Origin of the sequence: Nocardia wallacei, assembly GCF_029869545.1 — a bacterium.
In the GTDB taxonomy this organism is placed as follows: domain Bacteria; phylum Actinomycetota; class Actinomycetes; order Mycobacteriales; family Mycobacteriaceae; genus Nocardia; species Nocardia wallacei_A.
In genome coordinates, this window is sequence record NZ_JARWQD010000096.1 from 1 (window position 1) to 44,618 (window position 44,618).

Sequence of the window (44,618 nt, forward strand, 5' to 3'; positions counted from 1 at the left end):
CCTCTTGGTCCTAACTTTCCTGGCCGGAAATTAATTTGCCCCGAAACGCGGGATCCAGCGCGCGTACCGGTTCGGGATGTAGATGTTCTAAACCGGGCTGGGCCGCGGTGGGCCGGGCCGGGGGGGCCTCGGCCACCGCGAGTTCGGCCTCGGTGCGCACCAGCGTGATCGAACCGGCCGGGCGGAAGCCGACGCCGGGCACCTTGCCGCCGATCTCCTCCCAGAGCCGGCGCGACCGCAGCGTGATCTCCAGTTCGTTCGCGCTGCGCCCGGAGACCCAGACCAGGCCGAAGTTGCGGACGGTGGCGCCGCGGGCCTGCGCCTCGCGTTCCAGCTGCACGACCTCGTGCCCGCGGCCGATCGCGGCCAGGGCGTGCGCGGTGCCCAGGATGCCGCCGCCGATGATGACCAATCGCATGCCGACCATGATGGGCAATGGTCTAGACCGTTGGGTGTTCCCCGTGCGAACGCTGGGTTAACAATTGGTATAGACCAATTGAGGTACGCTGTGGGCATGGACGCAACCGAGGTGACAGCGGTGACGCCCGTCACCGGCACCGACGAAATGCCCGGCGGCCGTGCGGATTCGGAACACCGGCTGCCCAAGACCTACCGCGTGCGCACGCAGATCGAGCACATCATCGGCGGGCTCGAGGAGGGCGATCCGGTGCCGTCCGAACGCGAGCTCGCGGGCCGGTTCGAGGTGGCGCGCGAGACGGTGCGCCAGGCCCTGCGGGATCTGTTGGTGGAGGGCCGGATTCGGCGGCAGGGCCGCGGCACCGTGGTGTCGCGCCCGAAGCTGGTGCAGCCGCTGTCGCTGCGCTCCTACACCGAGGCGGCGATCGGGCTGGGCCGCACGCCCGGCCGCGTGCTCGTGGGCTGGGACGACGTGCCCGCCGATGCCGATACCGCCGCGGCGCTCGGCGTCGCGACCGGCACGCCGATCATGCACCTCGAGCGCATCCTGCTGGCCGACGGCGAAAAGATCGGCCTGGAAAGCACTTTCCTCACCCGGGAGCGTTTCGGCGGGCTCCGCGCGCACTACGACCCGACCACCTCGCTGTACGCCGCGATCCGCGCCGCGGGCGTCGTCTTCGACTCGGCGCGCGAGCGCATCGAGACGGTGCTGGCCTCCCCGCGCGAGGCGGCCCTGCTGGAATGCACCACCGCCCTCCCGATGATCCTGCTGCACCGCCGCACCGTAGACACCGACGGCCGCCCCGTCGAACGTGTCCGCGCCCTCTATCGCGGCGACCGCATAGCCTTCGAAGCCACCCTCCGCGAATAGCCGAAGCCCCTGTCGCGCAGACCTTGTCGTCCCGGCTAGCCCGGCAGTGGGCTGTGGTGCCGCGGCGCCGCGGCGGGTGTTCCGTCGCGGCCGATCTCGGTGCGTTGCGGAGGGTCGGATTCGGTCACGATGGTGAGCAGGAGCGATCGGCCGGGAGGCAAGGCGCGCACGGTGATTCGTCCGTCCGCGGCGCGGACCGCCGCTGTCGCCGCGTCGATCGTGCGGGTGCGGATGTCGGCGGACACCCCGTCGAGGCCGCCGTCGTCGAGGAGCGTGACCGTGATGCCCCGGCGCCGCGCGCCGCGGGCGGCGTCGACCATGTCGGGGGTGTCGAAGCACGGTGCGCGCAGCCGGTCGCGCAACTGGGCCTCCAGCAGGGCGCAGTCCTGCCTGCGCGCCGCGTCGGGCGGTTCGCCCGAGGCGATCAGTTCCAGCATCGGGCGCGCCGTCCGATCCAGGTAGGACAGCTGGCGACGGCGTTCGCGGTCCCGGGCGGCGATGCGCGCCTCGGCGCCCGCATGCCTGGCGACCTCGGCGCGGGCGTGATGGAACGACCGCAGCATCGGCCGCATGTACAGGGCGAAGCCGGTGGCGGCGAGCACGGTTCCGGTGGTGACCGCGGCTCCGTCGATCGCCGCGGCGGTCCCGGCGCCGGTGGCGGCGAAGACCGCCGCGGCCGCCACGAGGCCGAGCCAGGCCGCGGCGATGCGTCCCCGAATGGCAAGCAGCGCAAGCACATACGAATAGGCGACGAGGATCCACGATTCGTGGTGGACGAAGTGTTCGGGCGGGTGGATCCGGATCGCGAGCGCGGCGGCGGGGCCCGCGAGGACCGCGACGGCGGTGGCGGCCCGCGGCAGCGGGTCGTGCCGGGCGATCAGCACGACCGCCCCGGCCACGCCGACGAGTCCGTATCCGGCGATCGCCGCGTGGGGATCGGCGCGCCCGGACAGGTAGCCGACCATCACCATCGCGACGGCCGCCTCGAGCAGGATCAGCATCGCGAGCCCGGAACCGCCGCGCAGGCTGATCAGCGCGGGCAGGGGGGTCTCGGCCGGTGCGGCGCGCAGCCAGCGCAGGGTGACGACGGTGCCGCGGCCCGGCCGCGACTCGACGACCGCGTCCCCGCCGGGCAGGCGGCGCATCCGCGCGACGATGCTGGACCGGATTCCCAGGCGATCGCTCGCCACCCGCCGCGGGTCGAATCCCGCTCCGTCGTCGCCGATCCGGACGGTCGCCCCCGCGTCGTCGATGACCACCAGCACCGTCCGCACCACCTCGCGGCGATCCGTTCCGCTGTGCCGCACACTGTTTCGGACCGCCTCGGCCAGGGCGGCGGCGAGCGCGGACACCACATCGCCGGGCAGTTCGGCCGCGTGCGGAGAAACTCGTGTATCGACTGTGATGTCGCCGCCCACCTCGAGCGCCGCGACCCGCAGCGTCTCGACAGCGGTTGGTACCGCGACCTTTTCGGCGTCATCGTGTGCGCTGTCGTCGAGCTGGCGCAGGGTGCGCGTGGCCGCCGGGACCAGGGTGGCGCGGCCGTCGCGCGCGGCGTCACGCAGGGTGGCGAGCACATTGTCGTGGATGAGACCGGCGAAGCGGGACCGCTCCCGATCGGTGGCCTCCGCCGACGCGGCGACCGCCGCCTGCCGCACCGTCGCCGCCGTCGCCGCGTCGAGTTGCACTGCCGCGCGCAGGATCGCGGCCGTGAGACAGGCGAAGAACCCCTGCATCACCCAGGTCCGCGCGAGACTCTCCCCGACGCCGTGGATGCTCGCGCCGCCCGTGACGTAGAAGTCCACCGCCACCGCGACGACCCCGGACAACACCAGATTGACCGGCCACGCCCGCCGCCACACCAGCACGCCCGCCACCGCGGACGCGGCGACCAGGGGCGGCATCCACGTGCCCGCGGGCCCGAAGACGCCGAACTCACCGGCCAGCGGCAGTGCCGCGACGCCCGCGGGCACCGCCGCGGCCTGCAGCGCGGCGGCGACGCCCACCGCCCGGCCGCCCAGCGCGACGCCCGCCACGATCAGGGCCGACCCGGCCACCGAAACCAGCGTGACCACCAGCGGAGTCCACCAGGCGGCGAGGAGGTCGGCCTGGGCGGTGATGGTCCGCCGGTGGGTGAACACCCACAGCACGCTGCCGACCCCGGCCGCCACACCCATCGCCCGTCGCGCCCGTTCCTCGGCCCGCCCGGCCACCGGACCGGACGGGCGGATCCGTATCACGCGCATCAACCCCGCTGCCCTCTCGTCGCCGCGGAGTGTCGTCCGTCGGCGTTTCGCTATCGGGAAGGCTAACCGCCCGGCTGGGCACCTGTCCCGACACGCCGACCACGCCGATAACCACAAGATTGCCAAATGGAATTATGTCCCGCCCCTATCGTGGGACTGCACGAGATCGACCCGATGCGAAACACACCGAGACCAGTAAGGACTCCCACATGATTCGCAGTGTCGTCACGCTCGCAGCCGCCGCGGGCATCATTGTCGCGCCGGTTGCCGCCAATGCCGAGCAGCCATCCCCGCCGCCCTCCGGCAGCGCCGGGAATTTCCAGCAGGAAGACGAGGGCGAGGTCGAGAACGGGACCCCGGGGGCGAACGGCGCGAACCCGCGCGAAAAGAAGAACGGGGAAGCGGGTGATTCCGGCCGCAGCCGTGATCAGCGTCCCTCCACCGAGGGCAACGGGACCACGGGCGGCGGCACTGAGAGCGGCAGGGGTGCCCGGTACACCCAGGACGAGGAGGAGGCACCCCCATCCGAGGGAGGGAGTGAGGGCGGCGAGGGCGGCGACACCGAGTCGCCGAGCGTCTCCGGCCAGGACTCGCAAATCAATAATGAGAGCCAGGGCAGTAAGCCGACCTTGGCCCCAGACGTTCACAACGACGGGGCCGGAACCAACAACGAGAGCCGCTCCGGAAATCAGCTCCCGTATCCCAACCCGTACCCCAGGAGCAACTGAGTCACGGTCCCGCGCGGTCGCGGACCGTCCCCGGATTCCCGGCGTCCCCGGAGCTCTCGCGGCACCGGGGACGCCGCCTTTCTCAGCGCACCTGTGGCGCCACCTTCGCCCCGAGCAGTTCGATGGCGTGCAGCACCTTGTCGTGCGGCAGCGTGCCCACGCTCGGGTGCAGCATGAACCGGTCCAGGCCGAGGGTGTCGCGGATATCCGCGACCTTCTCGGCGACGTGGTCGGGGTTGCCGACGAACAGCGAGCCGCCCGGCCCGCGCAGGGCGTCGAACTGGGTCCGCGTCATGGGCCCCCATCCGCGTTCGCGGCCCAGTCCGCTCATGGCGGCGGCGTAGGGCTCGTAGAAATCGGCGACCGCCTGCTCGTCGGTGTCGGCGAGGTAGCCGTGGGCGTGCACCGCGACCGGCTGCCGCTCGTGTCCGCCCTGTTCGAGCGCGCGGTGATACAGGTCGACCAGCGGCCGGAACCGGGCGGGCGCACCGCCGATGATCGCGATCGCCAGCGGCAGGCCGAGCAGTCCGGCCCGGGCGACCGATTCGGGGCTACCGCCGACCGCGATCCAGACCGGTAGCGGCCGATCGGTGCGCGGATACACGATGGTGTCGCGCAGCGGCGCGCGGAACTTGCCCGACCAGGTCACCGGCCCCTCCTCGCGCAGGTGCAGCAGCAGTGCCAGCTTCTCGGCGAACAGTTCGTCGTAATCGCCGAGGTCGTAGCCGAACAGCGGGAACGACTCGGTGAACGAGCCGCGCCCGGCCATCAATTCGGCCCGGCCGTTCGACAGCGCGTCCAGGGTGGCGAAGCGCTCGTACAGGCGAACGGGATCGTCGGAGCTGAGCACGCTGACCGCGGTGGTCAGTTGAATGCGCTCGGTGCGGCCCGCGATGGTCGCCAGCACCATCTCCGGCGCCGACGCCGCGAAGTCCTCGCGATGATGTTCGCCGACGCCGTACACGTCCAGCCCCGCCCGCTCGGTGGCCACGGCCTCCTCGACCACCTGGCGCAGCCGCTCACCCGCGTTCGGCGCGGGGCGATCGCCGACGGCATGCCGTTCGGCGAAGGTCGTCAGTCCCAGTTCCATGTGCCCGTCCTCGCTCGGCTCTCGGAGTTGTCGACAGGCTAAACGGACCGTGGTCCGGATCTATTCCGCGGCGCGGTCCAGCCGATCGTGGTCGCGCATATCGCGCCGGACGGCGGTGAGGAATTCGATGCTGGCCTTCGGTGGCAATGCCTGCACGCTGAGCTGGTCCATCGCCGACATGTAGGCCTGCACGTCGCGCGGCTTGTCGAGATACACCGAGCTGGTGAGCTGTTCGGTGTAGACGACGTCGGCCAGTTCGGGCTCGCGGAAGCGCAGGATGCTGAACGGGCATCCGGGCGAGGCGGACCCGCCCGCGCTGAAGGGCAGCACCTGGATGCGGACATTGGGCAGCGTGGCGGCCGCGTGCAGCAGGTGGTCGATCTGCTCGCGCATGATCCGTGCCCCGCCGACGGGGCGCCGCAGCGCGCTCTCGTCGATCACCGCCCACAGCGTCGGCGCCTCGCGCCGGGTGAGGATCTGCTGGCGGCGCATGCGCATGGCGACGCGGCGCTCGGTCTCTCGGGGCGGGCCCGGGGCGACGATGGAGCGGGTGTACTCGGCCGTCTGCAGCAGGCCCGGGATGAACTGGGGTTCGTAGGTCCGGATCGTCGTCGCGGCGTGCTCGAGTCCCAGGTAGGTCTCGAACCACGACGGCAGCAGGTCGTTGTAGGTGTGCCACCAGCCCGGCTGGTTGGCGCGGCGGACCATGTCGAGGTAGGTCTCCCGGCGTTCGGGATCGTCTACGCCGTAGAGGGTGAGCAGGTCCCGGACGTCGCGTTCCTTGTAGCCGGTCTGACCGCGTTCGAGCCGGGTGATCTTGGCGTGCGAGCCGCGGATCGCCTCGCCCGCGTCCTCACGGCTGATCCCGCAGTCCTCGCGCAGGCGGCGCAGCCAGCTGCCGAGCGCGATCCGCAGCACCGTGGGACCGCGTTCGGCCACGGCCGGTTCCACGTCGTCGTTGTCGTGCCCGTTGGTCATGGACCGCCTCCGGTCGCAGTAGTGATGTCGATCGTCGTCAAGGGGAACCCGCGTCGCCACCCCCGCGGTTCGCGAATTTTACCTGTCGGCACTTCAATTCAGGAAACTCGTCCTCGGCCGCACGTCCGGGAATGTCATGTCATCGGGCCGGACGGGATGTGAATATCTTTCGGCGGCAACAAGATTGATTACCGAATATCCCGGGCGTGTCGACAATCGGCCGCCGTACACTGGCCCGCGTCGCAAACGGCCTGCTGAGGGACGGGGTAGTCATGGCGTCGACACACGAGATCCCTACCGGTGGTATCGATCCCACGGTGCCGAGTATCGCTCGCGTGTACGACTACGCGCTGGGCGGTGAAAATTGGTTCGACATCGATCGTCAGGTATTCGAGCATCTGCGAACGGTGGTACCCCACCAGAGCGATGTCGGTCGCACGAATCGGCGGTGGCTCGAGCGCGTGGTGCGTTATGTGACCCGGGAAGCGGGAATCGACCAGATTCTCGATCTGGGTAGCGGACTGCCCACGCAGAAGAATACGCACGAGGTCGCGCAGGAACTCGGGCGCAAGGTGGAGGTGGTGTATGCCGACAACGATCCGGTCTGTGTCGCGCGCGCCCGGGAACTGCTCGAGGCCGATGACGACACCCATTTTCTCGACCTCGATCTGACCGCCCCCGCGGCGGTGCTGGCCGATCCCGATGTCCGGCGCCATCTGGATCTGGACCGGCCGCTGCTGCTGATGCAGTGCGGCACACTGCATCACGTCGAGGACGACGGCGACCCGGCGGGCATCATGCGCGAGTACATACGCCTGCTGCCGTCCGGTTCGTACGTGATGATCAGCCACTTCTTCGACCCCGGCGACGAGGACGAGCAACTGCACGAGCTGGCGCGCCGCGCCGAGCGGGCCCTGCACGACGAGGGCCTCGGGACGGGGCGCTGGCGCACCCGCGCCGAGCTGGAGCCGTTGTTCGACGGGCTCGAGCTGCTGCCGCCGGGCCTGGTGCCGCTGCACCGGTGGTGGCCCGGTGGGCCGGCGCTGCGTGAACCCTGGCCGGAGGAGCGGCTCATCGCCGGGGCCGTAGGTCGCAAACCCTAAGTACCGCAACATCATTGGAGTCACTCATGACATCGTCCGACACGGCGGTCACCGATCAGGAGATCCGCGCCAAGCTCACCGATATTCTCCGCAGCACCAGCATCGACCTGGCCACCTCGAAGGACGGCGTCAACTGGTGTTCGAACGCGTTCTTCGCGGTGCTGCACGACGACCCGTTCGTGCTGACCCTCGTCCTCGAGTCCGGCGGCCGCACGCTCGACTGCGTGCGCGCGAATCCGAACATCGGCGTCAAGATCGTGCCCGAGGGATTCCTGCAACCGTTCGCCCAGGGGCTCGGGACGGCCGTGGTGCGCGGCGCCGCCGACCGCGAGGAGACGTACGAGGCGCTGCGGCGCAAGGAGCCTCGGATCGAGCCGTTCCTGGCGACACCGGTCGAACCGATCGCCGTCACCGTCGACTGGTGGCGGGTCACGCATGTGGAAGGCGGCTGGCTGCCCGGCCGGGTGCTGGCGCGCGACGACGCATCCCGTCCGCGGTAATTGTCGATTTCGTTGCCGCGCATCGCGTGTGGTCCTAGGCTGATGAGTCACATCACTCCTGCTCAGAGAGGCTGACATGTCCGACGTGTCCCAATCCACCCCGGTCACCGGAGTGCGTGTGCCGGTCGGTGTGGACACCGAGCGGGCGAGTATCGCCCGCGTCTACGACGCCACTCTCGGTGGCAAGGACAACTACGACGTCGACCGCGTGGTCCGGGACAAGGTCGCCGAAATCGCCCCGCGCCAAAGCGAAGTCGCGTGGATGAACCGCCAGTGGCTGCACCGGGTGGTCCGGTACCTGTCCGGCCCGGCCGGTATCGACCAGTTCCTCGACATCGGCGCGGGCCTGCCCACCGTCGGCAACACCCACGAGATCGCGCAGCAGCAGAACCCTTGCGCGGCAGTGGTTTACGTCGACAACGACCCGGTCTGCAACGTGCACGGGCGGGTGCTGCTGGAGAGCAACGAGTACACCCATTTCGTCCCCGCGGACCTGACCGAACCCGATACGCTGCTGGCTCACCCCGAGGTCGGCGCGCACCTCGACCTGACCCGGCCGCTGGCGCTGATCCTGTGCGGCATCCTGCACCACGTCGACGATGCCCTCGATCCCGTCGGCATCATGCGCCACTACATCGACGCCGTCCCGCCCGGCTCCTACGTCGCGATCACGCACTTCTGGGATCCCGCCGACGGCTCCGACGCCCACGATATGGCGATCGAGCTCCAAAAGCGGTTCATCACAGCGGGTCTCGGCTCGGGCTGGTATCGCACCCGGGAGGAGATCGCGGCCTTCTTCGGTGATCTGGAGCTGCTCGAGCCGGGCCTGGTCGAACTCGACGACTGGTGGCCCATGGGCCCCGCGCTCGAACCCCGGTGCACCGAGAAGCGGCTGCTGCTCGGTGGGGTGGGCTACAAGACCGCCGGGCTCGATGCGGTCGTGACCCCGCTGCGCCGCGCCGCCGACTGACCACCCGAACCCGCCGCACCGCCCGAAGGACGATTCGCGATGCCCCTGTACGACGATCTGTCCGGCCCCGCCCTGCGTGACGACCGCTGGCAGTACCTCCAGGTCCCCCTCGACGAGACGCAGAGCTGGACCTACCGCGAACCCGATGCCAAGACCGATGTCGGCGCGGGCGCCGTCTCGATCCGCATCGACGAGTTCACCCGGTCGCACTCGCAGGTGCAGATACTCGACAACCCGAAGCACCTACTGGTGTCGACCGAGGAGTTCGACCTCACGGCCGGGCCGCGCACCTTCTCGGTGGAGATGACCGCCGAGAACATCGGCGCGACCGGCGAGGACTATCGCGACGGGTTCGCGGCCTTCAACGTTCTGGACATGGCCACCGCCGACGTCTTCGACCTCATCGTCACCAGCCGTCACGCCCACGCCATCCACGAACGCCTGTTCGTGCCCGGGGTCGTCGATCCGGCCGACGCGTTCACCCACGTGGTCCACGCCCCGCTCGCCGGGCTCGATATCGCGCCGGGCGGATTCCACCGCTACGCGGTGACCCTCGACCGCGACGGCCGCACGGTCACCTGGCGGATCGACGGCAGGCCGGTCTTCGTCACGCACCCCGACAGCCTGCCCACGGCGGTCCGCATCGGATTCGGGCTCATCACCCTGCACCCGATCCACGACGGGCGCAGCACATCGCTGCGCGGCCAGGGACTGCACGGGCACTGGCGCAACTTCGACATCGCCTAGGGAAGAGCCACGTCGGCGCGTCCGGATACGCTTAGGACATGTCAGTCCGCACCCGCAAACCGCTCGTTCCCGGAACCCAGTCGCCGATCCGCGAGGTCCCGCGCTCGATCGAGCGCCCGGAATATGCGTGGAAGAAGACAGTCAACGAGGGCCGCGAGCCGTGGGTGCAGTCCCCGGAGACGATCGAGAAGATGCGCCTCGCCGGCAAGCTGGCCGCGCAGGCACTCGAGGAGGCGGGCCGGGCGGTCGCGCCGGGCGTCACCACCGACGAGCTGGATCGCATCGTGCACGAGTACCTGTGCGACCACGGGGCCTACCCGTCGACGCTGGGCTACAAGGGTTTTCCGAAGTCGTGCTGCACCTCGCTGAACGAGGTGATCTGCCACGGCATCCCGGATTCGACGGTGATCGAGGACGGCGACATCGTCAACATCGATGTCACGGCCTACATCAACGGCGTGCACGGCGATACGAACAAGACCTTCCTCGCGGGCGAGGTGGACGAACAGGCGCGGCTGCTGGTGGAGCGCACCCACGAGGCCACCATGCGCGCCATCAAGGCCGTGCGCCCGGGGCGGGCGCTCAATGTGATCGGCCGCGTCATCGAGTCCTACGCCAACCGCTTCGGCTACGGCGTCGTGCGCGACTTCACCGGCCACGGCGTCGGCCCCACCTTCCACAGCGGCCTGGTGATCCTGCACTACGACCAGCCCGCCGTCGAATCGGTGATCGAGCCCGGCATGACCTTCACCATCGAGCCGATGATCAACCTCGGCGGCATCGACTACGAAATCTGGAACGACGGCTGGACCGTAGTCACCAAGGACCGCAAGTGGACCGCCCAATTCGAGCACACCCTGGTGGTCACCGACGACGGCGCCGAGATTCTCACCCTCCCGTGAGTACCCCGCCCAATTCGAGGCTTGCGCCTGTGGGCGGTCACCGACGACGGCGCCGAGATCCTCACCCTCCCGTGAGCACCCCGCCGCGCGGTGCGCTGTTGGTGGCGGGGACTACCTCCGATGCCGGGAAAAGCGTTGTGGTGGCGGGGATCTGCCGGATGTTGGCGCGGCGGGGGGTGCGGGTGGCGCCGTTCAAGGCGCAGAACATGTCGAACAACTCGGTGGTGACGCTGGACGGCGGGGAGATCGGGCGGGCGCAGGCGCTACAGGCACGGGCGTGCGGGCTGGAGCCGAGCGTGCGGTTCAACCCGGTGCTGCTGAAACCCGGCAGCGATCGGCGGTCGCAGCTGGTGGTGCGGGGGAGGGCCGTCGACACCGTGGGTGCGGGGGACTACTTCCGGCATCGGCAGCGGCTGCGGCAGATCGTCGTCGACGAATTGTCCTCGCTGCGAGACGAATTCGATGTGGTGATCTGCGAGGGCGCCGGATCCCCCGCCGAGATCAACCTGCGGGCAACGGATCTGGCGAATATGGGCCTCGCACGGGCAGCGGATCTACCGGTCCTGCTGGTCGGCGACATCGACCGCGGCGGTGTGCTGGCCCACCTGTTCGGCACCGTCGCGATCCTGGAACCCGAAGACCAGCAACTGATCTCGGGTTTCGTGATCAACAAGTTCCGGGGTGATGTGGACCTGCTGCGGCCGGGCCTGGACCAGCTGGCCGCGCTCACCGGCCGCCCCACTCTCGGCGTGCTGCCCTACGCCGACGAGCTCTGGATCGACGCCGAGGACTCGCTCGGCACCGTCTCCGACGCCCCGGTCGGGCGCCCGCGACCGCCGGTCGGCACCGAGTGGTTGACGGTCGCGGCGATCCGGCTGCCCCGCATCTCCAATTCCACCGATGTCGAGGCGCTCGCCTGCGAACCGGGCGTCTCGGTGCGGTGGGTGGACGACCCCTCGCGACTGACCGGCGCCGACCTCGTGGTCCTACCGGGCAGCAAGTCCACCGTGAGCGATCTGGAGTGGTTGCGCCGCACCGGGATTGCCGACGCGCTGATCGCCCGCGCCCGGACGGGCGGCCCGATCCTGGGCATCTGCGGCGGCTACCAGATGCTGGGCAAACGCATTCTGGACGAGGTCGAATCCGCGGCCGGGGAAGTCCCCGGGCTCGGCCTGCTGGACCTGGAGATCGAATTCGCCGACCCGAAGGTGCTGCGCCGCACGGGCGGGTACGTGATCGACCGGGAGGCCCCGTCGAGCGGCACCGCCGGTACGCGCACCTACCCGGGCTCGTCGCCCGGCGTCGCCCGGTCGCGGGACAGCGGTACTGCGGCACCCGATGCGCGGATCACGGTGCACGGCTACGAGATTCACCATGGACGCGTACGCCGACACGGCGAGCGGGCCTGGCTGGAACTGTCCGACGGCAGCGCCGAAGGCAGTGTGCGCGGCGCGATCTGGGGCACGCACCTGCACGGCCTGCTGGAGTCCGACGATTTCCGGCGAGCCTGGCTCCGAGACGTCGCAACTCAGGCAGCTCGCACGGGTTTCGTTGCCGCGGAAGATATCTCGGTCACCGCCATCCGCACCGCCCAACTCGACCTGCTCGCCGACCTGATCGAGAAGCACCTCGACCTGAACCAGATCGACCACCTGCTCTCCACCGGCCCCCCACCCGACCTGCCCGTCCTCACAATCGGGCACTGAAACCCGCCTGCACGCCGCATCGGGCGCTGTGCGCCGTTCCTGTCTGCCTGTGGCCTGGTGGCGGCCGCCGGGCGTTGGGTGGCCGAGTCGGCGGGGATGCGTCTACTGGCCTGAATGGTGGGCAGCAACACGCGGTCGGGGCTCGCGGTGGCGTGTAGCGTGGGGCTCCATGGAAACTCGGCGGATCGCGGTCGGGGACCGCGCGTGGACCGTGCGAGTCGGCGGACCGCACTCGCGGCACACCGTGCTGCTGCTCCCTGATGCGGGCGACCCGGTAGACGTCTACGACCGGGTGGCCACTCGCCTGCACACCTCCGACCTGCGCACGATCGCGGTCGAGACGCTCGACGACCTCGACTCGGCCGCGGTATACGCCATCCTCGACGAGCTCGGCGTCCCCTGGGCCAACCTCGCCGGGGTCGGCGCCGGAGCCGACCTGGCCTGGCAGCTGTCCGCGCGGGGATTCGGCCGGTTCATCGGATTGGTCGTCGCCGGTCGCGCGCATCCGGCCGTCCCGGGCCCCGGCGGCACGGTCGCCGACTCCACCTGCCCGGCCGTGGAGCTGCCCACCACCGTGATCGCCACCAAAGAACTGCCGCGCACCGCCGCCGAGGCCAGCGGGCGCCACGTCTACGGCGAATTCCGGGTCACGCAGGTCGACGTCGCCCACGTCGCCACCGAGGCCGACCACGAACTCGCCACCGAGATCGTGCTGCGCAGCGGCCTGTGGTGAGATCTACTCCGCGCGTGCGGGTTTCGCGCTGAACTCCGCGAGCCACGTGAGCCAGGAGTCGAGTTCGGCGAAGGCCGTGGCACGCACCGGCTCCGAGGACAGGAACACGTCGTGGCGCGCGCCCTCGATCGGCACGATATTGGTGCGGTCGCCCAGGCAGCCCGACCAGCGCTGAATCTGGCGCACATCGAGCACCGTGTCCGCGACATCGGCCGCGGGACCGTACCGGCGCATGAACTTCGTCACCTTCGACCGCAGGATCAGCGTCGGCACCCCGATATCGAGCCCGCGCTGCAGCCGCGCATGCCCCTGCCGGATCGCCCGCAGCCAGCCGAAATGCACCGGGAACCCGGCCAGCGGCTTCCAGTCCAGGTTGTAGTCCCACTCGCCGGATGCGCTGTGGTGCAGGCTGGCGCCGTAGGTGTCCACCTCGGCGCCCGGCAGCCTGGTCATCGCCCGCAGCCGCCCCAGCCCGTGAATCACGGCCGTGCCGACGGTCCGGTAGTAGGACGGGCCCTGCAGATCGAACCACGGGCTGTTGAGAACCAGGCCCGTGATGTCTTGTGCCGCACCATTTTCGGTCCGGTTGAGCCGATCCAGCCAGAGCGGCACCACCAGTCCGCCGGTGGAGTGCGCCATCAGCAGCACGGGCAGCCCGGTCTCCTCCCGCACGATGCGCAGCGCCTCGTTCAACTCGGCGTCGTAGAGCGCCAGATCGCTGACGTAGTGCGCGGTCTGCCCCGGCCGCAGCGAGCGGCCGCACTTGCGCAGATCCAGTGCGTAGAAGCGATATCCGCGCGTGACCATGTGCTCGGCCACGTGCCGCTGGAAGAAGTAGTCGGTGAAGCCGTGGATGTAGAGCACCACCCCGGTGGGAGCGACGGGACCGGAGGCGGCAGCCCGCGTAACCACGGAGGGACCCGCGGACGCCGCATCGAACACTGCCGCCCGCTCGGGACCCTCGGCCGCGTAGCGCACCAGCGTGGCCTCGGCGGTGCCCTCGCCGTCCGGGTCGGCGCCCAGCGGAATGGTCAGCTGCTCGTAGCCTTTGCCCAGCACATCGGCCTGCCAGCCCTCGGTGCGCACGGGTGCCACCGGCGTCTCGTTCGTCACAGCTCCACGATATTCGACCCGCTCAGCCGCGGCAGCCGGAGGGAAGTCCGTCACACCGGGCGTGGTCCGATTCCGAATCGGGCATGGTGAGGGGCAGAATCAGGTTGAAGTGAACGGCGGGTAACCTTCCCGCTGAAGTTGCTGACCCGCGCAGGACAAGGAAGTCGATCTACCCGTGCCGAACGCTGCGATGACTGAAAAGACCGATGTAGTACTCATCGGTGCCGGCATCATGAGTGCCACCCTCGGCGCACTGCTACGTCAGGTGCAGCCGGACTGGTCGATCACCATGTTCGAGCGGCTCGACGCCGCCGCGCCGGAGAGCAGCGACCCGTGGAACAACGCGGGCACGGGCCATTCCGCGCTCTGCGAGCTGAACTACAGCCCGCAGCAGGCCGACGGCTCGGTCGACGTGTCCAAGGCCGTCGACATCAACGAACGCTTCCAGGTGTCGCGGCAGTTCTGGGCGTACGCCGTGGAGAACGGGGTGCTCGGCGAGCCCTCGGAGTTCATCAACCCCATCCCGCACGTCAGCTTCGTCCACGGCGCCGACAACGTCGACTACCTGCGTAAGCGGTATGAGGCGCTGTCGCGCCACCCGCTGTTCGAGGGCATGGAGTACATCGACGCGCCCGACGAGTTCGCGCGGCGGCTGCCGCTGATGGCCAAGGGGCGCGACTACTCCGAACCGGTCGCGCTGAACTGGACCGACTCCGGCACCGATATCGACTTCGGCTCGCTGACCAAGCAGCTGCTGGCCTACCTGGGTGCCAGCGGCGTCGAAATCGCCTTCGGCAACGCGGTTCTCGACCTCGACAAGCAGTCCGACGGCAGCTGGAACGTCCGGTCCCGCAACACCCGCACCGGCGCCACCCGCACGGTGAACGCGAAGTTCGTCTTCGTCGGCGCGGGCGGCTACGCGCTGCCGCTGCTGCAGAAGTCGGGGATCAAGGAGATCAAGGGCTTCGCCGGATTCCCGGTCAGCGGCCAGTTTCTGCGCTGCACCAATCCGGATCTGATCCAGCGGCACAACGCGAAGGTGTACGGCAAGGCCGCCGTCGGCGCGCCGCCGATGTCGGTGCCGCACTTGGATACTCGCGTCATCAACGGCCGGGCGGGTCTGCTGTTCGGACCCTATGCGGGCTGGACGCCGAAGTTCCTCAAGGACGGTAAGCTCACCGATCTGCTGAAGTCGGTGCGCGCGGGCAACCTCACGCCGATGCTGGGCGTCGGCGTCACCGAGCTGGGCCTGGTCAAGTACCTGGTCAGCGAGCTGCTCAAGTCGCAGTCCGGCAAGGTGAACACGATGGCGGAGTTCATCCCGCGCGCCGAGGGCCCGGACTGGGAGCTGATCACGGCCGGTCAGCGCGTGCAGATCATCCGCCGCAAGGGCGTCGGCGGGGTGCTGGAGCTGGGCACCGCCGTGATCGCCGCGGCCGACGGTTCGGTGGCCGGACTGCTCGGGGCCTCGCCGGGCGCGTCGACCTGTGTCAGCGCGATGCTCGACGTGCTGCAGCGGTGCTTCCCGCAGGAGTACGCCGGCTGGACGCCGAAGCTGAAGGAAATGGTGCCGTCGCTGGGCGTGAAGCTCTCGGAGAATCAGGCGCTCTACAGCGAGGTGTGGGACTGGTCGAACAAGGCCCTGCACTTGACACGCGACGACGTGAGCGACAACACGCCGACACCGGCCGGGGTCGCGTAGCGCCGATCTATGTGATAGCAAGACGCGATGATGTCAACGGTTGCTCTCAAGAGGTCGTGGGCCGCAGATCTGGACACCGCGACCCTGTACAAGCTGTTGAAGCTTCGTGTCGAGGTGTTCGTCGTCGAGCAGAAGTGCGCGTACCCGGAACTGGACGGACTCGACCTGCTGCCGGAGACACGGCACCTCTGGCTCGACGACGAGGGTGAGATCATCAGCACCCTGCGGCTGCTGGAGGAGCATCACGACGGGGTGGATTCGTTCCGCATCGGGCGCCTGTGCACCTCGCCGCCCGCCCGGGGTCACGGCTACACCACCCGGCTGCTGCAGGCGGCGCTCGCCGAAACCGGTTCGGCCCCGGTGCGTTTGAACGCCCAGACCTACCTCGTCGACATGTACACCAAGCACGGCTTCGAGGCCGACGGCGAGGAGTACATCGAGGACGGCATCCCGCACATTCCGATGCGCCGCGGCTGATCTCGGCGTCCGCCCGCAAGCGCTCTGCCGTCAGTCGGCGGTGACCGCGTAGAAGGTGTGGGCGGGCGTCACGCAGTAGAACGCCGTCCGTGCCGGGCAGGCTGGAGGACAGGCCGATCGCGACCAAGCGGGGGACGCCCGCCGCGGGGAGGCCGGTGAGCAGGGCCCGCGCCCGGACCGTCGAGGGCCGCCAGGTCACCTACGAGCTGACGGCCCTCGGTCACAGCATCCTGGTGCCCCTCGAGGCGATCTGCGCATGGGCGCGGGACCATTGGGAGGAACTTCTCGACGTCGCCGATCCGATGCCGGGCGAACGCGCGGCCGTGGGCGCCTGAGCGGACAGCCCGCTCCGTCATTTCCGGCATGTTCTCGGCCGGAAATGCTGCGGCGCATCCCGTCTCAGGACGGGAAGGTCGCTACCAATCCGCCGTCGATGACCAGGTCCTGGCCATTGATGTACGACGCTTCATCGGACGCCAGGAATGCGACGGCGTCGGCGATCTCCTGCGGCCGCCCGAAACGCCCGGTGGCGACGCGGCCCCGCAGGGCGGCCGCCTGCTCGGCGGGCAGCGCGGACTCGGAGAACAGCGGTGTGTCGATATAGCCCGGGCTGATCGAGTTGACCCGGATGCCCCGCGGCGCGAGATCGGCGGCGAGGGTGCGCGCGAGGTTGTGCACGGCGGCCTTCGTCGCGGAATACACTGTGGCGCCGGGATTTCCGCGGTGCAGCGTCCAGGATGCGTTGATCACGACCGAGGAACCGCCGGGCATCAGCGGCAGGGCACGCTGGATGGTGAAGAACACGCCCTTGAAGTTGATGTCGACCACGGAGTCGAAATCCGCCTCGGTGATCTCGGCGATCGGCTTGAAGATCCCGCCACCCGCGTTGGCGAACAGCACGTCGAGGCGTCCGAAGCGGTCGCGGATCGCGGCCATGAGCGCGTCGAGCGCGGTGAGGTCGGCGACGTCGTTGCGCACCGCCAGCAGCCGGTCGCCGCCGTCGAGATCCTTGGCGGCGGTATCGAGTTTCGCCTGGTCACGGCCGGTGATGATGACGCTGCCGCCCTCGGCGAGGATCCGGCGCGCGGTCTCCAGGCCCATCCCGCTGGTCCCGCCGGTGATCAGAACAACTTTCTCGGAAAATCTCACGCGACCGATGATGCCGTGCTGTCGCGCGGATTGTCATACCGGCTGGTCTCGCCGCGCCGGGACACCGTCGGTCGCGAGGTCCCGCACCAGCAGGGTGGCGCCCGCGACCGCGCCCGGCATCAGGAATACCGCCACGAACGGGATCAGGAAGGCCGCGGCGAGGGGAGTTCCGAAGCCCCACACCAGCATTCGGCGAGTCCGCAGCATCGCGAGCTGTTCGCGCAGTTCGACACCGCGGCGCTGCAGCGCCACGGAGGTGAGCTCCTGGGTGAGGAAATATCCGGTCACGCACACGACCAGCACGGGAACCACGGTCTGCCCCACCACGGGGACGAATCCGGCGGCGAACAGCAGCACGCCCCACAGCGCGGCCCGGACCACGATCCGCAGGCTGTCGCGAATCGAGATCCACAGTTCGCGCCACAACGGCAGCCCGGATTCGGGCGCGGTGCCGTCCGGGGACTGCGACCGGTCGACCTGTTCGGACAGCGCCTCGTAGAACGGTTGCCCGATCGCCAGCGTCACCGCGGTGAAGGTGAGCACCGACAGCAGCAGTCCCAGCACGACCAGCAGCACGGCGAGGAATCCCCGCAGCAGCCCCGGCCACGGCGAGGCCCAGGTGTCGGCGAACGGCGTCGCCCACTCCACGATGTCGCCCGCGAAGATCACGAGCGCGATCACCGCGGCGAGATACAGCAGCAGCGCGATCAGGCCGGGCACCAGGCCCAGCCCGAGCGAACGCCGATGCGTCGCCACCCACCGCTGCCCTCGCACGAGGTAGCCGAACCCGTTCGCCAGATCACGCACGGGCACAGCGTAATCGGAGATCGGCCCCGGGTGCGGAAGTGGGCGACGGGTGCGGGCCGGTTGCGAAGAGTTGTGTGAGTGCGGTTGTTCACAGGAGGGCGGCGCCGGTCGGCGGGGGCGGCGCGCCTAGAGTTGGGGCGTGTCCGAATCCCGAACCACTGTGGCGCCGCGAACCGATACGACCACGTCAGCGCGTGATGAGGCCGGATTTCCGTTCTCGGCGGTGGTGGGGCAGGAGCGGCTGCAGCTGGCGTTGATTCTGTGCGCGGTGCATCCCGGGATCGGCGGCGTGCTGGTGCGCGGGGAGAAGGGGACCGCGAAATCGACGGTGGTGCGGGCGCTGGCGCAGCTGCTGCCGCCGATCGTGGACGAACGCGGGGAGCGGCCCGCGCGGCTGGTGGAGCTGCCGGTCGGGGCGACCGAGGACCGGGTGGTCGGATCGCTGGATCTGGAGCGGGTGCTGCGCGACGGCGAGCAGGCGTTCCGGCCCGGCCTTTTGGCAGCGGCGCATCACGGGGTGCTCTACGTCGACGAGGTGAATCTGCTGCACGATCACCTGGTGGACGTGCTGCTCGATGCCGCCGCCATGGGGCGCGTGCATATCGAGCGCGATGGGGTGTCGCATTCGCATCCGGCGCGATTCGTGCTGGTCGGCACCATGAATCCCGAGGAGGGGGAGCTGCGTCCGCAGCTGTTGGACCGGTTCGGGCTGACCGTCGATGTGGCGGCCTCCCGGGATGTCGACGTGCGGATGGCGGTGGTGCGCCGCCGCCTGGACTACGAGGCCGACCCGGCGGGATTCGCGGCGCGCTACGCGGGTGCCGACCGGGAGGTGGCCGAGCGGATTCTCGGCGCGCGCGAGCGCCTCGCCGAGGTCGCGCTCGACGATGTGGAGCTGCGGCGCATCGCGGCGCTGTGCGCCGCCTTCGATGTCGACGGCATGCGGGCGGATCTGGTCGTGGCTCGCACCGCGACCGCCCACGCGGCCTGGCGCGGAAGTGACTGTGTGACAGCCGAAGACGTGCGCGTCGCCGCGGAATTGGCGCTGCCGCACCGGCGCCGGCGCGATCCGTTCGACGAACCGGGCATCAGCGAGGATCAGCTGGACGAGGCCATGCGCCAGGCGGGGGAGCAGGCCGAGCAGAGCCGGGGCGAATCGGATTCGGGCACAAGCGGATCGGAGCCCGAGGTCGGTTCCGATAGCGACGAATCCGAGGGCGGTCGCGCCGACAATCCGGACGGGCCCGACGGCGGGCCGGAAGGCCCTGACGATTCCCAGGGCGGGCCTGACAACTCCCGCGGTGGGCCTGACGATTCCCACGGTGGGCCCGATGATCTCCACGGTGGGCCTGACGATCCTCACGGTGGGCCTGACGATCCTCATGGCGGGCCTGACGATCCTCACGGTGGGCCGGATGATCCCGACGGCGGGCCCGGCTCGCCCGGCGGTGGGCCGGGTGGTGGTGCCCGCGACGGTAAGGCCGGGGCGCCCGTGAATTCCGTTGCGCGCCCGCCCCGCTGGGAGATTCCCGGTGTCGGGGAGGGCGCGCCGGGCCGCCGCTCCCGGGCGCACAGCAGGCACGGCCGGGTCGTCCGCGCCACCTCGGATACGTCCGCGGGCCTGCATCTGCTCGGCACCGTGTTCGCCGCCGCACCGCATCAGCACGCCCGCGGCCGGTCCGCCGGTCCGCTCGCGCTGCAGGCCGGTGACCTGCGCGGCGCGTATCGCGAAGGGCGCGAAGGCAATTTGGTGATTTTCGTCGTGGACGCGTCCGGGTCGATGGCGGGCCGCGACCGGCTGTCCGCGGTGACCGGCGCGGTGGTGGCGCTGCTGCGCGACGCCTACCAGCGGCGCGACAAGGTCGCCGTGATCACCATGCGCGGCGCCGAGGCCGAGCTGGTACTTCCCCCGACCTCCTCGGTCGACATCGCCGTCCGGCGGCTGGCCGCCCTGCGCACCGGCGGCAAAACCCCACTGGCGCAGGGACTTGTGAAGGCCCGCGAGATCGTGCAGCGCGAGCGGGTGCGCGATCCGCAGCGCCGCGCCATGCTGGTCCTGCTCACCGACGGCCGCGCCACCGGCGGCGTCGATCCGGTACCGCGCGCCCGCGCCGCCGCCCGCCGTCTCGCCGCAGACGGCGTCGCCGCAGTGGTGGTGGATTGCGAGCGCGGCATGATCCGCCTCGGCCTGGCCGCCGACCTGGCCCGCGACCTCCGCGCGACCTACCTCCAATTGACCGAACTCACCGGCGATTCCGTCGCCGGAGCAGTCCGAGCAGCGGGCACCACCCGAGCCGCATAGCCGGGCCGCCGCGACGGCCAACCAACGAACAGTCCAGCTGGCCTCGGTTTTGCTCGCCTTCGCCTCGCCGCTGTGGAGTTCGCATCGGCTCGCCGGGCGGGTGCTGCGCCTGCGGTTCGGGACGCCGCGCGTCATCACGCGACTGCCCGCGATCCCGCCGGGATCGGCCTCGAATTCGACGCGGAACCGGCGCGGCTGTCCCTGATCCGTGCGTCGTCGTCGCTGGTTCGTCTCGAGCTGGCCGAACCCGTGCCCGCCCGTATCCAGGGCGTGCGCCGGGTCGCGGTGCGTTCGGTCGTCACCAGCACCGACGACCCCGATCGGCTACTCGCCGCCGTCGCGGAGGGTCGGTGCTGAAGCCGCGCCGACAGGTCCGCCGCGAGCCGTGCCGACAGATGTCAGGAGGCAAGTGGGGCGCGGGCGGCGGTGGGGGCGGGGCAGCGATCTGCCAGAGCCGACAGCACGGGGGAACACCCCGCGTCGATCACGAGGGTGGCGAGGTCGTCGCCGCGGGTGGCGCCGCGGTTGACGATGATCACCGGGCGACCCGTCTTGGCCGCGTGGCGGACGAATCGCAGGCCGGACATGACCGTCAGCGACGATCCGGCCACCAGCAGCACCTCCGCCGCGTCGACCACCTCGAATGCCGCGGCGACCCGGTCCCTGGGCACGTTCTCGCCGAAATAGACGATATCGGGCTTCAACAGGCCGCCGCAGTGCGCGCAGTCGACCATCCGGAAGTGATCGGTGTCGGTGACCACCGCGTCGGCGTCGGGGGCCACCTCGAGTCCGCTGGTGATCGCGGCCTCGGCGAAGCCCGGATTCGCGGCCTCGAGGCGGTCGGCCAGGGCCATTCGCGAGATCAGGGCCTCGCATCCCAGGCAGCGCACGCGTGCGTAGGTGCCGTGCAGGTCGAGCACGCGGCGGCTGCCCGCCTTGGTGTGCAGCAGGTCCACGTTCTGGGTGATCAGGCCGGTGACGATGCCGGCGCGCTCCAGGCGGGCCAGCGCCCGATGCCCGGGGTTGGGTCGCGCGGCATCCATGCGCCGCCAGCCGACATGGTTGCGTGCCCAATACCGTTGCCGGAACGCAGGATCGCCCACGAACTGCTGGTAGGTCATCGGGTTGCGGGGCGGCGAACCGGGGCCGCGATAGTCCGGGATCCCGCTGTCGGTGGAGATTCCGGCGCCGGTCAGCACCGCCACGCGGCGGTCGGCGACCAGCTCGAGCAGCCGTCCCATCTCGGGACCGGGCGGGGTGTCCGGCATGAGGTCCAGGGTACGGGCGGGCCCGAGAATCGGCGCTGGTCCGGGTATGGCACCGTGGAGCGGCAGCGCAGCAGACAAGGAGCAGAGCACATGCCCAAGGGTGTTCCGGAGACGATTCCCGACGACGGGCTGACCACGCGGCAGCGGCGCAATCAGCCCGTGCTCGCCGTGCATACCGGTGTGGGCAAGGGGAAGTCGACGGCGGCGTTCGGGATGGCGCTGCGGGCCTGGAACCAGGGTTTCGACATCGCGGTGTTCCAGTTCGTCAAGAGCGCCAAGTGGAAGGTGGGGGAGGAGGCAGCCTTCCGCACGCTCGGGCGCCTGCACGAGGAGACGGGGACGGGCGGGGCGGTCGAATGGCACAAGATGGGCGAGGGCTGGTCGTGGGTGCGCAAGCCCGGCACCGAGGAAGACCATGCCGCCGCGGCGCTGGCCGGGTGGCAGGAGATCGCCCGCCGCCTCGCCGCCGAACAGCACCGCTTCTACGTCCTCGACGAGTTCACCTACCCGCTGAAATGGGGCTGGGTCGACGTGGACGAGGTGGTCGAGACCCTGCGCGCCCGCCCGGGCAACCAGCATGTGGTGATCACCGGCCGCGATGCCCCGCAGGCACTCGTCGACGCCGCGGACCTCGTCACCGATATGAGCAAGGTCAAACACCCGATGGACGCCGGTCGCAAGGGCCAGCGAGGCATCGAGTGGTGAATTCCGCACCCGTCGGACCGCGCGGTGCTGTCCGGGTGCCCGGAGGCGGGCGGTGAGTACGCCCGCGGTGGTGATCGCGGCGCCCGCCTCGGGGAGCGGGAAGACCACGGTCGCAACGGGTTTGATCGGGGCGCTGCGGCGGGCCGGGCATGCGGTGGCGCCGTTCAAGGTGGGACCCGACTACATCGATCCGGGGTATCACGGCCTGGCGGCGGCGCGGCCGGGACGGAATCTGGATCCGGTGCTGGTGGGCACCGACCGGGTGGTGCCGCTGTATCGGCACGGCACCCGCGGCTGCGATATCGCGGTGGTCGAGGGCGTGATGGGGTTGTTCGACGGCCGCATCGACGACGACCGGGCCGATGCGGTGGCCGAGGGTTCGACGGCGCAGGTCGCGGCGCTGCTCGGGGCGCCGGTGGTGCTCGTGGTCGATGCGCGCGGGCACAGCCAGAGCCTCGCCGCGCTGCTGCACGGTTTCGCCACCTTCGACAGCGGGATCCGGCTCGGGGGAGTGATTCTCAACCGGGTGGGCAGTGAACGCCACGAACAGGTGCTGCGGGCCGCCTGCGCCCGGGTGGGCATGCCGGTGCTCGGCGCTCTGCCGCGTATGGCCGAATTATCCGTTCCCTCACGGCATTTGGGTCTGATTCCGGCCGTGGAGCACGGCGGCGCGGCGCGGGCGGCGGTGGATACGATGACCGAACTCGTCGCGGCGCACGTGGATCTGGCGGCGATCGCCCGGCTGGCCGCCGCGCGTGTGCACGGTCCGGCCTGGGATGCGGTGGCCGCCGTGACCGGAACGGTGCACGACGCACTCTCGACTGCCGCCACCGAGGGTGTCGACTCCGCGGTCGAAGGTGGCGTCGAGTCCGGAAGGCTCACCGGCGCAGCGGTATCGAGTGACGTCGGGGCGGATGCCGAATCGCGGCTCGTGGGATCGGTGGCCCATGGCCCGACCGGGGGTGCGGAGACCGTGATCGCGGTCGCCGGTGGGGCCGCGTTCACCTTCGGGTACGCCGAACATCGCGAGCTGCTCGAGGCCGCGGGTGCGACCGTCGTCGCCTTCGATCCGATGCGTGATGAATTGCCCCGTGACACAGCGGGTCTGGTACTTCCCGGGGGGTTCCCGGAGGAGCATGCCGCCGAGCTCGCCCGCAACGGCCCGCTGCTGTCCGCGGTGGCGGAGTCGGCGCGGCGGGGGATGCCCGTGCACGCCGAATGCGCCGGGCTGCTGTATCTGGCCCGCTCACTCGACGGCCACCGCATGGCCGGGGTCGTCGACGTGGCGGCCGAATTCGGGCCGCGCCTGACCCTCGGATACCGGGATGCGGTGGCGCTGACGGATTCTCCGCTCTGGCGGGCGGGCGATCGGGTGCGCGGTCACGAATTCCACCGCACCCACCTGACCGCCGCCGAGTCACAGCCCCCCGCCTGGGGATGGCGATCACCGGAGGGCCGGACCGTCCGCGAGGGCGCCGTGGTCCACCGGGTCCACGCCTCCTACCTGCACACCCACCCCGCGGGAAATCCCACGGCCACAGCGAGATTCGTCGCAGCGGCAGCCGCCTACGCAGCCGAGCGTTCCGATGCCTGACGCTCCTCGAATCGGCGACAGCGCAACCCACCACCGCCTGTCCGCCATGTTGGCTGCTCGGGGGAGAGGCGCATGACCGGCGCGGAATTTGTTGTGGGGGTGGGGCTTCGGCCGTCTGTGCGGGCGGTGGACATTGTCGACGCAATCCGGGAAGCGGTGGGCGACAAGGTGGTCCGGTGTTTGGCGACGGTGGATCGGCGTGCCGGAGAGCCGGGGTTGGTCGAGGCGGCCGCGGAACTCGGGGTGCCGATCGTGGCGTTCGAGGTCGCGGAGCTGGCGGAGGTCGAGGTGCCGAATCCGCGGGCGCGCACCGCGGCCGCGATCGGCGTACCGAGCGTCGCCGAGGCCGCGGCGCTGCGGGCCGCCGCGGGCGGGGACCTCGTCGTCCCCAAGCGGGTGCGACCCGGCATCACCGTCGCGGTCGCCCGCTGCCCGCGGTAATACCCCGGATCAGTCGGCCTGCAGCTGCCGGAGCAGACCGAGACGGTCGACGACGGCGTGCCGCGCGCTGATCCGGTCACCGACGAAACGGAACAGGGCGAATGCCTCCATGCTGATCTTGCGGCCGGTGGCGGGGATGCCCATGAGCTCCCCGGTGTGGGTGGCCTGCATCCGCCAGCGCACCATCACCCCGTCGTCCTCGCCCATGATGTCGAGGATGTCGAAGGAGGGATCGGTGTAGGCGGCGTGGATCGCGCGCACCGTATCCTTGAATCCCTGTGCGCCGACGACATTCCGGTGGTCGCCCTCGGTGGTGATGAAGTCGTCGGTGAACAGCTCGTCGGCGATGTCGGGGTTGCCCGCCTCCAGGTTCTTGTAGAGGCGGCGGATGGTGTCCTTGTGAGACTGCGTGGTCATGATCAGCCCTTCGGCGCTACGCTAATTACTGAGTGGTGACTCAGTAATTTAACCTCTTTCCTGAGTGATCGCGCAAGAAGGAGGAAGCATCCGTGGCGGAATCGCGACGAGGCCGCCCGTCCACCGGAGTCCGCGAGGCGGTGCTGCGGGCGACCGAGCAGGCGCTGGCGGAGACGGGAACGGCGTTGTCCACCAAGGAGATCGCGCGCCGCGCCGGTGTCGCCGAATCGAGCATCTTCTACCACTTCGGCGACCGGCTCGGACTCCTGCGGGCGGTGGTCGGCGAGCACCTGCCGGGCTTCGCGGACGCCGCGGTCATGCTGGGGCGGCGCACCCCGAACCGGGATCTGCGCGACGCCCTGGCCGCCCTGCTGTCCGGCCTCGAGCGCTTCTATCTCGGCATCATGCCGATTCTCGGTGCCCTGCAGTCGGATCGGCAGCTGCGCGAACTGCTGGCGCGCCGGGAGGGCGAGGTCGGCCCGCATCTGGCGCTGCGCTCGGTCGCCGAGGTGCTGCGCGCCGAACAGCAAGCGGGGCTGGTGAATTCCGAGCTGGACCCGGTGGCGGGCGCGGTGCTGCTCGTCGGCGCCGCCCATCAGCGGGCCCTGCACCGGTATCTGCTCGGCGCGGTCGCGGAGACGTTCCTGCCGTCGGTCGAGGCCGTGGCCGACGGGCTGCTCGCCGCCTTCCGGGCCTGATCGACCCGCTCAGCGCCAGGAGTTCAGGACGCGGTCGACGGTGGGGCGGATCTCGGCCCGGGCGTCGGCGCGGGGGACGCCCTCCATCAGGAGGCGGTCGTACCCGGTGTCGAGGTGACGCACCGAGGCGATGACGGCGAGCGTGATGGCCTCGGCGTCGAGCACCTTGGCGGCGGCGGTGCGCCCGACCCGGCCGCTGCCCCGCACCGACGCGTGCACCGCGATCTCGGTGGCCCGCTCGGCCGGGCAGCGGGGGAACAGCCGCCGGATCTCCGCGGCCATCAGCGCCTGGAATTCGACGTCCTGTTCGGCCCGCCGCACGCGGTCGCGCTCGCGGCGGCGCAGCCGTGCCTCCTCATCGGCCAGGCACTGCTCCTCGGCCCGGGCCAGGGCCCGCTCCTCGACGAGGATGCCTTGGCGCTCATAGCGTTTGCGGCGCGGATTGAAGCGGACGACCACGGCGGCCAGCACGCTCTCCTTCTTGGCGCGTCGGCTCAGAGCGGCGTCTCCGGCGGGCAGGAATTCCAGATGGTCCAGATCGGCACAGGTCAGACAGAGTGCCCCGGTACCGGACATGATCAGATACGGCCCGGTCTCCGCGCATTCGGCGCAGGTCCACGGTTCCTGCGCCGCGACGACCGTCAGATCGGGCGCCTTGTTCTGCCGCCGCTCCAGCTGCGCCCGGCGCGCGGGTGTGAGATCGGGTGCGAGCCAATGCATCCGGAACGCCGAATCGTCGCCCGACTCGAGGAATCGAAGCGCCTGCCGGTCGCGGCTCCCGGACAGATAGGCCGCCTCGCTGGGGGCCAGTCCCTGCTCGTGCGCCCAGTCCCGCAGGATGCCGACCGCATCGCCGAGCCGCTGCCCGTCCACCGCGGCCGCCTGCTCGAGCGCGTCGATCCGCCCCTGCCGCCACCGATCCACATGGCTCGAACGCAGCCATCCCACACCCGTGAACACATCGATCGCACTGACGTACTTCTGCCTGGCCAGCGCCGCTTCCGCGGCCTCGACCACCCGGCGCCGGAGTTTGGACACGTCGCCCGACCTTACCGGCAGGAGCATGAGCGTCGTTCGCAAGTAGCATCGGGACCGGGCGGGACTCCCGGGTTTTCCCGGATGTTCGGGGTGGAGGCGATCGATAAGGTGAGGTCTCGCATGTGATTTCAGTCGTTGCCCGGGAGTGCCCATGTCGGTCGATGTGATCGCCGAACCCGCACAGCAGGATTCGGCCACACCCCGGATGGTGTACTGGCCCGTCGCCGTCCGGGTTCTGTTCCGGTTCTTCTTCAGCTACATCGTGCTGTTCTATGTCGCCACCGCGCTCGTGATCACCTCGCTGGCCGGATGGGCGGGGCGGTTCATTCCCGAGGCGGTTCTCACCGCACCGGGCCGCGCGCTGGACCCGCTCGTGCGCTGGGTGGGCACGCACGTGTTCGGCACCACCATCGCGCCCGAAACCGTCACGGGCAGCGGCGATACCGCGGCGACCTGGGTGCTGGCGGCGTGCCTGCTGGCGATCGCGGCCGTGATCACCCTGATCTGGTCGATTCTCGACCGGCGGCGTCCGGCCTATCCGTCCCTGCACACCGGCCTGCGGCTGATGATCCGATTCGGGCTGGCGGCCACGATGTTCGTCTACGGCTTCGCCAAGGTGTTCCCGACACAGATGACGCTCGGACTGTTCCGGTACGTGGAGCGGTTCGGCGATATGAGCCCCATGGGTGTGCTGTGGTCGCAGGTGGGTGCCTCGCCACAGTATGAGATCGCCCTCGGTTCGGCCGAGGTGCTGGCCGGGGTGCTGCTGATCCTGCCCTGGACGGCGACCGCGGGCGCGCTGCTCGCCCTGGTGGACATGGCGCAGGTGCTGCTGCTGAACCTGACCTTCGACGTGCCGGTGAAACTGTTCGCATTCCACCTGCTGCTGCAGAGCGCCGTCCTGCTGGCACCGGAGGCGCGGCGCCTGACACGGGCGCTGCTGGGCCGCGCCGCGCCCGCCGCGACACCCCCGGCGCGGTGGAGCACCACGCGCACGGCGGTCATCGTCCAAGTGGCCCTCGGCGCCTGGGTCCTGGGCGGAGCGGTGCAGCAGGGATGGGCGAATTGGCATGACTCCCAACGCCTGTCGCCGCTCCACGGGATCTGGGAGGTCACCGAGTTCACCGCGGCCGGGCAGCTGCGCCCGCCCCTGACCACCGATGCCGAGCGGCCGCGCCACATCGTGTTCGACCGGGTCTTCGACCGGCCCACCGGTCCCTCCACCGATACGGTGATACAGGGCATGGACGATCGGATCAGCCGGATGTCGGCGATCATCGACACCGGACGGAACCGGATGGAGCTGGCACAGGGAGCCGGAAAACCGTACGGGGCCTTGACCTTCGAACGCCCGGGGCCCGATCGGATGGTCCTCGAGGGCACCCTGCGGGACCAGCCGGTGCGCATCGTCGCACACCGGATCGACGAGACGGCCTTCACGCTGCCCAGCCGCGGCTTCCACTGGGTGCAGGAGTTCCCCTACAACCGGTGAATCCGCTAGGGCGCCACCGCGGTCCAGTCGGCGAAGCCGGTGGGGTCGTGGCGGCCCAGGCTGGCATGTTCGAACAGGCCCCAGCCCTCGGCGCCATTGCAGCGGGCCTGCGCGACGTGGTCGATGACGCCCCACGGGATGCGTGCGGCGACGGCCGGATCGGTGAGATCGTAGGCGACACTGGACGACCAGCCCGCGCCCTTCCACTGGCCGTGCCCCCAGTCCGGATCCCCGCCGTAACCGCAGCCGATATGCAGCGCCATGAACGTGTGCGGCGTGATCTCCACCTCGAGCGGCTTACCGTCGGGCGTCGTCAGATCCAGCCGTGCGGCAACGGGAAGCCTTGTGCCGGAACAGTATTCGATGTGCACCCGGGGCCAGCCGAGCTGCTCCACCCGCCCGTCCGGCCACACCCGCACCGCATCGTTGAGGGTGCGGAAGCCGTCCGGATTCTCCTGCATGATCACCACGATCGCGAAGTCGTCGAACCGCAGCGGCACATACATCCACCAGAACCCGCCCGGCCCTTCGGCATTGGCGCGACCGGCGGGTTCGGTCTCGCCGACGGGACGGATGCCCCAGGAGCGGTCGCGGGTGCCGGTCCACACCCGCGGGTCGACGGCGATATCGGTCCCGTCCAGGCTCAGCATGCCCGACCACGACCCGACCTGGGCGAACCGCGAGGCGTCGATGATCGGCCGGTTCCCGGCGAGAATCAGATGCGGCTGCTCCTGCACCGCCGGGAACGCGCCGGTCCAGGTGAGGTCGAAGCCGAGATCGTCGTGCTCGCAGACGATCCGGATGCGCTGCAGCGGCTCCAGCACCTCGATCCGATAGCCGCCGACCCGCTGGTCCAGACCGCGCTCGCCCAGCGCGTCGGAGAAGCGCACCGCGCGCTGGGTGTCGCCGCGGCGGACCGCGGCGTAGGCGTCGACGACCCCCAGATTCGGGTACACGCCCATGCCGGTGATCAGCAGCGTGCCACCGGCACGATCGTGCGCGTTGAAATAGCTGCGGTCGTAGAAGTTCCGGTCGCTACCGGCCACCCGGGCCATCGACAGCGGCGTCTGGTGGATGGGGTACTCGTCCAAGGGGACAGGCATGTTCGAATCCTGTTCGTAGCGGGTCAATCCCAGGTGTATGTTCCGGCGAGCAGGGCCTCCAGGCTCGTCCGGTGCATGACGTAGTCGTCGCGGTCGGCGGTGTCGGTGTCCTCGCCGAAGTGGATCATCCGGCGCTTCACCCGCGCCATCACGATGCCGTGCCGCAGCGCCGCGTACACCAGATACCAATCCAGTTCGCGCACCGTGTATCCGGTGATCCGCCGGTAATGGTCCACCACATCGTCGCGGCGCAGGTAGTCCGGCAGGCCGGGCTGGTCGAATCGGGTGGCGATGTCCTGGAAGAAGCGGTGGATGAAGATGATCCACGCGATATCGAGTTCGCGCGGGCCCAAAGCCGCCATCTCCCAGTCGAGAACGGCGGCGGGCTCGAATCCCCGATAGATCACATTGCCGGGCCGCGCGTCGCCCCAGCTGAGCACGTCCGGGCCCGGATCGGCGGGCCAGTGCTCCTCGAGCCACTCGAAGGCCCGCTCCAGCAGCGGAATCCGGTATCCGTCGTCGGCCAGCGCCCACCGGTACCAGGCCCGCTGCGCGTCGACGTGGCGGCGCAGCGCCGAACCCTCGCCGTCGAGCATCGGGAATTTCGCGGCCGGATCGGGCAGGGCGTGGATCTTCGCGATGATGTCGACGGTGTTGCGGGTCAGCCGCAGCCGTTGCTCGGCCGTGGCGTCGAACAGCCAGCCGACGAACACGTAGGGCGGATTGTCCTCGGGGATACGGCCGTCCACCCGCCGCATCACGAAAAACGGTGTGCCCAGCACCGATTCGTCGGTCTCCAGCCAGCACAGCGGCGGCACCGGCACGTCGGTGTGCTCGGCCACCCCGGCCATCACCGCGTACTGCGTCTCGAGGTCGTAGGTCTCGAATACCGGGAACGACCCGGCCTCGGGTGCCATGCGCGCCACATAGGAGCCGCCTCCCGCCCGCCCGTCGACCTGCCATGCGGCATCGAACAGCACCGAGGAACTCGACATGCCACCGGCCTGCGGGCGAGTCAGGTTGGTGATCTTGGGCGGACCGTCGCAGTCCAGGCGGGCCGCCAGCCAGCGGGTGAGCCGCTCGGCGAGGTCGTCCAGATCGCGGGCGCTGGTGGTCAGCTGCCGGCGCTGTCCGGGATCGGGTTCGGGATCGGCCGCCATCACCAGTCCTCCTGAGCAGTATGGAACAGCGTGCGCGCCAGTGTGTTCCGTGGCGCGGGTTCGCGGCGCGCGGTGAGTGAAATGTAACGCGTTCTAATCAGTGTGGGAGCCGAATCCGGCGGCGAATGCCCCCAGTTCCGGTCACCGGGACCCCCGATTGCCCTACCAGCGGGTGACGCGAGCCCCGTACCGAGGTAGGGGGCGGCGGCCCGTGTCCCACCGTGCCCGGGTACGGCAAATCGGCCCGTAGCGGGAGGTGCGTTCCGGTCCCTCGTTCCTAGCGTCGGCTGTCGTGAGCGACGTGGGCGCCGCAGCGTGGATCAGTCCCGCGGCGTACGCGGGATCCGGGTGTAACTCAGGGCCTTCCCGGAAGCGGTCGGCGTCGTTCGCTCCGTAGCTTCGGAATGCAAACTTCATCGAAAGGGGACGAGCGTGGGCGCAGTCGCAACGGCAACCACACCGCCGGCGGCGCAATCGGAGACCGGAGAGTCGTCACCGGCGGCCTGGAATCCGTCGACCCGGATCGTGTTCCGGTTCTGCTTCCTGTACTTCGGGCTGTTCAGCCTGCTGTATCCGCAGCTGATCACGGCGTTCCTCGGCTGGTTCACCTCCTGGCTGCCGCGCGACGCGGTGCTGTGGCAGGTACGCCTCCTCGAGCCCGTCTACGCCTGGGTGGGTCGCACGGTCTTCGGGGCCGACGTCGAACTGCGCTTCAACGGCAGCGGTGACCAGGGCGTGCTGTGGGTGCTGGTGTTCTGCGTGCTGGTGCTCGCGGTCGCCGGGACGCTGGTGTGGACGCTGCTGGATCGGCGCCGCACGCAGTACCGGGCGCTGGCCGGGTGGTTTCTGCTGTTCATCCGGCTGTGCGTGGCCGGGCAGATGCTGAACTACGGTTTCGGCAAGCTGATTCCGTCCCAGATGCCGGAGCCGGCGCTGACCACCCTGCTGGAGCCGTTCGGCAACCTCAGCCCGTTCGAGGTGCTGTGGAATCAGGTCGGAGTGTCGCCGCCGTACGAGATGCTGCTCGGCGCCGCGGAGGTGGTGGCGGCGATTCTGCTGTTCATCCCGCGCACCGCCCTCGCGGGTGCGATGCTGACCCTGATCAGCACGGCGCAGATCTTCGTGCTGAACATGACCTTCGGGGTGCCGGTGAAGATCCTGGCCGGGCATCTGCTGCTGATGTCGCTGGTGCTGCTGGCGCCCGAGGCGCGGCGGCTGGCCGATGTGCTGGTGTTCGACCGGACGGCCGGGCCCTCGACGACGCCGTATCCGTTCCATACGCGGCGCTCGCGCCTGATCGCGGCCGCCGCGCAGATCGCGCTCGGCATCTGGGTGGCCGTGGAGATGATCCACGTCGGCTGGGGCTTCTGGAAGGAAGGCGGCCCCGATCGTCCGAAGCCGCCGCTGTACGGCATCTGGTCGGTGTCGGAATTCGTCCGCGACGGGCAGGCGGTGCCGCCGCTGCTCACCGACGAAACACGCTGGCGCACGGTCGTCTTCGACTTCCCCGGGCAGGTGTCCTACCAGCGGATGGGCGGCGAGTTGGTGACCGTCCCCGGCACCGTCGACGCCGCCACGCGTCGGATCGAACTCACCGACGGCACCGTGCCCACGGCCGCGCTGACCTTCGAGCAGCCCGCGCCGGATGCGGTGACGCTGACCGGCGAGCTGGAGGGCCACCCGGTGACGATGACGCTGCGGCGGGTGGATCCGGACAGTCTTCCGTTGCGCAGCACCGGATTCCACTGGGTGCAGGACGAGCCCATCGGATAGTGCCACCCGGCCCCACGCACCGGGTGGGGCGTCGGCCTGCCGACCCGGGGCACTGCGCCGCGGGATCCATGGGGTCGGCCGTTGGCCCGTCTACCGGGATGCGGAACCGATCTGGTTGGCCCAGTTCGGATTCGGTGCGTAGAACTCGCCCGATCCGGGGGTGAAGGCCGCCTGTGCGGCCTCGCTGTTCTGGAGGTGTGCCATGAGCCAGGCCGTGGGGTAACCGAGGTAGCCGTACACGCCCGTGGTGCAGGGGACCGAGGCGCGGGCGCAGTCCGGCTGGCCCTGCGGGTCATTGTGATTCGCGCGGACCAGCGTGCCCCACGCCTTGGTCACCGCGGCGGGCACGGCGTCGTAGTAGGCCCGATTCGATTGCAGCCCTTGCGGTTGCCACGGCGGTTGATTCGACGGGGAGATCAACGCATCGTCGGCGCCGTTGACGAACAGCACCGAGCCGGACGTCAGCTTCCGGACGTCGGCGCAGCTGATGAGATTTCCGCTGCAGAACGATTCCGCCGGAATCTCCATCGGCACAGCGGTTTTGATCATTCCGCCCGAGCCTGCCATCGCGTTGATCGCCCCGGAGGCGCCCTGGGAATGCCCCACCGCACCGACCGCGTCGGGATCGAGCCGGTCGTGGAAGACGCTGGACGGTTCGCGCGACGCATCGATCAAATACCGTGCCGCCCCGGCGATGTCGGCACCCGATCCGGTGGTGCGATTCTCGGCCGCGATCACCACGAAGCCCCACGACGCCAGGTGTTCCAGCAGGTAGGCGTATTGGCGGGGGACCGCGTTGGTGCCGTCGCCCCAGGTGATGATCGGATGGCGGACGCCGCGGGCGCCCAGGTCCGTCGGATACCAGATGTCGTAGGCGGCGCCCGTGGAGTCGCAGCAGCCGAATCCGGCCTGCGCGGTCACCTCCCACGGGCCGCGCTGCGAGAACGCCGCCTCGATCGCGCCGGTGGGGCGAAAGGGTGTGTCGGCCTGCGCGGTCGCCGCCCCGGCCAGCAGGAATACGGTCAGCACCGTCAGGATCCGGAAGACGACTCGTCGCATATCCGGAGCATAGGAGCACACCGGCGGGTTTCGGGTGGCGCCGGGCGGAATACCCGCGGCGCGTACCGGGTTCGCACGTGATGTGACAGCCGAACTTTCCGATGACCTGAAGAAGTACCTGGACAACGCCAAGGTCTTCGCCACGATGGCCACCATCGGCCGCGACGGCCAGCCGCATCTGACCGTCAACTGGATCGAGCGCGACGGCGACGATCTGCTGTACTCCACCACCGTGGCGCGCCAGCAATACAAGAATCTCGTGCGCGACCCGCGGATCTCCGTGATGATCAATCCGCCGGACACGCCCTACGCCTACGCCCAGATCCGCGGTACCGTCACCCTCACCCCCGACCCGGACCGGGAACTGCCCGACCGCCTGGCCCAGAAATACACCGGCAAGCGCTACGCCGACTTCAACCCGGCCTCGATCAACGACGCCGACCGAGTCATCGTCCGCATCACCCCCACCAAGGTCCTCGGGCACCTGTAAGTCCGGTGAGGTCCATATCGGTTGTGCGGGTGCGTGCCGGGGCCGTCGGCGCAGGCCGTAGGCTCGAACCTTGTGCCGAACACGCCAACCGACCCGCATGTGGGGGACCCGAACTATCTCGTCGGGCTCGATCTCGCCGGCCGCCGCGTCGTCGTGGTGGGCGGCGGGACCGTCGCCCAGCGCCGGCTCGGCCTGTTGATCGCCTCGGGTGCCGACGTGCACGTGATCAGCCGCGCGGTCACCCCGGCGGTGGAGGGCATGGCGAGTTCCGGCCAGCTCACGCTGGAGCTGCGCGACTACGCCGACGGTGACCTCGACGGCGCCTGGTACGCCATCGCCTGCACCGACGAGCCGGACACCAACGCCGCCGTGGTCGACGAGGCCACCCGGCGCCGCATCTTCTGCGTGCGCGCGGACACCGCCCGGCTCGGCACCGCCGTCACCCCGGCCACGGCCCGCTACGACGGCATGACGCTCGGGGTGCTCGCGGGCGGCGAGCATCGGCGGTCGGCGGCGGTGCGCACCGCGCTGCTGGAGGCGCTGCAGTCCGGGGTGGTGACCGACGACTCCGCGCCGGTGGCGCCCGGGGTGGCGCTGGTCGGCGGCGGGCCCGGCGATCCGGACCTGATCACCGTGCGCGGGCGCCGACTGCTCGCCCGTGCCGATCTCGTCGTCGCCGACCGGCTGGCACCGCCGGAACTGCTCGCCGAACTGGGGCCCGATGTCGAGGTCGTCGACGCCGCGAAGATCCCGTACGGTCGCGCGATGGCCCAGGACGCCATCAACGCCACGCTCATCGAGGGCGTCAAGGCGGGCAAGTTCGTGGTGCGGCTCAAGGGCGGGGACCCATATGTATTCGGGCGCGGCTACGAGGAATTGGAGGCCTGCGCGGCGGCCGGTGTGCCGGTGACCGTGGTCCCCGGTGTCACCAGCGCGATCTCGGTGCCCGCGCTGGCCGGTATTCCGGTCACGCACCGAGGCGTCACGCACGAATTCGTGGTGGTGAGCGGGCATGTCGCCCCCGATCATCCGGATTCGCTGGTCGATTGGCCCGCCCTGGCCCGCCTGCGCGGCACGCTGGTCCTGCTCATGGCGGTGGAGCGGATCGAACAGTTCGCCGCCGCGCTCATCGACGGCGGCCGCCCCGCCGACACCCCCGTCACCGTCGTGCAGGAGGGCAGCCTGCGCACCCAGCGGGTGCTGCGCGCCGACCTCGCCACCGCCGCCGAACGCGTCCGCGCCGAGGCCATCCGCCCCCCGGCCATCATCGTCATCGGCCCGACGGCCGCCTTCACCCCCGGCGCCCCCGACCGAGCCGAACCCGCGGCCTCCCACTGACCCGGCACCGAGCATGCGCACCAGGCTCCCCAGCCGCACCCCCTCCATGCTCACGCACCCCCTGCAGGGCCTCGAAACCGGTGCGGGAACGGGCAAGAGGTGCGGGAAGTGCCGGGTGGCGCGGCTGGAACGCGTTCGGGGCGGGGTGCGGGGCATCCGTTACAGTGGCTCACTGTGCTCGATAACCCCGCTGCGACGATGCGTTATCCCGTGACGAAGCGGGCCTTCGGGTTGCCGATCCTGGTGCTCAGCGGGTTGAACCTGATGGTCATCCTGGACGGCACCATCGTGATCCTGGCACTGCCGCGGCTGCAGGAGCAGATGGGACTGTCGAGTTCGGGCAGCGCGTGGACGGTGACCGCCTACGGCCTGACCTTCGCGGGCCTGATGCTGCTCGGCGGCCGGCTGGGTGACCTGTTCGGGCGCAAGCGCGTCCTGATCATCGGCGTCGTGGTGTTCACGCTGGCCTCGCTGGCCTGCGGGCTGGCCCAGGACGAGGCGATGCTCATCGCCGCCCGCGCCGTGCAGGGCATCGGCGGGGCGATCGCCGCCCCCTCGGCCATGGCGCTGGTGGCGAGTACGTACGCACCCGGCCCGGTGCGCAATCAGGCCATCGCCATCTTCGGATCGATGCAGGCCATCGGCTCGGTCGGCGGGCTGGTGATCGGCGGCGCGCTGACCCAATTGGATTGGCGCCTGGTGTTTTTGATCAACGTGCCCATCGGCCTGCTGATCGTGCTCGGCGCCGTGTGGGTGCTGCGGGATACGACCCACCACCGGCTGGCGCTCGATGTGCCGGGGTCGATCCTGGGCACCGCGGCGTGCGTCGCGGTCGTGTTCGGGGCGACCGAGGGACCCGCGATGGGCTGGTCCGACCCGGTGATCATCGGCTCGCTGATCGCGGGCCTGCTGCTGCTGGTGGGCTTCGTCTACGTCGAGCGCACGGCCGAGAATCCCGTCCTTCCGCTGTCGCTGTTCCGCGACCGCGACCGATCCGCGACCTTCCTGGCGGTGCTGTTCGGGTCGGGCGTGCTGGCCGGGATGACCTACTTCGTCGCGCAGTTCCTGCAGAACGTCATCGGCTACAGCCCGCTGATGGCCGGGCTGGCCTCGATCCCGTTCACCCTCGGCGCCGGGGCGGGCACGGCCGTGGCGTCCAAGGCCGCCATGGTCGTCAGACCTCGCTGGCTGCTGAGCATTTCGGCGGTCATCCTGGCCGCGGCGGGGCTCTACGGGTCGACCCTCGACGGCAGCATCAGCTATGCGACCACGCTGCTGCCGCTGCTGCTGGCCGCGGGATTCGGCGTCGGTGTCGTGATCGTGGTGGGGCCGCTGTGCCTGCTGGTGGGCGTCCCCGCCACGGACGTCGGCCCGCTCTCGGCGATCGGCCAGATGATCTTCAACCTCGGCACGCCGCTCGCGATCGGCATTCTCAGCCCGATCGCCGCCTCGCGCACCCTGTCCCTGGGCGGTCACACGGGCCGCACCACCGACATGACCGCCAGCGATATCGCCGCGCTCAACAGCGGCTACACGCTGGTGCTGTTCCTCTGCGGCATCGGCGCGGCCCTGGTCGGCCTGATCGCACTCACCCTGCGCTACACCCCGCAGCAGCTCGCCCAGGCCCAACACGCCCAGGAAGAAGCCCAGCAGTCCTGAATACGGTTGCGCGAGCGCATCCTTCCGCACCACGCCCGTGCATGCGCTGCCCCGCTCCGGCTGCATGTTCCCGCACCGGTCGCATGTTCCCGCACTCCCTGTAAGGGCTGGTAGGGGGTGCGGGGACGGGGTAGGGGTGCGGGGGTATTGCTCGTGCTGCGTCGGGGCGTGGTGCGGGTTACGCTGGCCCGCAACGGGTTAGGAGGGGGCCATGACCGCGGAGCCGACAGAGTGTCTCCGCCCCCGCCGGGGGTGGACATATGAGCAGGTCAAAGAGCTCGAGCTGCCGTTCGACTGGGAGCTGGTGGATGGTGAGATCGCCGTGCGCGGCGGCGTCGGCACCTGGCACCATGCCGTGCGGGACACGCTGCTGACCCCGCTGGGGGAGGCCCGGCGCGCACCGTACGCGGTGCTGGCCCAGCAGTGCGTGCTCGTGGACGAATTCAACCCCGCGCTACCGGATGTGGTGGTCGTCGACCAGACCAGGGTCGATCTCTACTCCGCCGAGTATCTTCCGGTCGAGTCGGCGACGCTCGTGGTCGAGATCGTGGACAGCCACGTCGACGACTGGTTCCGCAAGCCGGAACTGTATGCGGCGGCGGGCATCTCCTACTTCTGGCGCGTGGAACGCGGCACCGACGACCGCCCGATCCTGTACGAATACTGGCTCGACCAGGAGTGCGGCGCCTACATTCCCGCGCCGGAAGCGGTGCATACGGGCACTTTCGCCGCCGCGGTCCCGTACCCGGTGGAGATCGATCTGTCGTCGGCGCCGGGTGGGTAGCCGTGTGGTATTCCCTTGGGGTGCCTAGTCTTTCGCAGGGATGTGCGTGACGGCGATGGCCGATTCGACGAGGCTGCCCAGATACAGCGTGCCCGCGCGCTCGGCGACCCCGGTGACCAGCGCGTAGTCACCGCCCTCGCGCTGCAGATCGTGCACGAGCGCACCGGTGAAGTCGAAGGCCTGCACCCAGGCGGTGCGCGCGGGTTTCGGCTGTAGCGCTGCCGGAATCGCCCAGACGATCCGGCGCAGTACGCCGGGCATCGGAAGTAGCCTGTCCAGCAAGGGATTTCGCGGCGTGACCAGCGTGACCCAGGCCAGCCCGTCGCTGCCCAGGCCCATATTGTCGGGGAAGCCGGGCAGGTTCTCCACCAGGTAGTCGGAGGTGCCTGCCTGCGGGCCGGTCAGCCGGTAGCGGGCCACCCGGTAGGCGGCCGTCTCGGCCACCAGCACGCACGAGCGGTCCGGCGCCAGCACCACGCCGTTGGCGAATTGCAGTCCGTCCAGCAGGGTTTCGACCCGGCCGTCCGGATGCCGCCGGAACAACCGGCCGGTGCCGGAGTGCTCGAAGAAGTCGCCCATGTAGTTGTCGAGCGAGTACCGGCGGGTCGAGGCGGAGAAGTAGATCGTGCCGTCGGAATCGGCAACCACGTTGCTGGCGAACGTGAGTCGCTGCCCGTCCACCTCCGCGACCAGCACCTCCGGAGTCCCGTGCGGCTTGTCCAGCCGCAGCAGTCCGCGCTCGGAATCGCAGATGAGCAGCGAGCCGTCGGGTTCGGCGTGCAACCCGAGCGGCCGCCCGCCGGTGTGGGCGATCTGTTCTACCGCACCGTCTTTCGGATCGACCGCGAGGATCGACCCGTCGGTGACGCCGGTGAGGATCCGGCCGTCGGGCGCGACTACCACATCCTCGGGACCCGCCGCCGGGAGCACCAGCAGCCGCAGGTCGGGCATCGGCGGGGTACTGCACTTCTGGCGGGCCCGGGGAGTCGCGATCGGCGGCATCCACCGCTGCGCCCGAAACGATTGCGCCGGAGAACTCATAGCCGAACCGTACCGCTACCGGCCGCACGTTTCGTCCGTTTTCCGCGTTGCGGGTGCGGCGGCCGATGATCGGTACCGCGGTGCGGTCGCTGATCATCGATACGACACTATGGGCGTATGACAGACATGCCTTCCCTGTTCAAGGTCGACGACGACGGCCGGTACCTGCCGCAGAAGTGGGCGTACGGCCGCTGGGGAGCGGACATGCTCAGCGGCCCGGCGATCTGCGCCGCCGCCGCGCGCTCGCTCGAACGCGAGCACGGCCGGGCCGACTTCATCCCGGCGCGGTTCACCATCGACCTGTTCAAGGCGGCGAAGGGGCAACCGCTCGAGGTGCGCACCGAGGTGGTGCGGTCGGGACGGCGCATCCACATCGCCGCGGCCCGGGTGTGCCAGGGCGACACCGAGGTCGCGCAGGCCCGCCTGGTCCAGCTGCGGGCGGCCGAGGCGCCGCCCGGCGAGGAATGGCACTCCGAGCATCCGTTCGATCCCCCGGCCGACGCGGGCCTCGACTGGTGGTTCCGCAGTGACCACGAGTGGTCGACCAGCATGGGCGACCATCAGAACGCGGGGCGGAAGAGTCTGTGGGCGGTGCCGCTGGGCGCGGTCGACGGCGAGGAGCGCAGCCCGTTCGTCCAGGCGGTCATCGCCGCCGAATCCACCAGCCTGGTCACCAACTGGGGATCGCGGGGCATCGGGTACATCAACGCCGACCTGACCGTCGCCCTCGACCGCGTACCGGTCGGCGATCGTGTCGGCCTGCGCGCCGAGAGCCACCTGACCTCCAACGGGGTGTCCGTCGGTACGGCGACCCTGTTCGATTCGCGCGGTCCGATCGGCACCGGGATGGTCACCGCCGTCGGCAACGCCGCCGCGCAGATCGACTTCTCCAGGGATTGACGAGTCACACAATGTGTCGCCGCCGGTAACCGGGCTTGATATTGCGGCAACATCGCATGTCCACAATCGTGCGATGGATGTGAGTACGGCCGCGACACCGGCCCCGGCCTACGGGGATCGCGTCATGGCGGTGGAACCCGGCGGCAGCGAGCGCATTGCGGAGGCCGATCGGCACGGCACGCCGCGGCGGCTGTTCTGGACCTGGATGTCGCCGAATCTCGAGTTCGCCACGATCTTCGTCGGCGTCCTCGCGACCACGGCATTCGGGATGTCCTTCGCGCAGGCGGCCGCGGCCCTGGCGCTCGGCACCGGACTCGCCGCGATCGCGCACTATGCGCTGTCGGCGCGGGGCCCGCTGTACGGTGTGCCGCAGATGGTGCTGGGGCGCTTGGGTTTCGGCTATCGCGGCAATGCGCTCCCCGCCGGATTCATGGCGATCATGTGCGGGGTGGGCTGGTTCGCCACCAACAGCGTCAGCGGCGCCTTCGCGCTCAACACCCTGACCGGCCTGCCGAAGGTGCCCGCGCTGCTGGCGATCGTGGTGGTGCAGACCGGGTTCGCGTTCTTCGGCCACAACCTGGTGCAGGCCTTCGAACGGATCGTATTCCCGCTGCTGGCAGTGGTTTTCGTGATCGTGACGATCGTGATCTTCGCCAAGGCGGATCTCGGCGCGCCCGCCTCGGCCGGGGGAGTCGGTGGGACGGGTGGCTTCCTGCTCACGGTCGGGACCGCGTTCGGCTACGCGGCGGGCTGGAATCCCTACGCCGCGGACTACTCCCGCTATCTGCCGTCGTCGGTGTCCCGGCGCGCGACCGGCGGGTTCGCCTCGGCCGGATTGTTCGTCTCCTGCCTCTGGCTGACCCTGGTGGGCGCGGCCTCCGCCACCATCGTGGGTGCCGCCGCCGGTAGCCCGACGGATCGTTTCACCGCGAATCTGCCTGGCGCACTGGCCGATGCGACGCTGCTCGCCATAGCGCTCGGAGCGATCGCGGCGAATGCGCTCAACGTCTACTCCGGTGCCCTGGCCTTCGTGACCATCGGCCTGCGGCTGCCCGTGCGTATCCAGCGGGCCGTGGTCTCGGCGGCGTTCGGCGGGGTCGGCTTCCTGGTCGCCTGGTGGGCGCTGCGTGATGCGGCGGCCGGGTACGAGGCGTTCCTGCTGATCGTCGCCTACTGGATCGGGCCGTGGCTGGGTGTGGTGTTCGCCGACGAATTCCTGCGCCGCGGCACCCGGTTCGAGCACCTGCTCTACGACCGGAGCTACACCAATCACGGCGGTGTCGCGGCGTTCGGGATCGGCCTCGTGGTGTCGGTGCTGTTGTTCTCCAACCAGCACAAGTTCGTCGGCCTGATCCCGCGTGCGGTGCCCGAACTCGGCGATATCACCTTCTTCGCCGGATTCGTGCTGTCGGCCGCGACATACCTGGCGGTCAACGGTTCCCGGCTGCGCGTGCGGGAGGTGGCAGCATGACCGCCATGATCACTGCCGAGCAACTGCTGGAGACCGCCTACGAGGAGGCGCGGCTCGGGCTGGCGCAGGGCGGCATCCCGATCGGCGCGGCGCTGTTCGACTCGAACGGAAACCTGTTGGGGCGCGGGCACAATCGCCGCGTGCAGGACGACGATCCGAGCCTGCACGCCGAGACCGATGCCTTCCGCAACGCCGGTCGCCGCCGCGGTTACCGCGACACCATCATGGTCACCACGCTGTCGCCGTGCTGGTACTGCAGCGGCCTGGTGCGCCAGTTCGGCATCGGCGCGGTGATCGTGGGGGAGGCCCGCACCTTCCACGGCGGCCACGACTGGCTCGCCGACAACGGCGTCGACGTCACCGTCCTCGACGATCAGCGCTGCGTGGGCATGATGACCCGGTTCATCACCGAGCAGCCGCAGCTGTGGTACGAGGACATCGGCGACTGACGGCTCGACGTCCCGACGGGCATTAGGCAGATCCCCCGAACAGCTCCAGGAGTTCGGTCTTGCCGAACATGGTGGCCGAGTCGCGGGCGGACGGCGTGCCCGCGTCCGGGTCGGCCCCGGCGTCCAGCAGGGCCCGCAGGATCTCGTCCTCGCCCTTGAACACCGCACCGGCGGCGGGGGTCTGGCCCTTGTCGTTGGCGCGGTTGGGGTCGGCGCCGCGGTCGAGCAGCGTCGTCACCGACTCCAGATGGCCGTGGTAGGCGGCCAGCATCAGCAGCGTGTCGCCGCGGTCGTTGGTGAGGTTCACCGGCACCCCGGCCTCCAGATACGCGGCCAGCGCCGCCGCATCGCCGGTCCTGGCCAGGTCGAACACCTTGGTCGCCAGCTCGATCAGCTCCGGATCCATGCCTTCGGTCACCAGGCCACTCTATCCGCGCGGCAGGGAAGTTCGCTGAAAACATCCGACGCCCAACCAAGCAGTTGCTAGGCTCGCCCGATGATCCCCACGATCGTCTGGGGCACCGGGAACGTCGGCCGCGCGGCCATTCGTGCCGTGGCCGCCCATCCGGCGCTGGAACTGTCCGGAGTCATCGTCCACAGCCCCGCCAAGGTCGGCCGCGACGCGGGTGAGCTCGCGGGCCTCGACCACGCCCTGGACGTCGCGGCCACCGACGACGTCGAGGCCGTGCTGGCGGCCGGGCCGCGCGCGGTCGTCTACGCGGCCTCCGGCGACATCCGGCCCGACGACGCGCTCGCCGATATCGTCCGGGCGATCGGCGCGGGCGCGGTCGTCGTGACCCCCGCGCTGTACGCGTTCTACGACCACCGCAGCGCCCCAACGGAATTGCGCGAGCGGGTGCTGTCGGCGATCGCCGCGGGCGGTGGCTCGCTGTTCGTCTCCGGCGTCGACCCGGGCTGGGGCAACGATGTGCTGCCGCTGCTGGTCGCGGGGCTGGGCAGCGAGGTGGAGGAGATCCGCTGCCAGGAGATCTTCGACTACACCACCTACGACCAGCCCGACTCGGTGCGCTACCTGGTCGGCATGGGCCAGCCGATGGATTACCGGCCGCCGATGCTGGCGCCGGGTGTGCCGACCATGGTGTGGGGCGGGCAGATTCGGCTGCTGGCCCGGGCGCTGGGGGCCGAACTCGACGAGATCCGCGAGACCCTGGACCGGCGGGCGCTCGACGACACCGTCGTCACCGAGCGGATGGGCGCCTTCGACGCCGGGACCCAGGGCGCGGTGCGGTTCGAGGTGCAGGGCATCGTCGGCGGCGAGCCGCGCCTGGTCATCGAGCACGTGACCCGCATCCACCCGGCCTGCGCGCCGGACTGGCCGACGCCGCCGACCGGCGACGGGGCGCATCGGGTGATCGTCGAGGGCCGTCCGCGCATCGAGGTCACCGTCGAGGCCGGTGACGAGGACGGCAACCGGTCCGCGGGCGGCAATGCCACCGCGGTCGGCCGCCTGGTCGGGGCCATCGACTGGCTTGTGGCCGCCGAACCCGGACTCTACGACGCGCTCGACATCCCCGTGCGTCCCGCGACCGGCATTCTCGAAAGGAAACGACCATGATCATCGATGTGCCCGAGGGCCGCGACCCGATCGAATACGTCTGGGGCGAGATGGTGCCCGGAATCGGCGTCGCCGCATCGCAATTCGCGCTCGCCGTGTACTCCGACAGCACGCTGGGGCTGCGCGAGTTCGAGGCCGCCCGGCTGCGCATCGCCCAGATCAACGGGTGCCTGTTCTGCCAGGACTGGCGCACCGAACGCGACGGCGCCAAGGTCGAGGCGGAATTCGCCGACGCCGTCGCCGACTGGCGCGGCACGGATCGGTTCGACGAGCGCACCCGGCTCGCCGCCGAGTACGCCGAACGCTACGCGCTCGACCACCACAACCTCGACGACGAGTTCTGGTCCCGCATGCTCACCCACTACACCCAGCGCGAGGCCGTCGAACTGACCATGTGCCTGGGCTCCTGGCTCGGCTTCGGCCGCCTCAACCGAGTCTTCGGCCTGGACACGGTGTGTGTGCTGCCGAGCCATATGGGGGGCAGACAGTCGTAGTGATCCCGGCCAAAAGCGTGCCGGGATTGTGTGGGGTTGGTGCCGGGATTGTGTGGGAGTTCGTGCCGGATGGTGCGGAAATCAGTACGGCTCGGCGGCGGCTCGTACCCGCCCGGAATCGATGGCATCCTGTAGTGCCTGCTTGTCGGAGAGCGTCTGGTTGGTGTAGGCCGCCGCGAAATCGGCCATGGCGCAGTCGAATACGTCGCTCGTGCCCAGGTAGGCGGCGATGGCGACGCGGTCGCCGGAGCGGGCGTGGGCGCGCGCGAGCACGGCGCCGCACAGGGCGGAGTAGGCCGCCAGCTCCGCGGCGGACATGGCGGCGATATCGGCCGAGCCCTTCATATCCCGCAGCTGGCGCACATAGAACCAGTTGTCGGCGGGGCCGGTGCACCACCCGAGGAAGATATCGCTGGCCGACTGCATGAGCCGCTGCCCGACCACCACCCGGTGCCCCTGGTGCCGGTAGGCGCTCGCGGGCAGATGGGCGGCGAGCACCGCGCATTCGGCCTGCTTCACCTGCAGGAACAGGGGACCGGCGGTTTCCCGGTCCTGAAGCAGGACGACGAAGCAGCGGGTCCCGACGCTGCCGACGCCGACCACCTTCAGGGCGAAGTCGACGATCTCGTAGCGGTCGATCAGGACGCGGCGCTCGTCGGGCAGGCTGCGCCGGTAGTCGGCGAAGACCGTCTCGATCAGCCGCCGGTCCACCAGTTCGATCGGCACCAGCAGCGGAGGCTGGTTCTTGATCCGCGGTACGCCGTGCCGGTCCGGTTCGGTCAGTTTGTTCAGCGCCTGCAGGCTGGTGCGGCGGCGGGCGCTGTCGGTCGCCTTCTCGATCTTCTTGCGCCGCTTCGGTTCATCGATCAGCCGCAGCACCTCGTCGGCGGCGGCGACCTGGTACCACACCGTCAGGCTGTCCAGGGCGGCCAGGTGGTGCATGGTCTCGCGGTAGGCCGCGGCCGCGGCCCGGCCGGCGTCGGCCGTCAGCTGAACGGAGAAGACGCCCGCGAGAGCGGGGGCCCCCTGGAACCACACCGTCTGGCTGTCCTGGGCGGCCTGGTGGTGCTTGGTCTCGCGTTCGGCCGCGGCCGCGGCCCGGACGGCGTCGCCGGTCTGCTGATCGG

At 70.1% G+C, this 44,618-nt stretch carries 44 protein-coding genes and 1 pseudogene; 29 read left to right on the forward strand and 16 right to left on the reverse strand.

The window, feature by feature from the left end:
• Nucleotides 1-22: 22 nt before the first annotated feature.
• Nucleotides 23-418: pseudogene (locus QH290_RS06260) on the reverse strand (FAD-dependent oxidoreductase); the annotation flags it as partial.
• Nucleotides 419-565: 147 nt separating this feature from the next.
• Here QH290_RS06260 and QH290_RS06265 point away from each other — a divergent pair.
• Nucleotides 566-1,288 (forward strand): GntR family transcriptional regulator, encoded by a 723-nt coding sequence (locus QH290_RS06265; RefSeq protein ID WP_280264592.1) that lies wholly within the window; start codon nucleotides 566-568, stop codon nucleotides 1,286-1,288.
• 35 nt (nucleotides 1,289-1,323) lie between these two features.
• Here the strand turns inward: QH290_RS06265 and QH290_RS06270 are convergent, their stop codons facing one another.
• Complete coding sequence (locus QH290_RS06270) at nucleotides 1,324-3,534, reverse strand: ATP-binding protein (protein ID WP_280382228.1); 2,211 nt, start codon at nucleotides 3,532-3,534, stop codon at nucleotides 1,324-1,326.
• Nucleotides 3,535-3,743: 209 nt separating this feature from the next.
• On the opposite strand from QH290_RS06270, the gene QH290_RS06275 reads away from it, so the two are divergent.
• Nucleotides 3,744-4,262: a hypothetical protein gene (locus QH290_RS06275; protein ID WP_280382229.1), complete on the forward strand. Its 519-nt coding sequence runs from the start codon at nucleotides 3,744-3,746 to the stop codon at nucleotides 4,260-4,262.
• Between the two features lie 82 nt (nucleotides 4,263-4,344).
• On the opposite strand, the gene QH290_RS06280 is transcribed toward QH290_RS06275, so the two are convergent.
• Nucleotides 4,345-5,352 (reverse strand): LLM class flavin-dependent oxidoreductase, encoded by a 1,008-nt coding sequence (locus tag QH290_RS06280; protein WP_280266286.1) that lies wholly within the window; start codon nucleotides 5,350-5,352, stop codon nucleotides 4,345-4,347.
• A 60-nt stretch (nucleotides 5,353-5,412) separates the two neighbouring features.
• Nucleotides 5,413-6,330, reverse strand: a complete 918-nt coding sequence (locus QH290_RS06285) for a helix-turn-helix domain-containing protein (RefSeq protein WP_280266287.1) — start codon at nucleotides 6,328-6,330, stop codon at nucleotides 5,413-5,415.
• Between the two features lie 272 nt (nucleotides 6,331-6,602).
• Here QH290_RS06285 and QH290_RS06290 point away from each other — a divergent pair, with 272 nt between their 5' ends.
• The 7 genes from QH290_RS06290 to QH290_RS06320 all read left to right on the forward strand — a co-directional run bounded on the left by QH290_RS06290 (nucleotide 6,603) and on the right by QH290_RS06320 (nucleotide 12,991).
• Complete coding sequence (locus QH290_RS06290; RefSeq protein ID WP_280266288.1) at nucleotides 6,603-7,433, forward strand: SAM-dependent methyltransferase; 831 nt, start codon at nucleotides 6,603-6,605, stop codon at nucleotides 7,431-7,433.
• 26 nt (nucleotides 7,434-7,459) lie between these two features.
• Nucleotides 7,460-7,933, forward strand: a complete 474-nt coding sequence (locus QH290_RS06295; RefSeq protein ID WP_280266289.1) for a hypothetical protein — start codon at nucleotides 7,460-7,462, stop codon at nucleotides 7,931-7,933.
• Between the two features lie 76 nt (nucleotides 7,934-8,009).
• Nucleotides 8,010-8,903 carry an SAM-dependent methyltransferase gene (locus QH290_RS06300; RefSeq protein WP_280266290.1) on the forward strand — a complete coding sequence of 298 codons (894 nt, stop codon included), beginning with the start codon at nucleotides 8,010-8,012 and terminating at the stop codon, nucleotides 8,901-8,903.
• A 39-nt stretch (nucleotides 8,904-8,942) separates the two neighbouring features.
• Nucleotides 8,943-9,650 (forward strand): DUF6081 family protein, encoded by a 708-nt coding sequence (locus QH290_RS06305; RefSeq protein ID WP_280266291.1) that lies wholly within the window; start codon nucleotides 8,943-8,945, stop codon nucleotides 9,648-9,650.
• A gap of 38 nt (nucleotides 9,651-9,688) precedes the next feature.
• Nucleotides 9,689-10,552: a type I methionyl aminopeptidase gene (gene map, locus QH290_RS06310; RefSeq protein WP_280266292.1), complete on the forward strand. Its 864-nt coding sequence runs from the start codon at nucleotides 9,689-9,691 to the stop codon at nucleotides 10,550-10,552.
• A gap of 71 nt (nucleotides 10,553-10,623) precedes the next feature.
• Entirely contained in the window at nucleotides 10,624-12,258 is a 1,635-nt protein-coding gene (locus QH290_RS06315; protein WP_280266293.1) for a cobyric acid synthase, read from the forward strand.
• A gap of 169 nt (nucleotides 12,259-12,427) precedes the next feature.
• Nucleotides 12,428-12,991 carry an alpha/beta hydrolase gene (locus QH290_RS06320; RefSeq protein WP_280266294.1) on the forward strand — a complete coding sequence of 188 codons (564 nt, stop codon included), beginning with the start codon at nucleotides 12,428-12,430 and terminating at the stop codon, nucleotides 12,989-12,991.
• Between the two features lie 3 nt (nucleotides 12,992-12,994).
• Here QH290_RS06320 and QH290_RS06325 read toward each other — a convergent pair whose 3' ends face one another.
• Entirely contained in the window at nucleotides 12,995-14,104 is a 1,110-nt protein-coding gene (locus QH290_RS06325; RefSeq protein WP_280266295.1) for an alpha/beta hydrolase, read from the reverse strand.
• Between the two features lie 190 nt (nucleotides 14,105-14,294).
• On the opposite strand from QH290_RS06325, the gene mqo reads away from it, so the two are divergent.
• From mqo to QH290_RS06340, 3 genes are all read left to right on the forward strand, one after another.
• On the forward strand, nucleotides 14,295-15,806 hold the full coding sequence (gene mqo / locus QH290_RS06330) for a malate dehydrogenase (quinone) (RefSeq protein ID WP_280266296.1): 1,512 nt from the start codon (nucleotides 14,295-14,297) through the stop codon (nucleotides 15,804-15,806).
• 27 nt (nucleotides 15,807-15,833) lie between these two features.
• A complete protein-coding gene (locus QH290_RS06335; RefSeq protein WP_280266297.1) occupies nucleotides 15,834-16,283 on the forward strand; it encodes a GNAT family N-acetyltransferase in 450 nt (149 codons plus the stop codon).
• An 89-nt stretch (nucleotides 16,284-16,372) separates the two neighbouring features.
• Nucleotides 16,373-16,618, forward strand: a complete 246-nt coding sequence (locus QH290_RS06340; RefSeq protein ID WP_280382230.1) for a hypothetical protein — start codon at nucleotides 16,373-16,375, stop codon at nucleotides 16,616-16,618.
• Between the two features lie 64 nt (nucleotides 16,619-16,682).
• On the opposite strand, the gene QH290_RS06345 is transcribed toward QH290_RS06340, so the two are convergent.
• Both QH290_RS06345 and QH290_RS06350 read right to left on the reverse strand, forming a co-directional pair.
• Entirely contained in the window at nucleotides 16,683-17,432 is a 750-nt protein-coding gene (locus QH290_RS06345; RefSeq protein ID WP_280266299.1) for an SDR family NAD(P)-dependent oxidoreductase, read from the reverse strand.
• A gap of 33 nt (nucleotides 17,433-17,465) precedes the next feature.
• Nucleotides 17,466-18,239: an EI24 domain-containing protein gene (locus QH290_RS06350; RefSeq protein ID WP_280382231.1), complete on the reverse strand. Its 774-nt coding sequence runs from the start codon at nucleotides 18,237-18,239 to the stop codon at nucleotides 17,466-17,468.
• 160 nt (nucleotides 18,240-18,399) lie between these two features.
• Between QH290_RS06350 and QH290_RS06355 the strand changes: the two genes are divergently transcribed.
• Together QH290_RS06355 and QH290_RS06360 are read left to right on the forward strand one after the other, a co-directional pair.
• On the forward strand, nucleotides 18,400-20,541 hold the full coding sequence (locus QH290_RS06355; RefSeq protein ID WP_280382249.1) for a magnesium chelatase subunit D family protein: 2,142 nt from the start codon (nucleotides 18,400-18,402) through the stop codon (nucleotides 20,539-20,541).
• Between the two features lie 72 nt (nucleotides 20,542-20,613).
• Nucleotides 20,614-20,898 carry a hypothetical protein gene (locus QH290_RS06360; protein WP_280266301.1) on the forward strand — a complete coding sequence of 95 codons (285 nt, stop codon included), beginning with the start codon at nucleotides 20,614-20,616 and terminating at the stop codon, nucleotides 20,896-20,898.
• A 41-nt stretch (nucleotides 20,899-20,939) separates the two neighbouring features.
• Here the strand turns inward: QH290_RS06360 and QH290_RS06365 are convergent, their stop codons facing one another.
• Nucleotides 20,940-21,809 carry an NAD-dependent protein deacetylase gene (locus QH290_RS06365; RefSeq protein WP_280382232.1) on the reverse strand — a complete coding sequence of 290 codons (870 nt, stop codon included), beginning with the start codon at nucleotides 21,807-21,809 and terminating at the stop codon, nucleotides 20,940-20,942.
• A gap of 90 nt (nucleotides 21,810-21,899) precedes the next feature.
• On the opposite strand from QH290_RS06365, the gene cobO reads away from it, so the two are divergent.
• From cobO to QH290_RS06380, 3 genes are all read left to right on the forward strand, one after another.
• Entirely contained in the window at nucleotides 21,900-22,514 is a 615-nt protein-coding gene (cobO, locus tag QH290_RS06370; protein WP_280382233.1) for a cob(I)yrinic acid a,c-diamide adenosyltransferase, read from the forward strand.
• A gap of 52 nt (nucleotides 22,515-22,566) precedes the next feature.
• Entirely contained in the window at nucleotides 22,567-24,108 is a 1,542-nt protein-coding gene (locus QH290_RS06375) for a cobyrinic acid a,c-diamide synthase CobB (RefSeq protein WP_280382234.1), read from the forward strand.
• A 72-nt stretch (nucleotides 24,109-24,180) separates the two neighbouring features.
• On the forward strand, nucleotides 24,181-24,549 hold the full coding sequence (locus QH290_RS06380; RefSeq protein WP_280382235.1) for a cobalamin biosynthesis protein: 369 nt from the start codon (nucleotides 24,181-24,183) through the stop codon (nucleotides 24,547-24,549).
• Between the two features lie 9 nt (nucleotides 24,550-24,558).
• Here the strand turns inward: QH290_RS06380 and QH290_RS06385 are convergent, their stop codons facing one another.
• A complete protein-coding gene (locus QH290_RS06385; RefSeq protein WP_280266306.1) occupies nucleotides 24,559-24,966 on the reverse strand; it encodes an ester cyclase in 408 nt (135 codons plus the stop codon).
• A gap of 92 nt (nucleotides 24,967-25,058) precedes the next feature.
• On the opposite strand from QH290_RS06385, the gene QH290_RS06390 reads away from it, so the two are divergent.
• Complete coding sequence (locus QH290_RS06390) at nucleotides 25,059-25,664, forward strand: TetR/AcrR family transcriptional regulator (protein ID WP_280382236.1); 606 nt, start codon at nucleotides 25,059-25,061, stop codon at nucleotides 25,662-25,664.
• A 9-nt stretch (nucleotides 25,665-25,673) separates the two neighbouring features.
• Here the strand turns inward: QH290_RS06390 and QH290_RS06395 are convergent, their stop codons facing one another.
• A complete protein-coding gene (locus QH290_RS06395; RefSeq protein WP_425301733.1) occupies nucleotides 25,674-26,729 on the reverse strand; it encodes a DUF2293 domain-containing protein in 1,056 nt (351 codons plus the stop codon).
• Between the two features lie 124 nt (nucleotides 26,730-26,853).
• Here QH290_RS06395 and QH290_RS06400 point away from each other — a divergent pair, with 124 nt between their 5' ends.
• A complete protein-coding gene (locus QH290_RS06400; protein WP_280382237.1) occupies nucleotides 26,854-28,194 on the forward strand; it encodes a DoxX family protein in 1,341 nt (446 codons plus the stop codon).
• A 5-nt stretch (nucleotides 28,195-28,199) separates the two neighbouring features.
• On the opposite strand, the gene QH290_RS06405 is transcribed toward QH290_RS06400, so the two are convergent.
• Nucleotides 28,200-29,297 (reverse strand): Rv3169 family protein, encoded by a 1,098-nt coding sequence (locus tag QH290_RS06405; RefSeq protein WP_280382238.1) that lies wholly within the window; start codon nucleotides 29,295-29,297, stop codon nucleotides 28,200-28,202.
• Nucleotides 29,298-29,320: 23 nt separating this feature from the next.
• A complete protein-coding gene (locus QH290_RS06410) occupies nucleotides 29,321-30,457 on the reverse strand; it encodes a phosphotransferase family protein (protein ID WP_280382239.1) in 1,137 nt (378 codons plus the stop codon).
• Nucleotides 30,458-30,889: 432 nt separating this feature from the next.
• Between QH290_RS06410 and QH290_RS06415 the strand changes: the two genes are divergently transcribed.
• Nucleotides 30,890-32,230, forward strand: a complete 1,341-nt coding sequence (locus tag QH290_RS06415) for a DoxX family protein (protein ID WP_280382240.1) — start codon at nucleotides 30,890-30,892, stop codon at nucleotides 32,228-32,230.
• A gap of 90 nt (nucleotides 32,231-32,320) precedes the next feature.
• On the opposite strand, the gene QH290_RS06420 is transcribed toward QH290_RS06415, so the two are convergent.
• Nucleotides 32,321-33,289: a poly(ethylene terephthalate) hydrolase family protein gene (locus QH290_RS06420; RefSeq protein WP_280382241.1), complete on the reverse strand. Its 969-nt coding sequence runs from the start codon at nucleotides 33,287-33,289 to the stop codon at nucleotides 32,321-32,323.
• An 82-nt stretch (nucleotides 33,290-33,371) separates the two neighbouring features.
• On the opposite strand from QH290_RS06420, the gene QH290_RS06425 reads away from it, so the two are divergent.
• The 4 genes from QH290_RS06425 to QH290_RS06440 all read left to right on the forward strand — a co-directional run bounded on the left by QH290_RS06425 (nucleotide 33,372) and on the right by QH290_RS06440 (nucleotide 37,560).
• A complete protein-coding gene (locus QH290_RS06425) occupies nucleotides 33,372-33,779 on the forward strand; it encodes a PPOX class F420-dependent oxidoreductase (protein WP_280382243.1) in 408 nt (135 codons plus the stop codon).
• 72 nt (nucleotides 33,780-33,851) lie between these two features.
• Entirely contained in the window at nucleotides 33,852-35,117 is a 1,266-nt protein-coding gene (cobA, locus tag QH290_RS06430) for a uroporphyrinogen-III C-methyltransferase (protein WP_280382244.1), read from the forward strand.
• Nucleotides 35,118-35,315: 198 nt separating this feature from the next.
• Entirely contained in the window at nucleotides 35,316-36,776 is a 1,461-nt protein-coding gene (locus tag QH290_RS06435) for an MFS transporter (RefSeq protein ID WP_280266316.1), read from the forward strand.
• 211 nt (nucleotides 36,777-36,987) lie between these two features.
• Complete coding sequence (locus QH290_RS06440; RefSeq protein WP_280382245.1) at nucleotides 36,988-37,560, forward strand: Uma2 family endonuclease; 573 nt, start codon at nucleotides 36,988-36,990, stop codon at nucleotides 37,558-37,560.
• Between the two features lie 24 nt (nucleotides 37,561-37,584).
• On the opposite strand, the gene QH290_RS06445 is transcribed toward QH290_RS06440, so the two are convergent.
• Nucleotides 37,585-38,601, reverse strand: a complete 1,017-nt coding sequence (locus QH290_RS06445; protein WP_280266318.1) for an SMP-30/gluconolactonase/LRE family protein — start codon at nucleotides 38,599-38,601, stop codon at nucleotides 37,585-37,587.
• Between the two features lie 117 nt (nucleotides 38,602-38,718).
• On the opposite strand from QH290_RS06445, the gene QH290_RS06450 reads away from it, so the two are divergent.
• The 3 genes from QH290_RS06450 to QH290_RS06460 all read left to right on the forward strand — a co-directional run bounded on the left by QH290_RS06450 (nucleotide 38,719) and on the right by QH290_RS06460 (nucleotide 41,421).
• A complete protein-coding gene (locus QH290_RS06450) occupies nucleotides 38,719-39,501 on the forward strand; it encodes an acyl-CoA thioesterase domain-containing protein (RefSeq protein ID WP_280266319.1) in 783 nt (260 codons plus the stop codon).
• A 73-nt stretch (nucleotides 39,502-39,574) separates the two neighbouring features.
• The gene (locus QH290_RS06455; RefSeq protein ID WP_280266320.1) at nucleotides 39,575-40,972 is read left to right on the forward strand and encodes a purine-cytosine permease family protein; all 1,398 of its coding nucleotides are present in this window, start codon (nucleotides 39,575-39,577) and stop codon (nucleotides 40,970-40,972) included.
• Complete coding sequence (locus tag QH290_RS06460; protein WP_280382246.1) at nucleotides 40,969-41,421, forward strand: nucleoside deaminase; 453 nt, start codon at nucleotides 40,969-40,971, stop codon at nucleotides 41,419-41,421. Before QH290_RS06455 ends, QH290_RS06460 begins: the two co-directional genes overlap by 4 nt.
• A gap of 22 nt (nucleotides 41,422-41,443) precedes the next feature.
• Here QH290_RS06460 and QH290_RS06465 read toward each other — a convergent pair whose 3' ends face one another.
• The gene (locus tag QH290_RS06465) at nucleotides 41,444-41,827 is read right to left on the reverse strand and encodes an ankyrin repeat domain-containing protein (RefSeq protein WP_280266335.1); all 384 of its coding nucleotides are present in this window, start codon (nucleotides 41,825-41,827) and stop codon (nucleotides 41,444-41,446) included.
• Between the two features lie 90 nt (nucleotides 41,828-41,917).
• Here QH290_RS06465 and QH290_RS06470 point away from each other — a divergent pair, with 90 nt between their 5' ends.
• Complete coding sequence (locus tag QH290_RS06470; RefSeq protein WP_280266322.1) at nucleotides 41,918-42,997, forward strand: NAD(P)H-dependent amine dehydrogenase family protein; 1,080 nt, start codon at nucleotides 41,918-41,920, stop codon at nucleotides 42,995-42,997.
• Entirely contained in the window at nucleotides 42,994-43,491 is a 498-nt protein-coding gene (locus QH290_RS06475) for a carboxymuconolactone decarboxylase family protein (protein WP_280382247.1), read from the forward strand. Before QH290_RS06470 ends, QH290_RS06475 begins: the two co-directional genes overlap by 4 nt.
• An 81-nt stretch (nucleotides 43,492-43,572) precedes the next feature.
• On the opposite strand, the gene QH290_RS06480 is transcribed toward QH290_RS06475, so the two are convergent.
• Nucleotides 43,573-44,618: DUF2252 domain-containing protein (locus tag QH290_RS06480; RefSeq protein WP_280382248.1), on the reverse strand; the 1,046-nt coding region annotated here is incomplete at its 5' end.

Bases quoted from the DNA above. Each gene is read 5' to 3' on its own strand.
- QH290_RS06265 (WP_280264592.1), top strand. From the start codon at position 566: ATGCCCGGCGGCCGTGCGGATTCGGAACACCGGCTGCCCAAGACCTAC.
- QH290_RS06270 (WP_280382228.1), bottom strand. From the start codon at position 3,534: ATGCGCGTGATACGGATCCGCCCGTCCGGTCCGGTGGCCGGGCGGGCC.
- QH290_RS06275 (WP_280382229.1), top strand. From the start codon at position 3,744: ATGATTCGCAGTGTCGTCACGCTCGCAGCCGCCGCGGGCATCATTGTC.
- QH290_RS06280 (WP_280266286.1), bottom strand. From the start codon at position 5,352: ATGGAACTGGGACTGACGACCTTCGCCGAACGGCATGCCGTCGGCGAT.
- QH290_RS06285 (WP_280266287.1), bottom strand. From the start codon at position 6,330: ATGACCAACGGGCACGACAACGACGACGTGGAACCGGCCGTGGCCGAA.
- QH290_RS06290 (WP_280266288.1), top strand. From the start codon at position 6,603: ATGGCGTCGACACACGAGATCCCTACCGGTGGTATCGATCCCACGGTG.
- QH290_RS06295 (WP_280266289.1), top strand. From the start codon at position 7,460: ATGACATCGTCCGACACGGCGGTCACCGATCAGGAGATCCGCGCCAAG.
- QH290_RS06300 (WP_280266290.1), top strand. From the start codon at position 8,010: ATGTCCGACGTGTCCCAATCCACCCCGGTCACCGGAGTGCGTGTGCCG.
- QH290_RS06305 (WP_280266291.1), top strand. From the start codon at position 8,943: ATGCCCCTGTACGACGATCTGTCCGGCCCCGCCCTGCGTGACGACCGC.
- map (WP_280266292.1), top strand. From the start codon at position 9,689: ATGTCAGTCCGCACCCGCAAACCGCTCGTTCCCGGAACCCAGTCGCCG.
- QH290_RS06320 (WP_280266294.1), top strand. From the start codon at position 12,428: ATGGAAACTCGGCGGATCGCGGTCGGGGACCGCGCGTGGACCGTGCGA.
- mqo (WP_280266296.1), top strand. From the start codon at position 14,295: ATGACTGAAAAGACCGATGTAGTACTCATCGGTGCCGGCATCATGAGT.
- QH290_RS06335 (WP_280266297.1), top strand. From the start codon at position 15,834: ATGATGTCAACGGTTGCTCTCAAGAGGTCGTGGGCCGCAGATCTGGAC.
- QH290_RS06365 (WP_280382232.1), bottom strand. From the start codon at position 21,809: ATGCCGGACACCCCGCCCGGTCCCGAGATGGGACGGCTGCTCGAGCTG.
- cobO (WP_280382233.1), top strand. From the start codon at position 21,900: ATGCCCAAGGGTGTTCCGGAGACGATTCCCGACGACGGGCTGACCACG.
- QH290_RS06380 (WP_280382235.1), top strand. From the start codon at position 24,181: ATGACCGGCGCGGAATTTGTTGTGGGGGTGGGGCTTCGGCCGTCTGTG.
- QH290_RS06385 (WP_280266306.1), bottom strand. From the start codon at position 24,966: ATGACCACGCAGTCTCACAAGGACACCATCCGCCGCCTCTACAAGAAC.
- QH290_RS06395 (WP_425301733.1), bottom strand. From the start codon at position 26,729: ATGCTCCTGCCGGTAAGGTCGGGCGACGTGTCCAAACTCCGGCGCCGG.
- QH290_RS06400 (WP_280382237.1), top strand. From the start codon at position 26,854: ATGTCGGTCGATGTGATCGCCGAACCCGCACAGCAGGATTCGGCCACA.
- QH290_RS06405 (WP_280382238.1), bottom strand. From the start codon at position 29,297: ATGCCTGTCCCCTTGGACGAGTACCCCATCCACCAGACGCCGCTGTCG.
- QH290_RS06410 (WP_280382239.1), bottom strand. From the start codon at position 30,457: ATGGCGGCCGATCCCGAACCCGATCCCGGACAGCGCCGGCAGCTGACC.
- QH290_RS06420 (WP_280382241.1), bottom strand. From the start codon at position 33,289: ATGCGACGAGTCGTCTTCCGGATCCTGACGGTGCTGACCGTATTCCTG.
- QH290_RS06435 (WP_280266316.1), top strand. From the start codon at position 35,316: ATGCGTTATCCCGTGACGAAGCGGGCCTTCGGGTTGCCGATCCTGGTG.
- QH290_RS06440 (WP_280382245.1), top strand. From the start codon at position 36,988: ATGACCGCGGAGCCGACAGAGTGTCTCCGCCCCCGCCGGGGGTGGACA.
- QH290_RS06445 (WP_280266318.1), bottom strand. From the start codon at position 38,601: ATGAGTTCTCCGGCGCAATCGTTTCGGGCGCAGCGGTGGATGCCGCCG.
- QH290_RS06450 (WP_280266319.1), top strand. From the start codon at position 38,719: ATGACAGACATGCCTTCCCTGTTCAAGGTCGACGACGACGGCCGGTAC.
- QH290_RS06455 (WP_280266320.1), top strand. From the start codon at position 39,575: ATGGATGTGAGTACGGCCGCGACACCGGCCCCGGCCTACGGGGATCGC.
- QH290_RS06460 (WP_280382246.1), top strand. From the start codon at position 40,969: ATGACCGCCATGATCACTGCCGAGCAACTGCTGGAGACCGCCTACGAG.
- QH290_RS06465 (WP_280266335.1), bottom strand. From the start codon at position 41,827: ATGGATCCGGAGCTGATCGAGCTGGCGACCAAGGTGTTCGACCTGGCC.
- QH290_RS06470 (WP_280266322.1), top strand. From the start codon at position 41,918: ATGATCCCCACGATCGTCTGGGGCACCGGGAACGTCGGCCGCGCGGCC.
- QH290_RS06475 (WP_280382247.1), top strand. From the start codon at position 42,994: ATGATCATCGATGTGCCCGAGGGCCGCGACCCGATCGAATACGTCTGG.